At 57.6% G+C, this 57671-nt stretch carries 42 protein-coding genes, 1 tRNA gene and 2 pseudogenes (1 of these 45 cut by a window edge); 24 read left to right on the top strand and 21 right to left on the bottom strand.

Going from position 1 to position 57671, the window contains the following annotated elements; translation table 11 throughout:
• Positions 1-17: 17 nt before the first annotated feature.
• Positions 18-1145 (bottom strand): glycoside hydrolase family 88/105 protein, encoded by a 1128-nt coding sequence (locus MTX78_RS00990; protein WP_243799087.1) that lies wholly within the window; start codon positions 1143-1145, stop codon positions 18-20.
• A gap of 254 nt (positions 1146-1399) precedes the next feature.
• Positions 1400-5656 carry a hybrid sensor histidine kinase/response regulator transcription factor gene (locus tag MTX78_RS00995; RefSeq protein WP_243799089.1) on the bottom strand — a complete coding sequence of 1419 codons (4257 nt, stop codon included), beginning with the start codon at positions 5654-5656 and terminating at the stop codon, positions 1400-1402.
• A gap of 226 nt (positions 5657-5882) precedes the next feature.
• Here MTX78_RS00995 and MTX78_RS01000 point away from each other — a divergent pair, with 226 nt between their 5' ends.
• The 9 genes and pseudogenes from MTX78_RS01000 to MTX78_RS25405 all read left to right on the top strand — a co-directional run.
• Positions 5883-6056 carry a hypothetical protein gene (locus tag MTX78_RS01000; RefSeq protein WP_243799090.1) on the top strand — a complete coding sequence of 58 codons (174 nt, stop codon included), beginning with the start codon at positions 5883-5885 and terminating at the stop codon, positions 6054-6056.
• A gap of 18 nt (positions 6057-6074) precedes the next feature.
• On the top strand, positions 6075-6239 hold the full coding sequence (locus tag MTX78_RS01005; protein WP_243799092.1) for a hypothetical protein: 165 nt from the start codon (positions 6075-6077) through the stop codon (positions 6237-6239).
• 3 nt (positions 6240-6242) lie between these two features.
• Positions 6243-8126, top strand: coding sequence for a glycoside hydrolase family 35 protein (locus tag MTX78_RS01010; RefSeq protein ID WP_243799094.1), 1884 nt, complete (start codon positions 6243-6245; stop codon positions 8124-8126).
• A 318-nt stretch (positions 8127-8444) separates the two neighbouring features.
• A complete protein-coding gene (gene galB / locus MTX78_RS01015; RefSeq protein WP_243799095.1) occupies positions 8445-10934 on the top strand; it encodes a beta-galactosidase GalB in 2490 nt (829 codons plus the stop codon).
• 216 nt (positions 10935-11150) lie between these two features.
• Complete coding sequence (locus tag MTX78_RS01020; RefSeq protein WP_243799097.1) at positions 11151-14306, top strand: glycoside hydrolase family 2 TIM barrel-domain containing protein; 3156 nt, start codon at positions 11151-11153, stop codon at positions 14304-14306.
• 72 nt (positions 14307-14378) lie between these two features.
• Positions 14379-15032, top strand: coding sequence for a hypothetical protein (locus tag MTX78_RS01025; RefSeq protein WP_243799099.1), 654 nt, complete (start codon positions 14379-14381; stop codon positions 15030-15032).
• Between the two features lie 75 nt (positions 15033-15107).
• Positions 15108-16280, top strand: a complete 1173-nt coding sequence (locus tag MTX78_RS01030; protein WP_243799101.1) for an acyltransferase family protein — start codon at positions 15108-15110, stop codon at positions 16278-16280.
• A 60-nt stretch (positions 16281-16340) separates the two neighbouring features.
• Positions 16341-17237: pseudogene (locus MTX78_RS25400) on the top strand (BNR repeat-containing protein); the annotation flags it as partial.
• A 516-nt stretch (positions 17238-17753) separates the two neighbouring features.
• Positions 17754-18518: pseudogene (locus tag MTX78_RS25405) on the top strand (glycoside hydrolase family 16 protein); the annotation flags it as partial.
• Positions 18519-18573: 55 nt separating this feature from the next.
• Here the strand turns inward: MTX78_RS25405 and MTX78_RS01045 are convergent.
• Entirely contained in the window at positions 18574-19215 is a 642-nt protein-coding gene (locus MTX78_RS01045) for an RNA polymerase sigma factor (protein ID WP_243799103.1), read from the bottom strand.
• 502 nt (positions 19216-19717) lie between these two features.
• Here MTX78_RS01045 and MTX78_RS01050 point away from each other — a divergent pair.
• The 4 genes from MTX78_RS01050 to MTX78_RS01065 all read left to right on the top strand — a co-directional run bounded on the left by MTX78_RS01050 (position 19718) and on the right by MTX78_RS01065 (position 22497).
• Positions 19718-20395: a response regulator gene (locus MTX78_RS01050; RefSeq protein ID WP_243799105.1), complete on the top strand. Its 678-nt coding sequence runs from the start codon at positions 19718-19720 to the stop codon at positions 20393-20395.
• Position 20396: 1 nt separating this feature from the next.
• Positions 20397-21755: an ATP-binding protein gene (locus MTX78_RS01055; RefSeq protein WP_243799107.1), complete on the top strand. Its 1359-nt coding sequence runs from the start codon at positions 20397-20399 to the stop codon at positions 21753-21755.
• A gap of 97 nt (positions 21756-21852) precedes the next feature.
• Positions 21853-22116, top strand: coding sequence for a hypothetical protein (locus MTX78_RS01060; RefSeq protein WP_243799109.1), 264 nt, complete (start codon positions 21853-21855; stop codon positions 22114-22116).
• 48 nt (positions 22117-22164) lie between these two features.
• Positions 22165-22497 (top strand): four-helix bundle copper-binding protein, encoded by a 333-nt coding sequence (locus MTX78_RS01065; protein ID WP_243799111.1) that lies wholly within the window; start codon positions 22165-22167, stop codon positions 22495-22497.
• 15 nt (positions 22498-22512) lie between these two features.
• On the opposite strand, the gene MTX78_RS01070 is transcribed toward MTX78_RS01065, so the two are convergent.
• From MTX78_RS01070 to MTX78_RS01105, 8 genes are all read right to left on the bottom strand, one after another.
• Positions 22513-24579: a glycoside hydrolase family 65 protein gene (locus tag MTX78_RS01070; protein WP_243799112.1), complete on the bottom strand. Its 2067-nt coding sequence runs from the start codon at positions 24577-24579 to the stop codon at positions 22513-22515.
• Between the two features lie 133 nt (positions 24580-24712).
• A complete protein-coding gene (locus MTX78_RS01075) occupies positions 24713-26485 on the bottom strand; it encodes a glycoside hydrolase family 13 protein (RefSeq protein WP_243799114.1) in 1773 nt (590 codons plus the stop codon).
• Between the two features lie 103 nt (positions 26486-26588).
• Positions 26589-28154, bottom strand: a complete 1566-nt coding sequence (locus MTX78_RS01080; protein WP_243799116.1) for a RagB/SusD family nutrient uptake outer membrane protein — start codon at positions 28152-28154, stop codon at positions 26589-26591.
• A 17-nt stretch (positions 28155-28171) separates the two neighbouring features.
• The gene (locus MTX78_RS01085) at positions 28172-31237 is read right to left on the bottom strand and encodes a SusC/RagA family TonB-linked outer membrane protein (protein ID WP_243799118.1); all 3066 of its coding nucleotides are present in this window, start codon (positions 31235-31237) and stop codon (positions 28172-28174) included.
• Between the two features lie 168 nt (positions 31238-31405).
• Entirely contained in the window at positions 31406-32293 is an 888-nt protein-coding gene (locus MTX78_RS01090; protein WP_243799119.1) for a carbohydrate kinase family protein, read from the bottom strand.
• 107 nt (positions 32294-32400) lie between these two features.
• Positions 32401-33723 (bottom strand): sugar porter family MFS transporter, encoded by a 1323-nt coding sequence (locus MTX78_RS01095; RefSeq protein WP_243799121.1) that lies wholly within the window; start codon positions 33721-33723, stop codon positions 32401-32403.
• Between the two features lie 198 nt (positions 33724-33921).
• Positions 33922-36525 carry a hybrid sensor histidine kinase/response regulator transcription factor gene (locus MTX78_RS01100; RefSeq protein WP_243799122.1) on the bottom strand — a complete coding sequence of 868 codons (2604 nt, stop codon included), beginning with the start codon at positions 36523-36525 and terminating at the stop codon, positions 33922-33924.
• Positions 36526-36966: 441 nt separating this feature from the next.
• The gene (locus tag MTX78_RS01105) at positions 36967-39939 is read right to left on the bottom strand and encodes a right-handed parallel beta-helix repeat-containing protein (RefSeq protein WP_243799124.1); all 2973 of its coding nucleotides are present in this window, start codon (positions 39937-39939) and stop codon (positions 36967-36969) included.
• Positions 39940-40421: 482 nt separating this feature from the next.
• Between MTX78_RS01105 and MTX78_RS01110 the strand changes: the two genes are divergently transcribed.
• Positions 40422-40874, top strand: a complete 453-nt coding sequence (locus tag MTX78_RS01110; RefSeq protein WP_243799125.1) for a hypothetical protein — start codon at positions 40422-40424, stop codon at positions 40872-40874.
• 245 nt (positions 40875-41119) lie between these two features.
• On the opposite strand, the gene MTX78_RS01115 is transcribed toward MTX78_RS01110, so the two are convergent.
• From MTX78_RS01115 to pheS, 4 genes are all read right to left on the bottom strand, one after another.
• Positions 41120-41767: a hypothetical protein gene (locus tag MTX78_RS01115; RefSeq protein ID WP_243799127.1), complete on the bottom strand. Its 648-nt coding sequence runs from the start codon at positions 41765-41767 to the stop codon at positions 41120-41122.
• Positions 41768-42270: 503 nt separating this feature from the next.
• Positions 42271-42347: transfer RNA gene (locus tag MTX78_RS01120), tRNA-Asn, on the bottom strand.
• Between the two features lie 96 nt (positions 42348-42443).
• Positions 42444-42920 carry a Rieske (2Fe-2S) protein gene (locus tag MTX78_RS01125; protein WP_243799129.1) on the bottom strand — a complete coding sequence of 159 codons (477 nt, stop codon included), beginning with the start codon at positions 42918-42920 and terminating at the stop codon, positions 42444-42446.
• 41 nt (positions 42921-42961) lie between these two features.
• Positions 42962-43999 carry a phenylalanine--tRNA ligase subunit alpha gene (pheS, locus tag MTX78_RS01130; protein ID WP_243799131.1) on the bottom strand — a complete coding sequence of 346 codons (1038 nt, stop codon included), beginning with the start codon at positions 43997-43999 and terminating at the stop codon, positions 42962-42964.
• 250 nt (positions 44000-44249) lie between these two features.
• Between pheS and MTX78_RS01135 the strand changes: the two genes are divergently transcribed.
• From MTX78_RS01135 to MTX78_RS01145, 3 genes are all read left to right on the top strand, one after another.
• Positions 44250-44723 (top strand): hypothetical protein, encoded by a 474-nt coding sequence (locus MTX78_RS01135; protein ID WP_243799132.1) that lies wholly within the window; start codon positions 44250-44252, stop codon positions 44721-44723.
• Between the two features lie 66 nt (positions 44724-44789).
• A complete protein-coding gene (locus MTX78_RS01140) occupies positions 44790-45173 on the top strand; it encodes a hypothetical protein (protein WP_243799134.1) in 384 nt (127 codons plus the stop codon).
• Positions 45174-45457: 284 nt separating this feature from the next.
• Positions 45458-46093 carry a hypothetical protein gene (locus tag MTX78_RS01145; protein ID WP_243799136.1) on the top strand — a complete coding sequence of 212 codons (636 nt, stop codon included), beginning with the start codon at positions 45458-45460 and terminating at the stop codon, positions 46091-46093.
• A 90-nt stretch (positions 46094-46183) separates the two neighbouring features.
• On the opposite strand, the gene MTX78_RS01150 is transcribed toward MTX78_RS01145, so the two are convergent.
• Both MTX78_RS01150 and MTX78_RS01155 read right to left on the bottom strand, forming a co-directional pair.
• Complete coding sequence (locus MTX78_RS01150) at positions 46184-47470, bottom strand: M16 family metallopeptidase (RefSeq protein ID WP_243799137.1); 1287 nt, start codon at positions 47468-47470, stop codon at positions 46184-46186.
• A 125-nt stretch (positions 47471-47595) separates the two neighbouring features.
• Positions 47596-49044: a hypothetical protein gene (locus tag MTX78_RS01155; RefSeq protein WP_243799139.1), complete on the bottom strand. Its 1449-nt coding sequence runs from the start codon at positions 49042-49044 to the stop codon at positions 47596-47598.
• A gap of 443 nt (positions 49045-49487) precedes the next feature.
• Here MTX78_RS01155 and MTX78_RS01160 point away from each other — a divergent pair, with 443 nt between their 5' ends.
• The 4 genes from MTX78_RS01160 (at position 49488) to ytxJ (ending at position 52603) form a co-directional block, all read left to right on the top strand.
• Complete coding sequence (locus tag MTX78_RS01160) at positions 49488-51467, top strand: alpha-ketoacid dehydrogenase subunit alpha/beta (RefSeq protein ID WP_243799141.1); 1980 nt, start codon at positions 49488-49490, stop codon at positions 51465-51467.
• A gap of 58 nt (positions 51468-51525) precedes the next feature.
• On the top strand, positions 51526-51831 hold the full coding sequence (locus MTX78_RS01165; protein ID WP_243799143.1) for a hypothetical protein: 306 nt from the start codon (positions 51526-51528) through the stop codon (positions 51829-51831).
• A 107-nt stretch (positions 51832-51938) separates the two neighbouring features.
• Entirely contained in the window at positions 51939-52250 is a 312-nt protein-coding gene (locus MTX78_RS01170) for a DUF4932 domain-containing protein (protein WP_243799158.1), read from the top strand.
• 11 nt (positions 52251-52261) lie between these two features.
• Entirely contained in the window at positions 52262-52603 is a 342-nt protein-coding gene (gene ytxJ, locus MTX78_RS01175) for a bacillithiol system redox-active protein YtxJ (RefSeq protein WP_243799160.1), read from the top strand.
• A 115-nt stretch (positions 52604-52718) separates the two neighbouring features.
• Here the strand turns inward: ytxJ and MTX78_RS01180 are convergent, their stop codons facing one another.
• Positions 52719-53126, bottom strand: coding sequence for an OsmC family protein (locus MTX78_RS01180; RefSeq protein ID WP_243799162.1), 408 nt, complete (start codon positions 53124-53126; stop codon positions 52719-52721).
• A gap of 120 nt (positions 53127-53246) precedes the next feature.
• Between MTX78_RS01180 and MTX78_RS01185 the strand changes: the two genes are divergently transcribed.
• Positions 53247-54029: a hypothetical protein gene (locus MTX78_RS01185; protein WP_243799164.1), complete on the top strand. Its 783-nt coding sequence runs from the start codon at positions 53247-53249 to the stop codon at positions 54027-54029.
• Positions 54030-54301: 272 nt separating this feature from the next.
• Positions 54302-55159, top strand: coding sequence for a lipoyl synthase (gene lipA, locus MTX78_RS01190; RefSeq protein ID WP_243799165.1), 858 nt, complete (start codon positions 54302-54304; stop codon positions 55157-55159).
• Between the two features lie 125 nt (positions 55160-55284).
• On the opposite strand, the gene MTX78_RS01195 is transcribed toward lipA, so the two are convergent.
• Both MTX78_RS01195 and MTX78_RS01200 read right to left on the bottom strand, forming a co-directional pair.
• Positions 55285-55935 (bottom strand): hypothetical protein, encoded by a 651-nt coding sequence (locus tag MTX78_RS01195; RefSeq protein WP_243799167.1) that lies wholly within the window; start codon positions 55933-55935, stop codon positions 55285-55287.
• Between the two features lie 74 nt (positions 55936-56009).
• On the bottom strand, positions 56010-56609 hold the full coding sequence (locus tag MTX78_RS01200; RefSeq protein ID WP_243799169.1) for a DUF4136 domain-containing protein: 600 nt from the start codon (positions 56607-56609) through the stop codon (positions 56010-56012).
• Positions 56610-56824: 215 nt separating this feature from the next.
• Here MTX78_RS01200 and MTX78_RS01205 point away from each other — a divergent pair, with 215 nt between their 5' ends.
• Entirely contained in the window at positions 56825-57121 is a 297-nt protein-coding gene (locus tag MTX78_RS01205; RefSeq protein ID WP_243799170.1) for a hypothetical protein, read from the top strand.
• A 157-nt stretch (positions 57122-57278) separates the two neighbouring features.
• On the opposite strand, the gene gcvP is transcribed toward MTX78_RS01205, so the two are convergent.
• A protein-coding gene (gene gcvP / locus MTX78_RS01210; RefSeq protein WP_243799172.1) for an aminomethyl-transferring glycine dehydrogenase crosses the window boundary here: on the bottom strand, positions 57279-57671 show its final stretch. It continues 2532 nt past the right edge of the window; only the last 393 of its 2925 coding nucleotides appear in the window; the start codon falls outside the window, past its right edge — the gene reads right to left on this strand; the stop codon is at positions 57279-57281.

Below are 57671 nucleotides of genomic sequence, written 5' to 3' on the forward strand. Positions count from 1 at the left end.
AGCCAGAACGGCAGGGGCTATTTGAGCTTGAAAACCTCGGAGCCTGCTAGCAAGAACGCCCCGGTGCCGTACACTTCCCAGCTGTCGGCCGAGAAGTCGCGGCGCGGGTCGGCGCCGATGGGCTGCACCCAGCCGACGCGGCCTTCTGCCGACACCAGCCCGTTGAGCGCTACCCAGGCTTTCTGCACGGCTGGCAAGTATTGCTGCTTGTCTAGCAGGCCCTGGTTGATGCCCCAGGCCATAGCATAGCAGTCGAAGCCCGAGCCGGAAGCCTCACCGCCGGGGTAGGCCGCGGGGTCGAGGAGGCTGGAGCGCCAGAGGCCATCAGGCTGTTGGAGGCTCAGCAGGCGGGCGCTCATCTGCTGAAAGAGCGTGGTGTAGAACGGGCGGCTGGGGTGAGTTTGAGGCAGTTCGCTTAACACTTGCACCAAGCCACCCATCACCCAGCCATTGCCCCGGCTCCAAAAAACGCGCTGGCCGTTGCTTTCTTTTTTGCCCTCGCCCGCCTCGTTCCACAGATAGTTGGCGTCGCGGGCGAAGAGGTGCTCTTGCTGGTTGTAGAGGCGGCGGTAGGTCTGCTGGTAGAGCGTGTCGTTGAGGGCCAGGTACTCCGGCTTGTTTTCGATAACGCCCAGTTTGATGAGTACGGGCGGCCCCATAAACAGGGCGTCGCACCACCACCAGGCAATGCCGTTGTTGCGCACTTCCGGGCCCGGCTCGGTCCGAAACTTCTCGACTACAGCCAGCGTGGGCTCGATCATGCGGCGGTCCTTCTTGAGCTGGTAGAGGTTGAGGTAGGTCTGGCAGATGGCAATGTCGTCGGCATGGTCGTAGCGGCGGTCGGGCTGCCACTTGGTTCGTTCGCCCATGGCCATCAGGGAGTCCAGAATCAGCTTGGATTTCGTGGTTTGGTAAGCCGCAAAGACCCCCGCATAGAAGGCCCCGTTGGTCCAGTCGGTTACCTTGTGCTTGGGGTGCGCCAGCTGCCAACGGGTGGCCTTAAGCAGTTGCTGCTTGATGAACTTGGGCTTGAATACCTGTTGGTCGGCTTTGGAGAGGGCCTGCGCGTGGGCGCTGCCGGTACCGAGGATGCCAGCAAGCAGCAAGCAGGAGAAAAGACGAGGAAAGCGGGAGTTGCCAAGCATAGAAAAAGGAAGGGTGGAAAGCAGGTAGATGGAAGCACGCACACGCAGTTGCTGCGGGCGCCGAAAGTCTCGGCGCCCGCAGCAACTGCAATACTAGCGCAGTAGCATTAGAAAAGAGGAGGTTGTTTTCAAGGAATACGGGGTAGGTTTTAGTCGACTTGCTATTCGGCGAGCAACACGCCTGCTTGTGGGCTGGCCCTCGTCGGGCCGTGCAGAGGCGGCTAGTCTGGCAGGGTCGCCACGCGCCGCTTGGTTTAAAGCACTGGCGAGGCCTCGGCTTCTCGGCTGGCCCGGTGTTGCTTGGCGTATTCAGAAGGAGAGAGGGTGAAGATTTTCTGGAATGCTTTACGGAAGTATTTAGCGTCTTCGATGCCCACCTGAAACGCCACTTCCGCCACGCGCAGCCGGGTGTTGGCCAGCAGTTGGGCGGCCCGCTTCATGCGTACATCCCGGATAAACTCCACCGCCGTTTGGCCCGTGATGCCCTTGATGCGCCGGTAGAACACCGATTGGCTCATGCCCACTTCCCGTACCAGCACCAGCACGCTGAAGCTAGGGTCATCGAGGTGCTTTTCCACGGCGCTCATGGCATTTTCCAGAAACTTCTGGTCGGCATCGGCAATCACCACATCAGTGGGCTCCAGCAGAATCTGCCGCTGGTAGTACTCGCGCAACGTAGAGCGGTTGCGAAGCAGGGTGGTTACTTTGGCTTGCAAAATGGCCGGGTTGAACGGCTTACTCACGTAGTCGTCGGCACCGGTGCCCAGTCCTTCCAACTCGTGCAAGGCAGCGGTGCGGGCCGTGAGCAGCAGCACCGGAATGTGCGCCGTCTTGGGATGCTTCTTGATTTTATGGCACAGCTCCAGCCCGTCGCTACGGGGCATCATTACGTCGCTAATGATGACGTCGGGCGCCTGAAGCAGGGCCTGCTCCCAGCCATCGAGCCCATCTACGGCTAATAGCACGTCGTAGTCGGCCTCGAAGAGCTGCTGCACATACTGGCGGACTTCGTCGTTGTCTTCCACTACCAGCAGGCGCGGCAGTGTGGCGGGGGCCGGCAGCGCGTCCAGCAGCAGCTCAGGGTTTTCGGCCAGCCGGGGCAGCCCCGACGTTTCGGAAAGCGGGCTGAGCACTTCCTCCTGGATGTCGTCGGGTTGGAGGTGCGCCCGCCCGAAGGGGAGCCGCAGGCGGAAGGTGGTGCCTAGTCCTACCTCGCTTTCCACGTGCACACTGCCCCCGTGGCGCTCGGCAAACTGCTTGACCAACGACAAGCCAATTCCCGTGCCCGTCATCCGCAAGGTGTCGGTGTGCGAGGCTTGGTAGTAGGGGTCGAAGATATGGGCTAGGTCTTGGTGCTTGATGCCGGTGCCCTGGTCCCGTACGGTCACCTCCAGGTAGTTGCCGGCAAGGTGCCCGCCCTGAAACACGGCTTCACCGCCTGGGTTGCCCACCACCGTCGCCACAAAGCAAATGCCGCGCCCCTCCGGCGTGTACTTGAAGGCGTTAGCCAGCAGGTTGGTCAGCACAATTTCCAGCTTGCTCTGGTCGAAGTACAGCAGCACCGGCTCGGCGGGCAGGTCCAGCGTGTAGCTGATGCCGCGTTCCTCGGCTTTTAGCTTGAACACCTGATAGATATCCGTGAGAAACCGCACCGCGTCGGCGTGCGTGGCCCGGAGCGGTACGTTGCCCGATTCCACCTTGCGGAAGTCCAGCAGCTGGTTGACCAAGTCGAACAGCTTGCGGGTCTGCTTGTGCATAAGCTGAATCTTGTCGCGCAGGCCCGGCACTGCCCCATTGGCACTTATAATTTCCTCCATCGGCCCCAAAATCAGCGTGAGCGGGGTGCGCAGCTCATGCGAGACGTTGGTGAAGAATCCGAGTTTCAAGTCCGTAAGCTCCCGTTCCTTTTCGGCTTGGAATTGCTTAAGCAACAAGCGGTTTTCTAGCTGCTGCTGGGCCATTTCAAAGCGCCGGTACAGCGCCACGCCACCCAGCGCCACCAAGCCGTAGAGCAAGTAGGCCCACCAGGTGCGCCACCAAGGGGCCAGCACATCGAACTGCATGGTGGCGTATCGCTCGGACCACACGCCTTCCCCGTTGCTGGCTTTCACTTCCAGCGTGTACTGGCCGGCGGGCAAGTTGGCGAAGCTGGCCGTGCGCTGGCCGGGCGCCGCGTACACCCAGTCGTGGTTGTAGCCCACCAGCCGGTAGGCGTAGCGGTTTTTCTGCGGGTTGGTGTAGTTGAGCGCCACAAATTCCACCGCAAAATCATTGTCTTCATCCCGAATCGTGACCAGCTGTGGGTTAGACAAGGCTTCCTTCAGCAACACGCGCCCGTGGCGGGCGCTGCCCACTGCCATGGGCTTGTTGGTGACGCGCAGCCCCGTAATCTGAACCACCGGCGGGTAGGGGTTGGCTTGGATGGCTTGGGGCTGGAAGTAGTTGATGCCGTTGATGCCCCCGAAATACAGCGTGCCGTCCTGGGCTCGGCTGGCGGCCCCAATCTTGAAGGCGTTGCTTTGCAGGCCATCGGCCACGTTGTAGCGCAGGTAGTGGCCGGTGCGGGGGGTGAAGCGGTAGAGGCCGGTGCCGCCAATCCAGAGGTTGCCCGCATCATCGGCCAGAATGCTTTCCACGTCTATTTCCGGCAGTTGATTGTTGTAGTGCCGAATGGTTTCGCGGCCTTGCGCATCTGTGGTTAGCTGGTGCAGCCCGCCCCCAATGGTGCCAATCCAGAGCGCGCCCCGGTCATCGAGCAGCAAAGGCCAAACGTAGTTGACGCGCAAGCGGGTCGGGCCTGTATCGGTGGCCTGGTACTGCCCCAGCACCTGCAACGAGTCGGCGGTGACGCGCAGCTTAAGCAGCCCCGCATCGTGGGTGCTGGCCCAGAGCACGTCGCGCGCCCGGTCGTAGAGTAGAAAGGTGAATTGGTTGGTGGGCAGCGCGCTGTTGTCGGTGCGGAAATTTTTCAGATGCTCCCCAGTGGCGCTAAAGCGTTGTAAACCCGCCGAGAAGGTCGCCAGCCATACGGTGCCTTGCCCGTCTTGCGCCATGCGCTCGATGTTGGTTTCTCGCAGGTCGGTGCCATCGGGCAAGGTGGTGTAGGTGGTTAGCTTGGGCTGGCCGTTGGTGCGCCTGAGCGTAACCAAGCCGTGGCTGCGGGTACCAAACCAGAGCGTGCCATTGGGGGTCTGGAAAATAGACGACACGTCGATGCCCCGCGCCCCGCCCCCTTGCTGGTTTAGGTAGTTGTGGTAGGTTTTGTCGGTGAGGTTGTAGCTGGCCATGCCGTTGCGGGTGCCAAACCACAGCATGTTCTGCGCTTCCTCGTTGTAAATGGCATTCACGTAGTTGTTGGACCTTGAAAGCCGGCCCATCAGCGGCTGGCGGATACGGCCAAACGGCTTCTGGCGCAAATCCACTTTGTTGAGCCCGCCCGCCGAAGCACACAGCCAGACAATCTGATTGCGGTCCTCGAAAATCTGGTGGATGCGTTCCGAGTTGATGCTGTACGGCTCGCCATCCTGGGGCAGAAACAGCGTGGGCGCGGTGTCTTGGAGCGGGGGGCGCTGATGGGTAACGGCGCCCGCCTCCCACACATGCAGCCCATACGTAGTGCCTACCCACAGCCGCCCAAACGAGTCGAGGAGGAGGGCCTGGGGCATAGAGAACTGCTGCGGCAACGGGTGGCTAGCTGCTGCCCGCCGGGTCCGGCGGATGGCCGCACTCACCCAAAACACCTGCTGGTCGCTGCCAATCCACAGGTCGCCGCGGTGGTCGAGGTGCAGGGCCCGGATGGCGGTTTCGAGGCCGGTGGGCTGCACCTGCAGGGTAGGTTCGGTGGTTCGGATCAGGCGCAGGCCCGCCCCGAGGGTGCCCACCCACAAGTTGCCTTCGGGGTCAAGCGCCAGCGCAGTTATCCAGCGCAGCGGGGGCTGGTTGTTTGCGAGGGCCGGAAGTTGTTGTAGCTGTTGCAGTTGACCTTGGCTGTTGAATGTCAGCACAAAAAGGCCGTCGCGGTAAGTGCCTACCCACAGCCGCCCTTGCGCATCCGATACAATGGCCGAAACATCAGCCTGCGACAACTGCCGCCCCAGGCTGCGATAGGCTGCGGGCATGTGCTGCTCATCGAGGCGGAAAAACGAATCGAGGTGAGGATTATAGAGGCTGATGCCAGAGCGTTCGGCGCCTACCCAGAGTTGGCCATCGGCAGTGGTGTGCATCACCTTGATGCGGTTGCCGGGAACGCCGCTGCGCGGGTTGATGGGCAGCGCGTACGGCTTCAGGCCATACCCGTCGTAGCGGTCGAGGCCCCGGTTGGTGCCGACCCAGATAAAGCCGGCCCGGTCCTGCGCCACGGCCATCCCATCGCTGTGCGAGAGGCCCTGATCTACGGTGAGGTGCTCGAATCGAAACTCGCTGGCTGTATGCTGCGCCACGCTGGTGGTAGCTCCCGCGAGCAGAATCCAGCAGGAAACGAGGAGCCGCTTGATAGGTAGAGGTACTGGCACAAAAAAGAACTACGGGTGGGAGGGAGAGCAAAGGAGCGCGCAGCCAAGGAGCACGAAGAAGGAAGGCAGCCACAGAATTCCTCGCTTGGCAGTGGCTACCAAATTAACAATCTATTAATTATTTGCACTGCAACGGGTTGTAGCGGAAGAGACGTGCGCCTGCCTCGCCTGTTGGTCGACAATGACCTGACGCCCACCCAAGATTCGTTGCTGCTTGCCAAGCACCGTGAAGCCTCCGCAGGATTCAGGCAAGCAGGCAAGTGTTCTTATTAGGAATGGCGACACGAACTGGGCCGCCACTGAAGCTGCGCTGCACGTAGCCGGCAAGTTGTTCGGCTGCTGGCAGTTACTCAACGGCCCAATGACCGGCTTCAACGCCAAGCTCCTCTATGACAGATAATCTACTTGAGTAGAGCCAGTGCCAGATAAGAAAGATGCGTATATCTTCATGGCAGATCAGTGGAATCCGAAAGACCTGAAAGACAGTCGTTACCTGTGGTTGCCGGTGCCGTTCAAGGCTGGCCAGCCCACTATCGACTGGATGGAGCAATGGGACCCGGGGCATTTCAGCAAACAATTGTAGAGGATGATCAACAAGTACATAGTAGGGGGGGCAGTGCTGCTGAGTTGTATGGGTTTGAGCCCGGCCGCGCAGGCCCAAACCAAAGCGAAGCCGGTCAAGCACACCTTCGCCCTGGGCAACGAGAACTTCCTGCTCGATGGCAAGCCGTTCCAGATGATATCGGGCGAGCTGCACTACCCGCGCATTCCGCGCGAGGCCTGGCGCCACCGCCTGCGCATGGCCAAGGCCATGGGCCTGAACACGATTGGCACCTACGTGTTCTGGAACGTGCACGAACCCGAGCCGGGCCACTACGACTTCAGTGGCAACCACGACATTGCCGCCTTCGTGAAGATGGCTCAGGAAGAAGGGCTGTGGGTGGTGCTGCGGCCCAGCCCCTACGTGTGCGCCGAGTGGGAATTTGGCGGCTACCCCTACTGGCTGCAAAACGAAAAAGGTTTGGTGGTGCGCAGCCAGGACCCCAAGTACCTGGCCGCCTACGGCCGCTACCTCAAGCAAGTAGCCCAGCAGCTGGCCCCGCTGCAAGTCAACCACGGGGGGCCGGTGCTGCTGGTGCAGGTGGAAAACGAGTACGGCTTCTACGCCAGCGACAAAGACTACCTGGCGCTGAACCGGAAGATGTTTCAGCAAGCCGGCTTCGACGGGCTGCTCTACACCTGCGACCCAGGCGAGAAGGTGCTGGAAGGCCACCTGCCCGGCCTGCTGCCGGCCGTCAACGGCTGGGACGACCCCGGCAAGGTCAAGCAGCTGGTGCGCACCTACCACGGCGGACGGGGACCGTACTACATTGCCGAATGGTATCCGGCCTGGTTTGACTGGTGGGGCACGGCGCACCACACCGTGCCGGCGGCCAAGTACACGCCTCGGCTGGACTCGGTGCTGGCGGCGGGTATCTCCATCAACATGTACATGTTCCACGGCGGCACCACGCGCGGATTCATGAACGGGGCCAACTACAAAGGCGAGGGTACGCGCTACGAGCCCCAAACCAGCAGCTACGATTATGACGCCCCGCTTGATGAGGCTGGCAACGCCACGCCTAAGTTCTTGGCTTTCCGAGGGGTTATCGAGAAGCACCTGCCAAAAGGCACCAAGCTGCCGCCCGTGCCAGCGGCCAAGCCCACCCTGCGCACGCCCGTTATTAGTTTAACCAACGCCACCAACCTGCTGAGCGTGCTGCCCAAGCCAGTGGCCAGCCTACGAACCCAGACCTTTGAGGACCTAAACCAGGACTACGGCTACGTACTTTACCGCACGGAAGTACCGGGAGGGCGCAAGGGCATCCTCAGCATCAAGGACCTGCGTGACTACGGCATTGTGCTGGTGAACGGCCAGCGCGTGGCCACCCTCGACCGGCGCCTCAACCAAGACCGGGTGGAGCTGACCTTGCCCGCCGGCACCGTCGCCCTCGATATTCTGGTTGAGAATATGGGGCGCGTGAACTTCGGCCCCTTCTTGAATCAGAACCGCAAGGGCATCACCGAGCAGGTTAGCTTTGCGGGCACCCCGCTCAGCAACTGGCAGCACTTCCGCCTGCCGTTTGCTAGCATGGTCACCATTCCCAAAGGCACCGGCAGCATTGCGCCCAATGACAACGCCCCGGTTATCCGGCGCGGCAGCTTCACCCTGAGCAAGCCCGCCGATACCTACCTCGACATGCGGCAGTGGGGCAAAGGCTGTGTGTGGCTCAACGGCCATAATCTGGGCCGCTACTGGGAAATCGGGCCCCAGCAAACCCTGTACGTGCCGGCGGAGTGGCTGAAAAAAGGCGCCAACGAGGTGGTGGTCTTGGAACTGCTCAGGCCCCAGCAAGACAAGCTGGAAGGCGTGGAAAAGCCCATTCTGGACAAGGTGAAAGCCGATGTTCAGGCCTATAAAACGAAGTAGCCCGCCTGCCTTACTCCTGCTGGAAGTGCACTCGCTCTAGCGCCAGTTGCTTGCATTTCGGGAGTCTGGTTTAGCACGGCGGGTGCTGCCCGCAACCGCAGCTGGCGGGGCGTGGCAGTACGGTTCCAGTGGTGGGCGCGGAAGGACTGAGCGGAGTGCCGGACCAAAAGTTCACCGCGAAACACCACTGCCGCCGAGCAGGTAGGTGCGTGATGCCAATGCCGCCGCGCTACACCACCTTCCGGCCTGCATAAGGTCACCTGCCACCAACCAAGAAGAGTAGCGGCTAGCACCGCCTGCTTGTTCTGTATCTGACCTATGAAATACACGTTTCCGCGTCGCGCCCTGCACATCGCGCCTTTTCTCTTCCTTGGGCTTCTGGGCGCCATGCCGGCCGCGGCGCAGGTCCGGCAGGAATACTTGCTGGATACCAACTGGAAGTTCAAAAAAGGCGACACGCCGGAAGCAGCCACTCCCGGCTTCAAAGATGCTAGCTGGCAAACCGTACGTGTGCCCCACGACTGGGCTATTTACGGTCCTTTTGATGGCCGCAACGACTTGCAGGAAGTGAAAATCGAGCAGAACAACGAGAAGGCCGCCACCCTGAAGGCCGGCCGGACTGGCGGTCTGCCTTTCATCGGGACGGGCTGGTACCGGCGGAAGCTGGCGGTGCCGGGGTTTGGAGCGGGTAAGCGCGCCGTGCTGCTGTTTGACGGGGCCATGAGCAATGCCCGCGTGTTCGTGAATGGCAAGGAAGTCGGCAACTGGCCCTACGGCTACAATTCGTTTTCCTTCGATATCACCTCCTTCCTTCAGCCCGGCGACAACAACACGCTAGCCGTCCGGCTGCAAAACCAGGCCGAAGCCTCGCGCTGGTACCCTGGGGCCGGCCTCTACCGCAACGTGCACCTGATTGTAACCGACGACGTGCACATTCCGGTGTGGGGTAGCTACCTGACCACGCCCGAAATCAACGCCGAGTTCGGCAAAGTCAACCTGCGCACCAAGGTGCAAACGCCGGCCGGTGCCACGCAGCCCCTGCGGCTGCAAACCGAAATCCGGGACGCCGCCGGGCAAGTGCTAGCTACCACCAGCACCCCGCTGGCCGCCACCGATAACCGGGAGTTTCAGCAGGAGCTGATCGTGAAAACGCCCCGGCTGTGGTCGCCGGAAACGCCGGTGCTCTATACGGCGCACTCCAAACTGTACGCCGGTGAGCAGCTGAAAGACGAGTACAGCACCCGGTTCGGGTTTCGCTCGTTCAAGTTCGAGGCCGGCAAGGGCTTCTCCCTGAACGGGCAAGCGCGCAAGTTCAAGGGCGTCTGCAACCACCACGACCTGGGGCCCTTGGGCACGGCCATCAACACGGCGGCGCTACGGCGGCAGCTGGTGTTGCTGAAGGATATGGGCTGCGACGCCATCCGGACTTCGCACAACATGCCGGCCCCGGAGCTGGTGGACTTGTGCGACGAAATGGGCTTTATGCTGATGGTGGAATCGTTTGATGAGTGGAAGACGCCCAAGGTAAAGAACGGCTACAGCCAATACTTCGACCAATGGGCCGAGAAAGACCTCGTGAACATGGTGCACCGCGACCGGAACCACCCGTCGGTCATTATGTGGAGCATCGGCAACGAGGTGCCCGACCAGAGCGCCCCCGGCGGCAACAAGATTGCCAAGCGCCTACAAGACATTGTGCACCGCGAAGACCCCACCCGCCCCGTTACGGTGGGCATGGACCGCATCGATGCGGCCATCAACAACAACTTCGCCTCGGTGCTCGACATAGCTGGGTTCAACTACAAGCCGGCCCGCTACGAACAAGCCAACGACAAGCTACCGCAGGGCTTCATCCTGGGGACCGAAACGGCTTCCACGGTTAGCTCCCGGGGGATATATGAGTTTCCGGTGGTCGGGGCCAAGCAGAAAAAGTACCCCAACCAACAGTCTTCGTCCTACGACCTGGAGGTGTGCAACTGGTCGCAGACGCCCGACGAGGAGTTTGTGAAGCAGGATGATTTGCCTTTCGTCATCGGGGAGTTTGTGTGGACCGGCTTCGACTACCTCGGCGAGCCCACGCCCTACGACGAGAACTGGCCTTCGCATAGCTCGTACTTCGGGATTTTGGATTTGGCAGGCTTGCCCAAAGACCGGTTCTACCTCTACCGCTCCCGCTGGAACACCGCCGCGCCCACCCTGCACCTGCTGCCGCACTGGACCTGGCCCGGCCGCGAGGGCCAAACTACGCCCGTGTTCTGCTACACCAATTACCCATCGGCCGAGCTGTTCGTGAACGGCAAGAGCATGGGCCGCCAAACCAAAAGCCCCTCGGCCAGCCCCCAAACCCGCTACCGCCTGATGTGGAACGACGTGAAGTACGAGCCCGGCACCATCAAAGTAGTGGCCTACGATGCCCAAGGCAAGGAAGCCGCCACCGAAGAAGTGCGCACCGCCGGCAAGCCCGACCACATCACGCTAACCGCCGACCGCACCACTCTCACCGCCAACGGCCAAGACTTAGCCTTCGTGACGGCGCGAGTGGAAGATGCTCAAGGCAACCTGTGCCCTACGGCCGCCAACAAGCTGCAGTTCGCCGTCAGCGGGGCGGGTCGTTTCCGGGCCGTGGCCAACGGCGACGCTACTAGTCTGGAGCTGTTTCACGAACCCAAGATGAAAGCCTTCCAGGGAATGCTGGTGGCAGTGGTCGAGACGACCGACAAAGCCGGCGACGTACAGCTGAAGGTGTCGAGCAAAGGCCTTAAGAGCGGGGTGCTGCGCCTGAAGTCGCAGGGGGTAGCGTCGAGGTAGGAGGGAGGAAGGCGCTGTGAACTTGTGGTTTACCCGTTGAGGTACAGTTGTGCTGTCCGACACCGAGACGAATTCATACCCCGTATTCTACCAAAATACACCCCCTCGCACTGCGCGCGGGTGGGTAGTATTGCAATGTTGCTCGTGCGCTGTTGCGGCAGGCAATGCTTTAGCTTTTCCGATTTGTTGCGCTGTCTCCTTCCTTTCCCACCCACCATGGCTGATTCCCGTTTTTTCACGGCTGCATTCCTTTTTGTTAGCGGGTTGGCCGCGGCCCAATCCACGCCCAATGAGTGGGAAAATCCGCGGGTGTTCGAGCAGAACAAGGAAAAGGCGCACGCCAGCTTCATGGTGTATGCCACTGCCGCCGACGCTGCCGCCAACACCTACAGCCGCTCGCCCTACTACCAGTCGCTCAACGGCCCCTGGAAGTTCAACTACGTACCCCGCCCCGCCGACCGGCCCCAAGATTTTCAGTTGCCCACCTTCAACGATGCCAGCTGGAAAACCATAGCCGTGCCTTCGAGCTGGGAAGTACAGGGGTTCGGCACGCCCATCTACACCAACATCGTTTACCCGTTCCCGAAAAACCAACCGTTTATTGACGGGCGCGACAACCCGGTGGGCAGCTACCGGCGCACATTTACGGTGCCGGCCACTTGGGCCGGGCGGGAGATAATGCTCAACTTCGGCTCGATTTCCGGTTACGCAGTGGTGTTCGTGAACGGGCAGCGCGTGGGCATGAGCAAAGTAGCCAAGTCGCCGGCCGAGTTCGACATCACACAGTACCTGAAGCCCGGCGACAACACGCTGGCCGTGCAGGTAACCCGCTGGCACGATGGCAGCTACCTCGAAGACCAGGACTTCTGGCGCCTCTCCGGCCTCGACCGGGACGTGTACCTCTACAGCTTGCCCAAGGAAACCATCTGGGACTTTTTCGCCCACGCCGACCTCGACCCTACGTATAAAAACGGCCAGTTCTCGGCCGATGTAACACTGCGCAACTTTGCCAGCACCGCCGGTGCTCCCGCCCGCCTCACCGTGGAAGTGCTGGACGCTGCCGGCAAAACCGTGCTGCGCCAGCAGCAGGCCGTGGCCACCGTGCCCGCCACCGGCCTGCAAACCGTGCAGGTGAGCGGTACCGTCAAGAATGTGCGCAAGTGGTCGGCTGAAACGCCCAACCTCTATCAGTGCCGCCTCACCCTGGCCGATGCGCAAGGCAAGGAACTGGCCGTAACCGGCTGCCGGATCGGCTTCCGCAAAGTGGAAATCAAGAACGCGCAGCTGCTGGTGAACGGCGTGCCGGTGGAAGTGCACGGCGTCAACCGCCACGAGCTGGAGCCCACCACGGGCCGCGTCGTAACCGAAGCCGGCATGCGCCGCGACTTGGAGCTGATGAAGCAGTTCAACGTGAATGCCGTGCGCACCAGCCACTACCCCAACGACGAACGGTGGTATCAGCTCTGCGACGAGTTGGGCTTCTACCTGGTGGATGAGGCCAACATCGAAACCCACGGGTACGGGGCCGAGCTGCAGGGCCGCTTCGACAAAACCGTACACCCGGCTTACCTGCCCGAGTGGGCGCCAGCCCACATGGACCGCATCGAGCGAGCCGTAGAGCGCGACAAAAACCACCCGTCGGTTATCATTTGGAGTATGGGCAACGAGTGCGGCAACGGCCCCGTGTTTCATGACGCTTACAAGTGGATCAAGCAGCGCGACCCCAGCCGCCCCGTGCAGTTCGAGCAAGCCGGCGAAGACTGGGATACCGACATTGTGTGCCCCATGTACCCCGGCATGAACTCGATGCGGGAGTACGCCAACGCCACCGATAAGAAGCGCCCCTACATCATGTGCGAGTATTCGCACGCCATGGGCAACAGCAACGGTAACTTCCAGGAGTACTGGGACTTGATTCGGAGCAAGCCGCACATGCAGGGCGGCTTCATCTGGGACTGGGTGGACCAGGGCCTGCAAACTAAAACCACCGACGGCCGGCCGTTCTTTGCCTACGGCGGCGACCTGGGCGGCTACTACCTGCAAAACGACGAGAACTTCTGCGCCAACGGCCTGATTGCCGCCGACCGCACCCCACACCCGGGCTTGTTTGAGGTGAAAAAGGTGTATCAGGATATCCGCTTTACAGCCGCCCAGCCGGCTACGGGCCGCGTAACGGTGATAAACGGGTTTTCCTTCAACGACTTGGACGGCTATGCCTTCCGGTGGGAGCTGCTGCGCAACGGCACCGTGGCGAAGTCGGGCACGATGACGGTGGGCAAACTGGCCGCTCAGCAGCAGAAGGAAGTGAAGCTGCCGCTGCCTGCCATGCCCAGCGGTGCCGAGTACGTGCTCAATGTGTTTGCCGTCACGAAAGCCGCCGCGCCGCTGGTGCCGGCCGGCCACGAGGTAGCCCGTGAGCAGTTCGTTCTCACGCCGGTCGCCACCTATTTTGCCACCAAAACCAATGCACCCGGCAAACTGGACGTGAAGCAGGAAGGCAACAAGCTGACCTTCAGCGCCGGCGACGTGCGCGGCGAGTTCGACACCAAGCAAGGACGCCTAACCACTTACCGCCTCCGCGACCAGCAAGTGGTAGATGGCTTCCCGGAGCCGTACTTCTGGCGCGCCCCCACCGACAACGACTTCGGCAGCGGCATGCCCCAGAGCCTGGGTGCTTGGCGCACGGCCCACGCCGCCCGCCGCGTGCAAAAAGTAACGGTTGGGGAGCAGTCGGCGGCCGGCCTGCCCATCAAGGTGGAATACCTGCTCACCGACATCAACTCGCCGTATACCGTTGATTACCTGATAGCCAACGACGGCGCGGTGCAGATAACGGCCGCCCTCGACGTGTCCGGCCAGAGCTTGCCCGAGCTGCCCCGTTTCGGGATGCGCCTGGAGCTGCCGCGCCGCTTCAACCGCATGCAGTACTACGGCCGCGGCCCTTTCGAGAACTACTCCGACCGCAGCACGGCCGCTTTGCTGGGCACCTACCAGGATTCGGTGAACGGGCAGTTCACGCGCAACTACATCCGGCCCCAGGAAAACGGCTACCGCACCGATGTGCGTTGGCTGACGCTCACCAATGCCCAGGGGCTGGGGCTGCGGGTGGAAGGCCAGCAGCAACCTATCTGCTTTAGCGCCTTGCCTTTCCGCAGCGAAGACCTCGACCCCGGCCTCAGCAAAAAGCAGCAACACCCCACCGACGTGAAAATGCGCGGCGCCATCACGCTGCACGTGGACCTGAAGCAGCGCGGCGTTGGGGGCGACAACAGCTGGGGCGCCCTGCCCCACGAGCAGTACCGCCTCCTCGACAAGAAGTACAGCTACAGCTACACCCTGCGGCTAATAGACGAGAAAGCACCTCAGCCCTAAGGGAGTAAGTCGGGTAATCAGGAATAAAAGCATTTCTTTGAGGACGTACTCTGCCATGTTACAGAAAGCTTTATGGTAACCAAGTTCCTGATGTACAAGGCGCTGCTGAGCGCAGTGTTGTGTTTAGGCGTCAGTCGGCTAAGCGTGGCCCAACGACCTGCGCCGGAGTTGCCGCTGACGCCGGTGCAGCCGCGGGTGCAACTTCCTGCGACAGTTGCCGAGATTCTTGCCAAGCGTAAGGATGTGGCAGGGGCTTCAACACCTCCGGCCACGGTTACGCGAGTTGCTATGCCTCAGGCCCAACCGCTTTACCTCCTGAACTCTGAAATAATAATTGCTCCGGATTTATCTGGCCTTCAACCTTCGGGAATCAAGGCAATAACCTTGTACAAAGGCCAGGATGCTCCCACCGCACAGTGGCTTGGCCTGGTGACGCATGGCATCGTCGACGTGGAGCCCAAGCAGAAGTTCAAGATCAAGAGCCGTTCCTTATCAGATGTCGGCAAAACCTTGGACGTGCAGGGGCCGGTGCGCTACACCATAAACGCCATGCCGGTAGCCGATGCCAACCTTCTCATTGCGCTGGATGCCATTGGCGAAATCAAGATAACGCGTGCCACACCCGAAACACCCACTACCACCGTCGCCATCAGCATAAGACCGCCGAAACCCAGCCCACCGCCCCCGCCCGGCACCATTTATATCCGCGGGTTGGCGGCGCACTAGAGGGTGCTGCTATTCTACTATATGCTGCTTGCACCGCAGGCTACTATCCTCTTCATTTCTTTGTCTGCTTAGCAAATGAACACCCAACTGGTTGCCGAGGCGCAAGCTCCTTCCCTGAGTACCAAGCCGCACTATGCCATTCTGGATGGCCTTCGGGGCGTGGCCGCGCTGCTGGTGGTGGTTTTCCACCTGTGCGAGGCGCACGCAACCAGCCACCTCGACCAGATTATCAACCACGGCTATCTGGCCGTCGATTTCTTCTTCATGCTGTCCGGCTACGTCATTGGGTACGCCTACGACGACCGGTGGAACCAGATGACGCTCAAGGAATTCTTCAAGATTCGGTTGGTGCGGCTACAGCCCTTGGTGGTGTTGGGCATGGTGATTGGGGCCTTGTGCTTCTACTTCCAAGATTCTGTGCTGTGGCCTCATATCAGCGAGGTGCCTATCTGGAAAACCTTGCTGGTCATGGGTATAGGGGCTACGCTGCTACCGCTGCCGTTGTCGATGGACCTCCGCGGCTGGCACGAAATGCACCCGCTCAACGGGCCGGGCTGGTCGTTGTTCTTTGAGTACATAGCCAACCTGCTGTACGCGGTGTGGGTGCGCAAATTCTCCAACGCCGCTCTTGCCGTGCTGGTAGCGCTGGCTGGCGCGGTCTTGCTGCACTACACCGTTACCAGCCCCAACGGAGACATAATCGGGGGCTGGTCGTTGGATGCGGAGCAGCTTCGGGTGGGATTTACGCGGATGATGTACCCGTTTTTTGCTGGCTTGCTGCTTGCCCGCATGAGTGCCCCAGGCCGCATCAAGCACGCTTTCTGGTGGTGCAGCCTGCTGCTGACCCTGGTGTTGGCGTTTCCACGGGTAGGGGGCGCCGAGCACTTGTGGCTGAACGGCCTCTATGATGCGCTAAGCATTCTGCTGGTGTTTCCGCTGGTGGTATGGCTCGGAGCTAGTGGGCAAGCTACCGGCCCCGGCGTTGCTCGGCTCTGCCAGTTTTTCGGTAGCATTTCCTACCCCATCTACATCACGCATTATCCCCTCATTTACACCTACACGGCGTGGGTAAGCAACGGGCGCCGGCCGCTAGCGCAGGTGTGGCCTGTGGCGCTGCTCACGTTTGGGGCCGCCGTGCTGTTGGCCTACGCCTGCCTGAAGCTTTACGACGAGCCCGTGCGGCGGTGGCTGAAAACCAAGGTGCTAGCGCGGCAGAAGCCAGCAGGCACTCGCAGCACGGCGCCCTAACTTTTAGTTTTTGCGTCGGCAGTATTTCTGGTTGCCTTGGTTTTGGTCTACATCCCTCCTATGAAGTATTTCTCCTGGTTGTTGGCGTTGCTGCTAAGCACTGCGGCCCTGTATAACGAACCGGCCAGCGCCCAAACACCCGTGGGGTTAGGCTGGGCCCGCAACAACGTGAACGGAGTGGTGTTTCGGAAAAACTCGGTGGTGACGCACCAACGCGAGCAGTACACCGCCTACTACGATTCGTTGGGCTACGTGGTGCTGGCCAAGCGTAAGCTGCCGGCCGGCGCTTGGCAGGTGCGCCAAACCAGCTACAAAGGCAAAGTATCCGACGCCCACAATACCATCAGCATCATGGTGGACGGCGCGGGTTACCTGCATCTGTCCTTCGACCACCACGGCAACCCCCTGCGCTACTGCCGCAGCACCACGCCTGGGTCGTTGGAAACAACGGAGCTGCTGCCCATGACCGGCCGAAACGAAAACAACGTTACCTACCCCGAGTTTCACCGCTTCCCGAACGGCGACGTGCTGTTCCTCTACCGCGACGGTAGCTCCGGCAACGGCAACCTGGTGCTCAACCGCTACAGCATCAAGAGCCGCCAATGGACGCGGCTGCACGACGTGCTCATCAACGGCGAAGGCCAGCGCAACGCCTACTGGCAGGCCACCCTCGATGCCCGCGGCACCATTCACGTGTCGTGGGTGTGGCGCGAGTCGCCGGACGTGGCCTCCAACCACGACATGGCGTATGCCCGCTCCCTAGACGGCGGCAAAACCTGGCAGAAAAGCACCGGCGAAGTCTACCAGCTGCCCATCACCGAGCAAACCGCCGAATATGCCTGCCGCATTCCGCAGCGCAGTGAGCTAATCAACCAAACGGGCATGACCACCGATGCGCAAGGCAACCCCTACATCGTCACGTATTGGCGGCCGGCCGGCACTACGGTGCCGCAGTACCAGCTAATCTACCTCACCAAAAAGGGCGCCGGCCAGGAATGGCACGTCGCGCAGGTAGGGAAGCGGACTACGCCGTTTAGCTTGAGCGGCGCGGGCACCAAAAAGATTCCGATATCCCGGCCGCAGGTGGTAGTGGGGGAGAAGCAAGGGCGCAAAACGGTGTACATCCTGTACCGCGACGTCGAGCGCCAAGACCGGGTATCAATAGCGCAGTGCGCTGACATGACGGCCAACAACTGGACGGTTACCGACTTGACTACCACTTCCGTAGGAAATTGGGAGCCGAGCTATGACACCGAGCGGTGGAAAAACGCGGGCGTGCTCGACCTGTTTGTGCAGCGCACCGGGCAAGGCGACGGCGAAACCCTGGAAAAGCTACCGGCCCAGCCGGTGTACATTCTGGAGTGGAAGCCAGCGGCAAAAGCGCCACCCACCACGGGCTCGGTAGCGCCGGCCACACCCACACCCGACGCCGCTCGCCCACCTAGTACCGCGGTAGCGTCAGCGGGTGCCGCTCCAACTGCCGCGTGGAAGCTGGTATGGGCCGATGAGTTCAACACCCCCGGCCCACCCAACCCCAAAAATTGGAAGTTCGAGAACGGCTTCGTACGCAACCACGAGTTGCAATGGTATCAGCCCGACAACGCCCGCTGCGAAAAGGGCCTGCTGGTTATCGAGGCGCGCCAGGAACAGCGCCCCAACCCCAACTACCAGCCCGGCAGCACCAACTGGAAAACCAACCAGCCTACTATCGCCTACACCTCTTCCAGCCTGAACACGAGTGGCTTGCACAGCTGGCAGTACGGCCGTTTCGAGATGCGCGGGCGCATTAACACCAGCCCTGGGCTGTGGCCCGCATTCTGGACGCTGGGCGTGGCTGGGGAGTGGCCCTCCAACGGCGAAATCGACATCATGGAGTTCTACAAAGGTAAGGTGCTGGCCAACGTAGCCTCCGGCACCGCCAAGCCATACACCCCCAACTGGCACAGCGAAACCAAGGCCCTAACCGCCTTCGCCGACCCGGAGTGGAGCCGCAAGTTCCATGTATGGCGCATGGAGTGGGACTCGGAAGCTATTCAGCTCTACCTCGATGATGAGCTGCTAAACGAAACCCGCCTCAGTGCCACCGTCAACCAGGACGGAACCGGCATCAACCCGATGCAGCAGCCACATTACATCCTGCTCAACTTGGCCCTAGGCGGCGACAACAGCGGCGAGCTAGGAACCACCAGCTTCCCCAACCGCTTCGAGGTCGACTATGTGCGGGTGTATCAGCGCTAAGGCGCCGGCCGATGTTGCTTGTATGTGGCTGGTGAGTAGGGAAAACGCGAGCCGCTTAAATCAAGGCTCTGCTGTTCTTGAAAACCGCCCGCAGCATTTGCCGGCCCCGAAACAGTTGGGCTTTCACCGTACCAATCGGCAGTTTTAGTTCCGTTGCCATTTCCTCGTAGGTGAGTTCCTGAAAGTAGCGCAACGACAACGGCTTGGCGTACTTGGGGGGCAACGACTGCACGCCCTGCTTGATTATCTGCATGCGCTGCTGCTGAATGTACACTTCCTGCGGGTTGAGGTTGGGGTCGCGCACGTCCAGCGAGAACCGCTTGCTGCTCTCGTCGGTGAGGGCCGTGTGCAAGGATTGGGTTTGCAGCTTTCCGCGCCGGATAAAGTCGATGGTGTGGTTGGTGGCAATGCGGAACAGCCACGTGCTGAAAGCGAAATCGGGCCGGTAGTGCGCCAGCTTGCGAAACGCTTTCGTGAAGATTTCCTGAGTCAGGTCCTCGGCATCATCGGAGTTGCCCACCATCTTAAGCACCAGATACGTCACCGACTTACGGTAGCTGCCCAACAGTTCTTCGTAGCCCCTAGAATTGCCGGCCAGCGCAGCTTCTATCAGCGCTATATCGCGCAACGCTCTCTGGGACAGTTCTTTATCAACGAGGGCTTGTTCAACCGGGTAACTAGCAGTAAGGGGGGCCATAAAGGATGGGAAATGAGAGCAGGACAACAGAGAGAGGCAGGTGTAGGGCGCTAATCCGAGCACGTACCAGGAGCATGCGGCTGGTATAGTTCACAGCATAAAAGGCAACATCACCTACCCTTTCCGCCTACACTTCACCCTCCCCAGCTACTGCCCGACCAGCGTACAGCACAAAACTGTACTTTCGGTATTAGAACCGTATGAGGAAGAGATTAGAAAACATTAGAAAATCACCTTTTCAGTTAAGTTGCGGGAAGTTGGCTGGCTGGGAGGTGGAGCCCAGGAATGGAATATTTCGTAGCCGTTAAAGCGCACATTGTCTTGCAGTTGCGGGCGTAGCTAAACAGTGAGGCCGCGGCGTATCCTGCCTTACGCTTAGTTGGGAGCTACCTTCGCTGTTGGTAGTAGCGGGGAAATAGGATGACGTTGGGCGGGCCAACAACCGGTTGCTCCGTATGACTGTATGCGTGGCGGGGCTGCCCCTGCTGGAAAATCTGTTGCCATGAAATTACTGTTAGTGGAAGACGAGCCGAAGCTGGCTTCCTTCGTCAAGAAAGGCTTTGAAAACGAGGGCTACGAGTTGGAAGTGGCCTATGATGGCCGCACTGGCCTCTCGCTGGCCCAGAAACAGCCCTACGACCTAGTGATTCTGGACGTGAATCTGCCCCATATCAATGGCTTCGAACTGTGCCGTATGCTCAAGCGGCAGGCCCCCCAGCAGCCCGTGCTTCTGCTCACCGCCCTCGACAGCCTCGACGACAAGGTGACGGGCTTCGAGGCCGGCACTGATGATTACCTGGTGAAGCCGTTCGAGTTTCGGGAGTTGCTGCTGCGGGCCCGGGTGCTGATGCGCCGCCACACCGAAGCCACTGCCACCCGGCAGGTACTACGCCTCGCCGACCTAGAGCTGAACCTGGAAACCAAAGTGGTGACGCGCGCGGGCCAGCGCATCGACCTCACCACCAAAGAGTACTCGCTGCTGGAATACCTGCTGCTGAACCGCGGCAAGGTCATTTCGCGCGTGGATATTGCCGAGCGGGTGTGGGAGCTTAATTTCGACACCAACACCAACGTCATTGATGTGTACGTGAGCTACTTGCGCAAAAAGCTCGACAAAGGCTACACCACCAAGCTGATTCATACGGTGGTGGGCATGGGCTACGTGCTCCGCGAAGGCTAAAATGCTGATACGCAACAAGCTGATTCTGCGCTTCACCTTGCTGGTGCTGGCTATCCAGCTCGGCTTTTCGGCGTTTATTTACTACTTCCACGAGGCCACGCGCGAGCAGCGCTTCAGCCAACGCCTCGCCGGCAAGGGCACCATGACGGCCCGCTTGCTGCTGCGGCAGCAACCCGACGATGTGGTGATGCGCTCAATCCATCGCCGCGACCTGTTTACTATCCTCGACGAGCAAATTAGCATCTACGACCCCGATGACCACCTGATTTATACCAGCGACGACAGCCTGAGCCAGCGTCTGAACTCGTTTTATTTGGCGCAGGTGGAGCCGGGCAAGCTGGTGCAATTCACCGACGGCGAGCTGGAGGTGGTGGGCGTTACGCACGAATATAAGGGGCGCTACTACCGCATATTTGCCGCCGGCCGCGACCAGTTTGGCTTGCTGCAGCTCGACAAGCTGCGCCTGATTCTGCTGGTGGGCAATGTGGGGGCGTTGGTGCTGATCATCCTAGCCGGCTGGTACTTCGCCGACGAGTCGTTGAAGCCGATGGCGCGGGTGGTGGGGCAGGTGGAGCGCATCACGGCGGGTCGCCTGAGCTTGCGCGTAGATGAAGGCAATGGCACCGACGAAATAGCGCAACTAGCCGTGACCTTCAACCAGATGCTGGCCCGGGTGGAGCAGGCGTTCGAGATGCAGAAAAACTTCTTGAGCCATGCTTCCCACGAGTTGCGCACGCCGCTGGCCACGGCGCTCGGCACGCTGGAAACCTCGTATGCCTACGACACTGACCTAACCGAAGCCAAGCAAAGCACCGCCTCCGCGGTGGAAGAACTCAAGCATTTAGTGGGCCTTACCAACGCCTTGCTCGCCTTGGCCAAAGCCGAAGACGCCTCGTTCCGCCGCGACACCGTGCGGCTGGACGAGTGCCTTACCCAAGCCCTGACGTACTGCCAAAGCAAGTACCCTAGCCGCCAGGTGCAGCTGGAATTCGGCGAGCTGCCCACCACCGACGACGACCCCTTTCTGGTGCTCGGCAACGAGCAGCTGCTTACCACGGCCCTACTCAACCTGCTCGACAATGCCTGCAAGTACAGCACCGGCACCGTGCAAGTATGCTTGGGCTACCACGCTGCTCACTTAGAAGTTAAGGTGCAAGACGCCGGGATTGGCATTGCCGCCACCGAGCTTTCGCGGGTGACCAGCGCCCTCTACCGAGCCGAAAATGCCCGCTATGCTCCCGGCTACGGCTTGGGCCTTACCGTCACGCAGAAGATAGCCGAGCGCCACGGCGGCACCCTCACGCTGGTTTCCGTACCCGACCTTGGCACCACGGCTACCCTCTCGTTGCCAGCGCTATAGGGTGGGCGAGGCGTTTTTAATGTTTTCTAATGTGCTCCTCATCTGGTTCTAATGCCAGGTCAACTCTTTTGTTGCTATTCATCAGCGAAGGGTTGCTATGAGAGAATTTAGAAGTCGGTTGTTGTTGGGTTTGTTGTTAGGCGCGCTGCTGTTGTCGGCGGGCCTGAATGTGTATTGTCTGCGTCAGCTGGAGGCCCGGCCATTGAACTACGAATTAGAGGCGGGTATGCCCGTTTCGGTGACGGAGCTGGAGCTAGCCCAGGCCCGAGCCGCCCTTGCCGCCTGCCAGCAAGCCACCCACCCCACCGCTTACGACTCGCTGCCGGATAGTCTGCTGCCACGGCCCCTGACGGCGTTCTAAAGAACCCCGTCTTGCCTTCACTGCTCATTGTCAAGTCTTTGTATCGTCATGCTTCCGCGCCAACAGTACATTCTTAACACGCTTCAAACCTGTATCAGCACCTGTGCCGAAACCAGCAGTTTGGTTTTGCAGCAATCCAACGCCACCCTCTTGGTGCGCGTCAGCAAGCTCAGCCGCGACTGCGCCGACTTGTGCCAGCTCACCGCCGCTTTTATAGCCCGGGAGTCCGAGCACTTGGTGTACGTGCTACGGGAGTGTGCCGAGCTGTGCCGCACCTGCGCCGACGAGCAAGCCCGCCACGCCGCCACCATAGCTGCCTGTAAGCGCGCCGAAGATGCCTGCCGTCGGGCCGAAGACGCATGCCGCACCGCGTATCATTAAGAGGGCCAGAGTGGCTTAGCGAGTCACGGAGTACGTTTTACGCTGGGGTCCGATGCCCGTAATCTTCACCGATTTCCAGCCCGTGGGCAAGGTGCTTTTCAGTTGCTTGATGCCCGTAGGCGTGATATCGAGGCCCCCGAAACCCATTAGTACGGCTTGCAGCACGCCGCCAGCGCCAGTGGCAAAGTAAGGATTGGTGCCGCCTTTGGTTTCGGCAATCACCCGAAAGGGCGGCAGCAGGTTGGGCAGGTAGGCATCCTGAAAAAAATGCTGCGCCTTGTCGCCGTTGCCGAGGCGGCTGTACAGCAGTGCGAAGATGGCCTGCGTCATGGCAGGCGTGCCTTCCGTGGGCACCCGGGTTTCGTAGTACGCCAAGTCCTTCCTGATCTGGGCCGGAGCCGTAACCACATTCAATGGATACGCCAGCAGGTTTACGTCGCCCTGCTTGATGCCTTCGCCTTTGTAGGTCGCATGCTCTTGCGTCACGCCGTCGGGGAAGTGCAGCAGCGGAATGTTCTGGGCCACGTGCAGCCAGTCGGGGTTGGCAGGCAAATTGAGCAGCTTGGCCGCTGCCGCCGCGTGTTGCAGATTCACTTGGGCGGCAGCGTTGGTGAAGGCATTATTGTCCACATTTTCCGCCCACTCATCAGCCGCTACCACGTTCTTGATGTCGTAGTGGCCGGGGCCGTTGCGCTCCACCCGGCTGGCCCAGAAGTCGGCGGTGGCGGAGAGGATGGGCCAACCTTTCTCCCGCAGCCAGGCTTTGTCTTGCGTCACGCAGTAGTACTGCCACGCCGCCAAGGCCACGTCGGCCGTAATGTGGTGCTCAAACGGCCCGCTCAGTGCCCACACCGGCGTTTCCTCTACGCCTGAGTCGGCACTTTCCCACGGGAACATGGCACCCTGGTAGCCGTGCGCAAAGGCATTGTTGCGGGCCGGCTCCAAGCGGCAAAATCGATATTCCACCATGGATTTGGCTATTTCCGGGTGCATCACGAGCAGCGCCGGGAACATCCACAGGTCGGAGTCCCAGAATACGTGCCCGTTGTAGCCCAGCCCCGACAAGCCCATGGGCGAAGGCGAGTAGTCGGTGCCGGCGCGCGAGAAGCTGTAGAGGTGGTAGAGCATACTGTGCACATCCTGCTGGGCCTGCGCGTCACCCTCAATTTGAATGTCGCTCTTCCAAAGGTCGTCCCAGGCTTTGGCGTGGAAGGCTAACAGGCGCTCCTTGCCTTCGAGCCGGGCAAAAATGGTGAGGCGCTCGGCTTCGTTGAGCGGGTCGGCGTGGTGGGCTGAGGTGATAGACGAACCCGCCACGGCGTAGGTATAGGTTTGTCCCGCCTTCAAGGGTTTGCTGAACTTCATGAGGTGCATGTTGCTGTCCCACATTTCGTGGATGACGCGCGGCTCCTGCCCGTGCGGCTCGTTGAACAGAAAGCTAGTGGAAGCGCACAGTTTCAGCTTGCCCGTGGCGCTCTGCCCCGACGACGTAAGCAAGCTAAGCGTGGCGTGCGGCCGGTCGATTTCGTTGTAGTAGTTCTGCACGTCGCGCAGGGCATCGGGGGCGTCCATGACGCTGGCGGCCGTCACGGCCACGTCCTTCTTAGCTGTCACCGACACATCCATCAGCCCCGTGAAAGGCAACTGGCGCAGGGCATAGTGCGTGTAGCTGATGGTGGCTTTGTCGGCGTAGTCGAAGGTGGTGGTAAGGGAGGCGTGGCGCATGTCCAGCGCCTGCCGGAAGTTGGTGACGTCCTTGCCCGAAAGCCGCTTGCCGTCCACTTCCAGGTACATGTTCAGCAGGTTGAAGCTGTTGAGGAAGTTGCTCACCCGGCCCCGCCCGTATTGGTCGTAGGCACCGGCCAGCACCACCGCTTTCACCTGAAACGGCTCCGGCGACGACACAATGCCTAGCATGCCGTTGGCAACCGTCACGCCATAGTACGCCGCGGGGTCCACTTTGTCGGCTGTAATGCGCCAGGGGTCGGGTTGCTGAGCAGCCACTGGTTTGGGGCTAGCAGCGAGGAGTAGCGTCAGGGCAAGCAGCAAGTGCGCTGGGTTGGGGAAGTGCAGAGTGGGCATGCGGGAAGTTCTGAGGTATTCTGATATAAAAGCCTGTCGGATGAGTGGCAGGCGCTGGTGCCGCCTGCCACGGCATAGCCGGGGTTGCGTGCCCGACAGCCTGGCAGCCGGCAAACGCTACAGCACAACAGTCTTATTGCAAGGGCACTACCACCGCCTGCCACGGCTGTAGCGCCAGGGTGTTGCCCGCGCCTGCCGTGAAAGTAGGGTAGTTGTTGAGCCAGGGTTGGCCGCTGGTCTGCATGCCTGTGGGCATCGGCCAGTTCCGCGGCTCCGACGAGAAGTTGAGTGCCACCAATACTTTTTCAGTGCCCTGCGTGCGGGTGTAGGCATAGATATGCGGGTTGGCTTCGTCCACTAGTTGGTACTGGCCATACACCAGCACCTTGTGCTGTCGACGGGTGGCTGTGGCTTTGCGGAAGTAGTTGAGCACTGAATTAGGGTCTTTGTCTTCCGCGGCCTCATTCACTTGCTGGTAGTTGGGGTTGACTTGCAGCCAGGGCGTGCCCGTTGTGAAGCCGGCGTTGGCAGCGGCATTCCACTGGAACGGGGTGCGCCCATTGTCGCGGGCGGTGCGCTGGGCTAAGGTCAGGAAAGCGCGCAGGTCGCCGCCCTGGTTTTTCAGGCGCTGGTATTCATTGCGGGTCGCTACGTCGCGGTAGTCGTTGATGTCGGTGAATCGGATGTTGGTCATGCCCAGTTCGTCGCCGTTGTAATAGTAGGGCGTGCCGCGCATGGTCATGATAAAGGTGGTCAGCAGCTTAGAAGACGCAGCTCGAAAAGCGGGCCTATCATCCCCAAACTTGCTGGTCATGCGGGGCTGGTCGTGGTTGCCAAGAAAAATGGAAAGCCAGCCCTTTTCAGCAAAAGCACTGTCCCAGCGGGTGTAGATGCGTTTGAACTCAGCCAGCTGATAGAGTTTCGGCCCGTTGCCCAGGTCCACGCCCTCGAAGTGGTAGGCCATGTTCAGCTCTTTCCGGGCCGGATCCACGAAGAGCATGGCATCTGTAGGGCCACTGCCAGCCCCCTCGGCCACCGTCATGACGTTGTATTTGCTAAGTACCTCTCGGTTCATCTCCTGCAAGTAGTCGTGCAGGTGCGGACCGTGGCCGTAGTATTTAATGATATTCTTCTCGTACCCAGCCGGTAGCGGCGGAAACGTGGTGTCTTTCGAGGCAAACTGAAACGCATCCAGCCGAAACCCATCAATGCCCTTGTCCAGCCAGAAGCGCATCATGCTGTACACTTCTTGGCGCAGCTTGGGGTTTTCCCAGTTCAGGTCGGGTTGCTTGCGCGAGAAGTAGTGCAAGTAGTAAGAGTTGGTCAGGGAGTCGTACTTCCAGGCGTCACTGTTTACGTCGAAGAAACTCCAGCGGGGTGTCGGCTTGCCCTTCTCGGCGGGCCACCAGTGGTAGTAGTTGCGGTAGGGGTTGGTGCGGGAGCTGCGGGCCTGCTTGAACCATTCGTGCTCGTCGCTGCTATGGTTCACCACCAAGTCCATGACCAGCTTCAAGCCGCGTTGGTGCATGCCTTTGAGCAGCGCATCAAAATCCTCCATCGTCCCAAATTCCGGCATAATCTGGCGGTAGTCGGAGATGTCGTAGCCGTTGTCGTCGTTGGGAGAGGCGTAGATAGGGTTCAGCCAGATAGTGCCCACACCCAAGCTTTTCAGGTAGTCGAGCCGGGAGGTGATACCCCGTAGGTCGCCCACTCCGTCGCCGTTGCTGTCCTGAAAGCTGCGCGGATACAGCTGGTACACAACCGTTTCCTTCCACCAAGTTTCCTTCTGACTAGCGGAGGTTGGCGCAGCTGCCTGCTCGGTAGTGGCAGCCTGTTGCCGCGGCTCGCCGCAGCCCGAAAAAGCTAATAGCAACGCGGCGCAGGCAATTGTTTCAAGGTGTTTCATAGGGCAGTAAGGTGCCGGGTCGTACGCAAACAAGCCGCTGATTGAGTGCTAAAGAGCAGCCAACCAACGGCTTGCTTACGTGCCTGCCGAATGCGTTTCGGGGTTAGTACCCCGGGTTCTGGGTGATGTTGCTGTTAATATCCACCTGGTTTTGTGGCACGGGATAAACTAGGTACTTCGGGTCGCTCTGGGGCTTGTCTTTCCGGGCCCGCAAGAAGGTACCGAACCGAATCATATCCTGCCGCCGCCACGACTCACTGTACAACTCCCGGCCCCGCTCGTCGAGCAATACGTTGAGGCTAAGTGAGGTAAGGGCGCTAGCTCCGCGCGAAGGATGCGTACGAAGGGAGTTTACGATGGCAAGCGGTGTAGCGCCGTACGTGCCAGCGCTGGTAGCTGTGCCGCCCCGTAGGATGGCTTCTGCTTTCATCAGCAGTACGTCGGCTAGCCGGAAGGTCACATGGTCGTTGTTGGCTCCGTTGCCGCCTTGGCTCTCACTTGGGTAGTCGACAGGATACTTGATAGGCCGAATGCCTTTGGCCTCGAGGTCGGCGCCAGTTTCAAACAAGTTGATTTCCTTGGTGAAAGCCAACGGGGCCCCACCTCGTGTAGTAAGTGGGGCATCAGTAGCCAAATTGTACTGCTGCCCGATAAGATAACCCACATTGATGCGCCGGCCAGGGTTGGCGGGGCCGCCGGCTACGTCATAGGCCATGCCTCGGCGCTTGTCACCAGCTTCAAATAAGTCGTACGCCTCGGCTGTGGCGGCTGGACCGTTGTAGCCATCAACGGGCCGCATGTTGTAGTGCGACACGAACTTCCACAAGTCGCGTACCGGGCCGCTGTTGCCGTACGTGTTTTCCTGGGTGTAGATGTTCTCCCGGCCAATTGCCGTGTTGTCGGGCGCGAAATTGTCGAAGTAATTGGGCGTAAACGAGTACTTGTTGCTGTTGATTATCTCGTCGGCCAGCCGGATTACCTGATTCATATCGGCGGCGGCGAAGGTTGGCGACTGCCGGTTGGCGTACACACCCTTGTTCAGGTAGCACTTCATTAGCAGTACGCGGGCGGCGTCCTTGGTACCGCGGCTGACTGGCGCGTCGGGCAAGTCTTTCTGAATCTCGTTCAACTCACTTACTACGAAATCGAGCGCCTCTGTACCCTTGCGTACTCTGGCCAAATTATTCAACGGCTCGCCTGGCTCCCGGTATAACACTTGGTCGTAGAGGTCGAGTAGCAGATACGTGGCCCAGGCTCGTACGAACCGGGATTCGGCTTGCTGTTGCGTTGTAGGGCCAAAGCGCAACAGGTCGGTGGAGGCAAAAATGATACCTTCCAACTGGTTGAAGGTGTCACGCACCCGCTCGTTGTTGCCGTCCCAGGTGTGGTTGTAAAGGGCCCGCCACTTGCCGTTGTCGTCCCAGTCAGGCCCGCGGGTAGGCATAATACGGGCATCAGTGGACACTTCCTGGAGCGCAAACACGCTCACATGGCCTTGAATAGGGTCGCGCTGGGCAGTATAGACGCCCTGAAGCAGAGCCGCTGGGTCGCCACTCGGAATCTGGTCCTGGGTTAGCTCACTTTGCAATTTTTCGTCCAGTTCGCAACTAGCGGCCCCCTGAAGTAGTGCTAGCACAGCGGCCGCACGTGCAATATTAGAGAGGTTCATATGGCAGCAATTAAGTGTTACAGATTGAAGTTGACTCCGAGCGTGAAGGTGCGGGCGCTGGGGTAAGGCAAATAGTCGATGCCGACGGAAGGCACTCTGTTGGACCCTGTTTTCACGGTGTTGACTTCTGGGTCAAATCCGTCGTAGTTGGTGATAACAAACAGGTTCTGGCCCGTTACGTACACGCGGGCCCCCTTCATGAAGCCGGCTACGTCACCCAAGGCATAAGCAAGTGTCAGGTTGGACATCTTTAGGAAGTCGCCCTTTTCCAAGTAACGCGTAGAAGCCGACCCTGCATTACCAAGCGCTTCTTTAACTGAGCTCCTGAACGTAGAGAGAGCAATGTTTTTGCTAGCCCCAATCTGGCCTATGTTGCCTACGGCGTTGAGCGTGTTGTTATAGATGTATTGACCAAACACGCCCGTCATGTTTGCAATCAAAGAAAGCTTGCTGTAGCGGGCGTTGAGGCCAAAGCCTAGCAGCGTGCGGGGGTTTGGGCTGCCCGCATAAGTCGCTAAATCTCCGTTGGGATAAATTGATGCACCACTGTCATCCAAGCCTGCAAACTCCCGCAAAAAGAAGGAGTTGATGGGATAGCCGTTGGTGATGAGCTGCGACGTAGCTCCCGATAGTCCCTGCCCGTTGATAGCGCCCGTGATAATGGCAGGCCCTACCAAATCTTTCACTTCATTGCGAATGAATGTAGCATTGGCGTTAAAGCTTACTTCTGCTTTCTCACTGCTCACCAAGGTGGTATTCAGGGCCATTTCCACCCCCTTGTTCACAATTTTGCCATCAAGATTTTTCCAGAAAAGGGCTTGAATCTGCGGTGCAGGCTGGCCAGGGACAGTGGGGAACAAGATGTCGGAGGTGGTTTTGTTGAAGTAGTCGGCCGAGAAGGTGAGGCGGTTGTTGAACGCTCCGATGTCAATGCCAACGTTGAACTGGCGGTCCGCCTGCCATTTCAGATCGGGGTTGCGGCTGGTGGAGGGCCGTTGTAGGCCGTTATCGAGTATTTCATAGCGGTCCTGAGCCGATCCGGCCGGAAACTCCTGGTTGCCGGTCAAGCCGTAGCCGGCCCGCAACTTAAGTTGTGTGAGCTGTTCGGCCGGGAAGAAGCCTTCCTTGCTCAAGTCCCACGCTGCAGCAAACGAGGGGAAGTAACCCACTCGGTTGTTGGAGCCGAACTTGCTGCTCTCGTCGCGGCGTATCGTACCAGTCAGTACGTAGCGCTCCTTGAAGTTGAAAATAGCCCGTCCGAAAAACGATTGTAGCTCATACGTGGGGTCGTTGAACGACCGGATGCTGCGGTTGCCGGTAGAGGTCGTCTGAAGGTAATCGGTGTAGTCGAGACCGAGGCTGCCAAAGCCGCCTGTATTCGCATTGCCAAACCCACTCAAGCTAGAGCCCTTATTGATGAAGTTCGTGTACTCGTAACCGAGTACCGCATTCAGGTTTAGGTCCGTGACAATGGCCTTATTGAAGTTAAGCGTGTGCGCAATTTGCTGAGTGGACAGCTCGGTGTTGCTGATGCCGGCAAAGCCCTGGTTGAGAATGCCCGGATAGTTAATCAGCCGCTGGTCGATTGACACGCGCCGCTCACCACTATTATAGTTCACGCTCAACAGCAGGCGATAATTAAGCCAATCAGTAAACTTATACGAAGGCGCGATGCTGGCCAGTATGGTGTTGACCCGCGAGTTGTCGTCGTAAAGCTCCTGGGCAGCGAGCGGGTTAATCACGTCGCCGGGCTGAATGAAGAGCGTGCCATCGGGGTTGCGTAAGGACTGAGTTGGGTTCCACTGCAAGGCCTGCCCAATGAGGCTGCCCCGGTAGCCGGCATCGGTAGTGATGTTGGCCAGAGCTTCGCGAAATTGACTGGTAGAAATGTTCACGTCCAGGCCCAACTTCTTACTTTCCAAAAATTGGAGGTTAGTCGAGAGGTTGGCGCTGTATTTTTTGAAGCCGGTTTTGCGCACGATGCCATCCTGGTCGAGGTAGCCTAGCGAGAGGCGGTAGCGACCAGTTTCGCTGCCGCCGCTCATGGACACGTTGTAGTTCTGGAAGTAGCCGGTGCGCAAAATCTCATCCAGGGCGTCTACGCTACTGCCTTTGTCGGCGCTAGTAGGTCCGCTGGTAGGCAGTCCGTAGTAGGCCAGCGCCTCACGATACTGGCCGGCATCAAGGTATTCAGGCCTGCGCAGCAGATTCGAGAAACCAGTGGAGGCCCCCACGCTAAGCGTTGGGGCACCCGTGTTGCCTTTCTTGGTGGTGATCAGCACTACCCCATATGCCGCCCGCGAGCCGTAGATGGCCGTAGCCGAAGCATCTTTGAGCACGGTGAAGGTCTCAATGTCATCGGGATTGAGGAAGTTAAGCGGGTTGCTGTCAGCCCCGGATCCGGCGTCGATTGAGGACGCCAGTCCCGCCCCCGGCCGGGCCGTCCGCCCGTCGAGTGGTACCCCGTCTACCACGTATAGGGGCTGACCCGTGCCCGTCACGGCCGAGTTACCCCGGATGCGGATGCTGGACGGGCCACCGGGTTGGCCGCTGTTGTTGCTTACTTGTACGCCCGATACGCGGCCTTGCAGCAGTTGGTCGGGGGAGGTGAAGGTGCCCCGGTTGAAGTCTTTCTCGCCAATTACTGCCACGGCGCCGGTCACGTCCTGTTTGCGAGCAGTGCCGTAGCCGACTACCACTACGTCGCCGAGGGCTTGGGCATTTTCCTTCAGCGTTACCTGCACCGAAGTTTTATCGGTGATGCTTACCTGCTGCGACGTGAAGCCCACGTACGAAATGGTGAGCGTGGTGGCCGTGGCAGGGGCCTGCAACTCGAACCCGCCATCGGCGCCGGTGCTGGCGCCCACGGTGGTGCCCGTGACAACTACCGTTACGCCTGGCAGGCCGTTGGCTTGCGCATCAAGTACTTTGCCGGTAATGGTCCGGGTGTTTTGTGCCTGACTCAGCAGTGGCAAGACAAGCATCAGCATGCTGAACGTCAGTAGCTTCATCAGGGCTAGCGGCAGGGTGCCTGCCCGCGCTGTGCCCGGCTGATCATACGATTTGTACCAGTTGTTGGTCATGAGTGAAAAATGAAAGTGTGGAAATTTTTAAAAGCATTTCACTTGGTGGCAACTCAGCGTAAACCTTTGAGAAGGGGCCGGCGGTAGAGGGTGCTCAGGCAAGTGCAAAAAGAGGGAGTAAGCGTTCCGGGCCGCAGGAAATTCGCCCGAAGAGAAAAGCAAGAACTGCTACTCGGAAGCAGCCGAGGTAGCCATGGCCTGTACTTGGGCTTCAGAAATCACCGGGGTAGCTCCTCGGCAAGTGGCTACCAACGACCCCGCGGCGCAGGCGAAGGCCAGGTAGTCAGTTGGATCCTGGTCGGACAGCCAGCCCCGCAGAAGAGCCGCCAGAAAGGCATCGCCGCTGCCAATGGTGTCTTGCACCTGCACCGGAATACCCGGGCTGTAATAGTGCTGCTGTCCCACCCAAAGGGCCGCACCATCGGCTCCTTTCGTAACGCACACTGCTTGCAGTTGAAAGCGTTCGGCCAGCCAGCGCAATGCCGTTTTTTCGTTGCTGCTGACCCCAAACCATCCCATGATTTCGGCCAGCTCGTGGTGGTTCATTTTCACTAAGTCGCTGTGCTGCAACAGGTATGTTACCACTTCACGGGTGTAGTGCGGGGGGCGCATGTTCACATCAAACACCTTGAAGCGGGCGTGTTCCAGCAGCCGATACAGCGTCTCGCGCGAGTGTGACTGGCGGCCAGCCAGGCTGCCAAACACGAAAGCATCTGCTGTTTCAACCAACTCACTCAGTGCCGCATCGTAGCGGATATAGTCCCAGGCCACGGGTTGCACAATTTGGTAGGTTACCTCTTTGCTGTCGCTTACGTTGGCTTTCACTACCCCTGTCAGGTGCGTTTCACCCCGCTGCACGTAGTGGGTGCTAAGGCCCGTAGACTCCACAAAGCTTACCAGTTCCGCCCCCATATCATCGTGCCCTACTCGGCTGATAAGCTCCGCTTGCAAGCCGAAATTGTGCAGGTGCACCGCCACATTGAGGGGCGCTCCGCCAGGCTGCTTGCCAGTTGGTAGCACATCCCACAGCATTTCTCCAAAGCAAGCAATGGCCATAACGTGAGGTGATGAAGGGTGGGAGGGGGAGGGAGGTTGGGCTTTTGTAAGGGCAGCCAGGAAGCAGAAGGATGAAGCGTGCCGTGCGCCGCTTTACCAGTTCGCGGCTAGTGCATAATCAAGCTTTGTTCTACCTGCTCGAGGCTGGTGCCTTTGGTTTCGGGCATAAAGCGCCACACAAAGACCAGTTGCAGCACCATCATGGCGCAGAAAAACGCGAAGGTGTGCCCGCCGCCAAGCTGCTCAGCGAAATAGGGAAAGGTGAAAGCAATAACCGTGGCCATCACCCAGTGCGTCGACGACCCTAAGGCCTGGCCCTGAGCCCGCACCGCATTCGGGAAAATCTCGGAGATGAACACCCAGATAACAGCCCCCTGCGAGAAAGCAAAAAAGGCAATGTAAACGAACAGCAAAACCGGTACGGTGTACCCCGTAAACTGCTGTGTGTAAAAGGCCCGCGCCACCAAGCCCAGCGTCAGGATAAGCCCCAGCGACCCTACAGCCATGAGGGTGCGCCGTCCAAACCGGTCGATAACGTTGACGCCCAGCAAGGTAAAGGCGAAGTTGACTAGCCCGATGCCCGCCGAAGAAAGCAAGGCGGCTCCTTGCCCCAGTCCCGTCATTTCGAAGATGCGCGGGGCATAGTAGATAATGGCGTTGATGCCCGATACCTGGTTGAAAAAAGCAAAGGCAACCGCCAGTAGTACGGGTGTGCGGTACTGTGGAGCCCACAACGATTCATTTTGCTGCCCTGCCAACGATTGCGAAGTTAGGATAGCCGCTACGTCGGTTTCCACCGTCTCCGGATTGATGATGCGCAGCACGTCGCGGCCTTCCTGTAACTGGCCGTGCAGCAACAGCCACCGGGGGCTTTCGGGTACGCGCATCAGAAACAGCAAGAAGGCTATGGAAGGCACTGCCTGCACCCCCAGCATCAGGCGCCAGGAGCTGTCCCCAGCATTAGCTAGCAGGTAGTTGGAGAGGTAGGCGACCAGAATACCGAAAACGATGTTGAACTGAAACAGCCCCACCAACTTGCCCCGGGAATTGGCTGGTGAAATTTCTGATATGTAGAGCGGCGCCGTTACCGACGAAGCTCCTACCCCCAACCCACCCAGAAAACGGAAGAGCATAAAAGGCACCCAGGCCGGTGCCAGCGCGGCCCCTACCGCCGATACCAGGTACAGTACTGCAATCCAGCGCAGCGTCTGCCGCCGCCCTATCCGGTCGGATGGAATGCCACCGAACATGGCCCCGAACACGGTGCCTATTAGGGCAATAGAAATAGTGAAACCATGCTCGAAGGCACTGAGCTTCCAGAGTTGCTGGATAGCCTTTTCAGCTCCCGAAATTACGGCCGTGTCGAACCCAAAAAGGAAGCCTCCCAGAGCCGTGACGATAGACCAAAAAAGCACTTTGCGCTGAAGCATAGAAAGCGTTGCCGAAACGTTTGCTCAAACCTCAGCTTATTCTCAGGTAGGGGCTTGCTGCTTTCTTTCAAATGCTTAAAGGAATCTTACAATTGTTTTAAAATTTATAAACATTTGCTAGTCAATTGATTGAGCAACAACAAACGTTTGGGGGTGACGCTGCGTTATCAGTAATCTTGCAAGACTTGCAGAATTCTGTCAGTGTTGGGTCGGAGTATGCAAGGCTTTATACTCGGAGGGAGACACTTGGTACTTGCTCTTGAAGAGGGTCGCGAAATAGGAAGGAGAAGAGAAGCCTGTTTGGTAGGCAACCTGCGCAATAGCACTGCCTTCTTGCAGCAGCAAAAGCCGAGCTTTGGTTAGCCGCAGGCTCTGGATGTAGTCGGTAACGCCGGTGCCGAGCAGGGCCTTTACTTTCCGGTACAGCTGCATCTGCGACACCCCCAAGCTGCGGGCAATATCATCGACGCTCAGGGAAGGCCGGTCGAGGTTGGCCTCGATGATGGCGGTGAGGTCGGCCAGGAATTTTTGATCTACGCGCTGCGGTGCGACGGTGGCAGTATCCACGCTCAGCTCCCGGCGGAAGTGCTCGCGCTGCTGGTCGCGGTTGCGCAAGAGGGTCCGTAAGCTCTCTAATAGAAAGGCAGGGTTGAACGGCTTAGTGAGGTAGAGGTCGGCGCCAGCCTGAACGCCTTCAAGTTGCTGCTCAGGCGTGTCGCGGGCCGAGAGCAGCACCAGCGGAACGTGGCTGGTACGCCAGTCGCCTTTCAGGGCTGCCGCTACCTCTAGGCCGGTAAGCTCGGGGAGGTTTACGTCGCAGACAATTACATCAGGAATGGTTTCGCTGGCTAGGCGCAAACCGGTAGCTCCGTCCGTAGCGGTACTTACCTGAAAGTGCGGTTGTAGTTTCTGTATCAGGAAGTTGCGAACTTCCTCGTGGTCTTCAATCACCAGCACCGTAATGTCGGTGCGGGCCGGTGCAACTTCTTCGGCTAGCTCCGCAGGCTCATCGTCGGCTAGGCTGGCGGCCGAAATAGTGTAGGAGTGGTGTGGAACGGCGTCGAGGAAAGTGGCCGGTTTGGTTAGAGGTAAGGTCACGTCGAAGGTGCTGCCATGGCCAGGCTGGCTTCGGAACGACAGGGTTCCCTCGTGCAGCCGGGTCAGGCCGTCGGCCAGTGCCAGGCCCAGGCCCGAGCCATCAGGCGACGGTTGGCTGCCCTGATAGAACCAACCTAAAATGAGTGGTTGGTCGGCTTCGGCAATGCCGCGGCCGTTGTCTTCTACACTCACCCGAACGGTGTTGGCAGCCACAACGCGCTGAATGCTTACTGTTATCCGTCCGCCATCGGGCGTGTATTTAAAGGCGTTGGATAGCAGGTTCGAAAAGACCTTGTCTAGAATGTCGCCGTCAAACCACAGGTTTATAACAGGTTCGGCTGGCAAAAACCGGAAGGTGATGTTGCGCCGATGCGCATTTTTCTCGAACACATCCATGATTTCGCGCACGAAGGCCACGAGGTTGCCCTGGGTGGCCCGCACCGCCATCTTGCCCACGTCTATTTTGCGAAAGTCTAAAAGCTGATTGACCAGCTGCAATAAGCGCTGGGTGTTGCGGCGCACCAGCTTCAAGTCGTGGCGCTGGGCCACAGTCAGTTCCGACGGGCTAGTGAGCAAGTCCTCCACCGGGCCCAAGATCAGGGTTAGTGGGGTGCGTAGCTCGTGCGAGAAGTTGGTGAAGAAGCGCAGTTTGGCTTCGGCCGAACGCCGAACGTCTTCGGCCAGCTGTTCGATTTGGTTGCGCTGCGCTAGTATCTCGGCATTCTGTCCTTCCAACGTGCGTTGGGTGCGCCAGTTGAGGCGCAAAGAACGCCATGCCAATGCCCCCAGCAATATGGCGCCCAATAAGCTGGCTATCAGCAGATACACAGTGGTTTCCTGGGTGGCGTACCGTCGTAGTTGTGCTTTCAGTCGCAATTGCTGCAACTGAATATCTTGCCGTTGGCTGGCCAACTGTTCGGTTTGGGTGCGCATGGTCGCCACGTTTGTGGAATCGATTACCATGGTACCTAAAACGTTTTCCTTCAAGTACGGCTCGTGCCGCAGAATCCGCATAGCCGTCCGAATAGCTTCTTCGCCTCCGGTAGGATACAGCAGCGTTGCATCCAGCGCACCATTCTCAACCAACTGCAACCCGTTGCCCGGCCCCGATAACCCGTCCACCCCAACAATGCGAATCCGTTGGGTCAAACCCATCTGCCGCGCTACCTGGTAGGCGGCCTGCGCCATAGGGTCGTTGTGAGCGAATATCAGGTTGACTTCAGGATGGGCCCGCAGCACGGCTGGCAGTTGCTTGAGCACGGAGGTCGGCTGCCAGTTGCCTTGCACCTGTGCTACCAGCTTGATGTCGGGGTAGTTGCTTAGCGCTTGCCGGAAACCCAAGTCACGGTCTGTGGCCGGCGACGAGCCAGGTCTGCCCGTAATTTCCAGCACCAGCCCCCGCTGGCGCAGCAACTGCGCGGCATGATGCCCAGCCGTCCGACCAACTTCCTGATTGTTGCCCCCCACGTAGGCTGTGTACAGCTTGGATGTGGTGCGCCGATCCAGGATAACCACCGGAATGCCTTGGTTGTAAGCTGCTTCTGCCAACGCAGTCAGAGGCCCCGACTGATTAGGTGAGATAATCAACAGGTCTACCCGCTGCCGGATAAGCTCCTTCACCTGCTGCTGTTGTAACTCGCTGTTGTTTTGCGCATCCAGTATTTGAAGCTGGACATTTGGATAGAAACTCAGTTCCTTCTCCATGCCGGCTTGCATAGCCCGGCGCCAGGCATCATTGCTAGTGCATTGCGAGAACCCTATCCGGTATATACGCTCGCGCGGTATGGGCGCGCAACTGGTTGTTCCTAGCAGCAGGAAGCAAGCAAGCAACCGGTACCACGAAACATTCAAAAGAGGAGTGCTCAATGGGTGGGAATTTTGGTAGAAGAGCAAGGGCACGTACCGCAACAGTGGTAAGGTAAGTATATTCCTTATGCCGCAGGATACACAAGGCAGAGGGAACGTGCGGTAGGAGGGACCTAACGGTTGATGATAGTAGTTTCTGCTACCTTGCTAGTTGGGTGTACCTAGGGTGGAGTTCAAAGGGCTTTTTAGTTTCTACCACCAAGCAAACGGCCCCCATCCAGCAACCTGTTGCTAGATGGGGGCCTGCATTTATCTGCCGACAAGCGGCAAGCGGCGCGGCTATTGAATCACCAATCGTTGTGGTTTACCGGAAAATCCAGCACTCTGCACGTGTAGCAAGTAAACGCCTCCCGACAGCGAAGCGGGCAGTTCAAGCTTCCGCTCAGTTCCACCAAGCAGGCCGGTACGGAACACCGAGCGGCCGCTAAGGTCGGTAAGGAGCACATCAACTGAGTTGCTGGCCGAAGCGGGCAGGCGTAGCACTACCTGGTGGCTGGCAGGGTTAGGAAACACAGAGAACTGCTCTGCCGCCTCAGTGAGGGTAGCCAACGGACCGCCGGTCAGTAGTACAGACGCTACCGCAGAGTAGCGAGCCACCCCAGCCGCGTTGGTTTGACGCAACCGATAGAATGCTTGGGTCAGGCCTTGTACGCTCAGGTCCTGGAATGTGTAGATGCGAGATTGGGACGTGAGGCCCTGGCTGGCAACAAAGCCCACCTGCTGCCAAGCGGTACCTACGCTTGAACGCTCGACGGCATATCCGTAGGTGTTGGTTTCACCCGCCAAGGTCCATTCTAGGTCCACAGCTCCGGGGCGGGGCTGCTCGGCGGTGAATTCCACCAGCTCCGTCGAAAGCGGATTGACAGCCGCCGAGAGGGAGCCTATCGTAAAAATTGTACGGCCACTAACCGTCTGTCCCGATACCACGGAGCCCACATTTAGGCTGCCGCCCAAGCCTCCGTTGCCCGTTGTTTCCCACTCCGTACCGGTGAAGGTGGCTACCTGCAAATCCGAGGAAAAGTCATCGATACCGCTGCGGAGTGCGTTTTCCCAGTGCAAACGTACGCTCACAGCGTCGGTAGTGCCAGCGCCGTCGAGGGTCCAGTGCTCTACTTGGCTTACTTCACTTAGCGGCGCCGCGGCCGTACGGGTGGAGTAAGCGGCAGGCGCGTATTCGGCCGTGAAAGCCGCAGTTGCACTAGCAGGGGCCGATATGCCGAGGCGAGCCCACTCTCCGTTCTTGCCCAGCGGGAACACAAACGGCTGCTGCCCCACTTTGCGCAGCGGCCCGTCTACGTAAGAACGGCTGCTGCCAGCCGAGGCAGTAGCTTGGTCAGTGAGGGTAAGCATGTTGGCTGCCGTCGTGCGGAGGAGGCCATCCGTAAGGGTAAGGCTACCAGACAAGGTAAGAGACGAACCTAATGCCAGCACTTTGCTAGCGCCATTCAGGGTAAGGTCGCGGAGAGTAGTAGGGCCATCAGTGCTGAGCGTCAGGTTTTTGGTTACACTCATGCTCTCGTCGTACACCGCCGCGGCTAGGTTCAAGGTGCCATTTTCTGCTACCAGCGCCAAGCCCTCGGCCAGCGAGGTTTCAGCAGCTGATTGCGGACTATAGAGGTCTACGCTCAAGTAGTTGAGGCTAGGCTGGAAGCCAGCCGCTGGGGCCGCATCGGTTCTGGTGCCAAGAAAAGGCGAATAGTCGATGAGGCCCGTAGAAGCAAAAGCAGAGCGCTCGGCGAAGCTTGTGGCAGGCCCACCTAGCGTCAAAACAAAGCCGCCCGTACCTGTTGTGCCACGCACTGCCGTTGCCGCGCTAGCCCCGAGCCAGTTCAGCGAGGCATTCACAGGGTTGGCTAGGTTCACGGTCCGAAGAGCCGTGGCGCAGCTGTCGAGGCGGTTGCCGCAGATACTGTCGCCGGAAGACACAACGAAGCCGTTGCGGCTGATGTCGAAGAAAGGGGTATAGCCGGTGCTAGCGGCTGGGCGGTCCTGCACTTGCACGGCCAGTTGGCACTGCGCCACCACGTTGCCGAAGACCTTGTTCTGGGCCCCCTCCAACACCAAGCCAAAGCCGTTGATGTTGAAAGATGAACTGGTAGCATCCGCTAGATAGCCTCTTATGGTATTGCCCGCTACGTAGGCACCACCAGTGGTCAAGTCGCCATTGATACCTCCACCAACTGCAATAACATCCCGGTCCCGGTCAATAAAAGCGAGGCCAGCATTGTCTTCACTCAGGGTGGTTGGGGCCCCAATAGTGCGGGTAATAAAATTGTTGCGTACCACAAAGCTACCCGCGCCACCACGCTGCCCCGTACCCGTGCACGATTTCAGCTCCATGCCATTGGATGCGTTGTTCCGAATGGCGTTGCCTTCAATCAAAGCAGCAATACCCGTGAAGCTGCCATTGCTGTTGCGCGCGCCAGCAGCACCCAGCACAACCAATGCTCCCCCGCCGTTTTGCGTGAACTGGTTGTTGCGCACAATCAAGCCACTCACGCTGCCATCGTTGATATCTATGCCGCCGCGGCGGTTCATCTCAAATACGCCGTCTTCTATCAGGATATCTGCCTTATGCCCATTCACCATAAACAGGCCCCGCCCTGCGCCATTGGTCGTGGAGTTGATGCCTTCAGCCGTGTAGGCAGCTCGTACCCGGCGAAGGGTCAGGTGCTGGACACCCCCCAGGCTGCGCCAGAGGATACCCTGCCGCCGGTTGTGCATGGCTTCTACGTCCTCTAGTAGTAGGTTGGCCTGGTTGCTGCTGCCTTCGGCTTGAATGCCAAAGTCGTACTTCTGGACGGTTAGGTCGGCTATGGTGAGGGGTGCGTTGCTAGTACCGCCGCTCACGGTTATCAGTAGGCCCGCCTCGCTGGTTTGGGTAGGAGCTGGCAGCAGGCCGCCATCAAAGATGGTGGCACTGGCAGGCTGCGCTGTAGCTGTTCCGGCCCCTTGCAGGCTCACGGGCTTGTTGAGTACAACCCGCTCAGAGTACGTACCAGCGTCAATGAAAATGGTTTGAGTGGCGAGGTCGGCAGCTGCCAACGCCCGAGCCACAGTCGAGAAAGGAGCTGCTGCAGTGCCGTTGCCCGTCACGTCGTCGCCCACTGCAGTCGTAAACACGTCGCCAGTGGTGGCGTTGTCGTTCACGTACAGCGCGGTTGCTGTAGGAGACTGAGCCGCAGCCGTAGCGGCTAGGCCACTCACTATCGGGAAAACAAGCAAGCCGAAAGAAGGTAAAATGTGCTTCATAAAGTAAAAGTCGGTTTTTGTATTTATTTAATAAATAATTATATACTTCAATAATAATTAAGAATAGATATTTGCAATTATTTACCTAATTATTAAGCGTTTGTGATATTATTTTGTAAGAACATGCTGGAGTAAGAACACTAAGCTTTTAATACAAATCTAAGGTAAGCAGTAAAAATTTATCGCGTTAAAGATTTCTTTTCGCATCATCCTCAGGAGGGTAAGACAGAATTACCATGGTTCGTTCTAGAGCAAGCGTTGCCTCTTGGAGCCGCTTAGAGGCGCAGAAGGTGCTCACCTAGGTTAGCCACTCTTGCTTGATCAAGCGGTATAAACTGTAGTAGGCGGAACGAGTAGCCTATTGAAGGGGCAGCACAGACTACCATTCTCTGCAGACAGCTTGGCCATGGCTCAGGTACTTGCTGTTAGGGAATATTGGTGCTTTCCTAGTACCTTGGATAATACACTTCAACCTGCAGAGCATGCATCCTGGTTACAACGAGCCAGTTACTCACAACGACGACAGCGGAATAACTCCGGTTGCCGCCAATACTCTGCCACCTGCTGGAGCAGCCACCCAAAGCAAGCGGGATAGAATGAGCTGCGCAGCTGTTTCGGCAGCTACCAAGCTGTTGCCACTGGTGCAGCTGCTAGATACCATTCAGCCGCACCTTACCAGCGAGTCAGTTTTTCACACGCGGCGCCTGAAAATCAACGCTCAATTCGCAGTGGCATGTGAGCAGCTGAAAATGGAGCGTCCAAAGCGAAAAGTCTTAACTCATGCTTTCCAAATCATGGGCGAGCTAGTACTCGAAGAAACCCGTGATATCAGCAAAGACGAAGTGAAGCAAGCGGCCAAAGAGTTTGTGCTAGCCACCATCAAAAATGCCCCCGCCATTCTAAGCGCGGCCCATCAAGCTCGGTTGCTCTCGTAAATAGTCTAGCAGGCTCGACTATGCATTAAGTGTATTCACCCAAGCGTTCCGAGATGTTGCACGACGAAGCAATAGACAGCGTGTTCTGCTTGCCTCTGCTATCAGGTGCTTCCTAGATACCGCACCTTAAAGCTTAATAGTCTTCTAGCAGGCTGCTACTCTCGACGCGTCCGACGCAAAGTTTTCAGCAATACGCAATCAGTCCTCTAGATCCGTGCTCAGCACTTATAATCAGGAAAGCCCGTTTACAGATAGGCTTGCATCTCTCCAAGATTATACCTGATCCGGTCATCCTTCTGAATCAGATTTTGAAACATACTCACTTGAGTAAGTGCATACGCGTTATCGTACTTAGCTAAAACGGGCAGCAATTGACTGGCCTGATAATATCGCTGGTTCCCTAAAGCCAGTTGCATAGCTCGCTTAATGTCGGGTAGGAGGGAGTCCTCATCCAAACGAATGAGGACTCCCTTCAGTTTGCTTTCGAAATAGCATTCGCCATACAGCTGCAAAGTATCCCTTAGTATGTCAACTATTTCACTTCTGTCATAGTCGGATAAAATAGCTACTCCAAGAGCTTCTGAGATTACGTCGTACAAGTTGTCTTCGCCCCATAAACGATGCGGCTCGAATTCTGCGATTTTGTCTATTCGGCTATCAATTAGGCTCCTAAGGTAATTCACACCTTCCTCGACGCCCCAGGCAGCTAAAACCAACCCACATTGATACGCCAAGTAAAGGTCATCGCTGAATAGCTGTGCCATCAACTCAGGAACGCGGTTGACTGGAACAGGTTCTAATAGCTGAACTTCGTCAAGGCCGACTACCTTACCTGTCTCGTCTGTATAAAGGGCGTTATAAATATCTGGGGGATATTGAGCCGGGCTGGTCATAGGTCACTTCTTTTTGGTCACTTTCACGTATTTCGCCGGTACCTTGCCTTTAACCAAAACCTCCTGGTCCCTGTCAGAGTGGGTGGAAATATCTTCTATTTCTTTTGCTGTCAGCCTCCGCCTCTCCAGCACCTGCTGGGCATTAGCGCCCTACAGTGCCTAGATACCCTGCCTGTTCGGATTGGGCCGCTCCGGCAGCACAATACTTCGGTATCCAACTATAATTCCTGCCTGTGCCAGCGTAGAATCATGCGCACCGAGTAGTATCCACGTTTGTTGCGGACCGTCAGTCTCAGATAAAACTGCACGGCTAATGCTGCGCTCAAAGGCAGGAAGCAGCATCGGTTTGGTCTTTATTCCAGACTTTATCCCGAAACGTATCCCAGTTTGTGTTTCACTTTAACATAAGGTTAACCGCTTTGCCCGAAGTGCCAAAACCAAAATGTGTCCATATAGCCTGAAAACAAAGAATGCCCGCCGGTTAGGGCGGGCATTCTTTGTTTTGGCGCTCCCTCCTGGGCTCGAACCAGGGACCCTCTGATTAACAGTCAGATGCTCTAACCGGCTGAGCTAAGGAAGCGGTTATGGCGACGTTTACTTGTCGTTGCGGGTGCAATATTAGGGCAAAGCAAAAGGTTGTGCAAGCTTTACCCTTGAAAATATTTATAAAAATTGCCTAGTTGGTGATAGTCAGTAAGTTTCCGGATAAGGAAGTGCCGTACTGCCGGAGTGAGCGGCTGGCTGGCCCGCTTTGCGGACGGCCCTGCAAATCAAATTGCGAACCGCAGCAAGCATCTTTTAGGAACAGCCGCGAGGCATCAATACTAACCCGGGCGCACGTATCATTGACCCGGTACGGGCAGTTGCGCTCGAAAGCCACGTAGCTGCTGGCGCTCTGCCGCACCACAATTACGCCTCGAACTCCACCGGCAACATACACCGCGCCTCTATCGGAGCGCAAAGGAGTGTACTGCTGATTTAAGACATTAATGCTTTCGCTGAAGCTCACAAAAGGTATCTGTGGCTCCACATTGTTGGTGTCGGAGCCGCAGGCACCTAGTGTTAGGGCCGCAAGCATTGCAAGGGTTACTGTAGTGCGTCTTGCTCCTCGCTGGTTGTCGAGCCGGGAGAGTTGCTTCGTTACGTCAGCCAAACAAGCCATTGGTAGGGGGCTACTAGTAAATGTGGTACAACCTACTGTACCGATTCGAACTGCCGTAAAAACCGCAGGTCATTCTCTGTGAACAGGCGCAAATCTTTGATTTGGTATTTCAGCATGGTGATGCGCTCAATGCCCATGCCCCAAGCGTAGCCAGAGTAACGCTCTGGGTCGATGCCAGATTGTTCTAGTACGGCCGGATCGACCATGCCGCAGCCCCCAATTTCCACCCATCCCGTCTGCTTGCAGATATTGCACCCCTTGCCTTTGCAGATAAGGCAGGTGATATCAATTTCGGCGCTGGGCTCAGTGAAAGGGAAGAAGGAGGGTCGGAACCGTACTTGCACGTCGGAGCCGAATAGCTCCTGCACGAAGTAGTAAACCGTCTGCTTCAGATCAGCAAAGCTCACGTTCTCATCAACGAACAAGGCTTCAACTTGGTGGAACATCATGTGCGCCCGTGCTGAAATAGCTTCATTGCGATACACGCGGCCAGGCATGATGCTGCGGATAGGAGGCTTTTGGGTTTGCATGACGCGTACCTGCACAGGGCTAGTATGGGTGCGCAGCAACCACTCTTGCTCGCCAGGAGTGCGGTGCACGAAAAACGTGTCCTGCATGTCGCGGGCCGGATGGTTCTCGGGGAAATTAAGAGCCGTGAAGTTGTGCCAGTCGTCCTCGATTTCGGGGCCTTCTGCCACGTTGAAGCCGATGCGTGATAAAACGCGCACGATTTCCTCGCGCACCAAATTCAATGGGTGGCGAGTGCCGAGCTGGTTGGGTACCGCAGGCAGCGTGTAATCGAATGTAGGGTCGGCAGGGGCATTGCTGGCTGCGGCCTCTATCTGCTGCTGGCGCTCCTCGAAACGAGCCAGGGCCAACTGCTTTAGTTGGTTCAACTCCTGCCCAACGGCCCGACGCTGCTCTTGAGGCACTGTTTTGAGCTGATCAAAAAGATCCGCTAGCTGGCCTTTGCGGCCAGTGTAGGCAATGCGGAACTGGTCGAGCAATTCTGGGGTGCTCAAGTCGTAGGCTTCGATTTCGGCGCGTAGCCGCGTGATATTCTCCTGCATAGTAACGCAAAGATAAGTTTACGGCAATTGGTTTTTCGTTTCTGCTTGCAGGCTTTCCAAGTGAAAGTTGCCAGGAAATCAACCAAAAACATAAGTTCATCTCTGAATAATAAAAGTTGGTACGGTTGCTGCAAAAGGCAGTAATACCAGCGGCTAGCAGCCGGGACGCGGGGCGCCACCCGTTCAGCTGCGCCGGAGTGGTTGGGCTCTGTGCCAGTCTTCCTGTTTTATTTTTCTTCTTCCCTTCGTTATGAAAACGCTTCTTTTTGCTGCTTTCCTTGTGGCTGCCTCGGTTGGTACTTCTTTCGCCCAAACTCAAGCCCCCGCCGCTTCCGATGGCTGGGATACGCCGTCTACTGCTCCCGCAGTGGAAGAGCAAGCTCCTCAATACAGCATGGGCTGGAATACGGCTCCCGGTCAAAGCTTGAGTTTACACGGTCGTCCGACCACCGATTACTGGGGCCGGCCACTCAAGAAAAAATCAAAGAACTTGACCACAGCGCCCGCCAAAGAAGTGGCGTACGCCGAAGAAAGCGCCGACCCTATGATGCAGTCGTCGGGCGTGATGGTGGCACCTGGTATGAGTTCTTCTCCGTACCGCGGCGTGAGCACTGATTATTGGGGCCGCCCGATCAAGAAAAAAGCAATTAAAAACTCGTCGGTGGTAGCGCAAACCGCTGAAAAGACTACTCCTGTAACTACGCACACCACTACGGGTTGGTAAGTACAGCCGAGATAGGTAGATTTCTCGTAGATGAGAAATATCCAGTAGTCACTTCATCTGCCTATCATGCGCCTGACCTTACTCTCTCTCGTGTTGCTGGCTTTCGCTAGCCTATTGTTGAACCCTACGGCACAGGCGCAGCAGACCACTCGGTCGTCGGCTAAGGCAAAAGCAGCCAACGGCTATCACCGCACCAGCAATGTGAAAGCGAGGCCACGCGCCGGTGCTTACGCCCGCTACGACCGTTCGGGTCGGCGCAACGAGGATGATTTGAAACTGGCACCGGGCTTGCGCTTGAATATGCCTAGCCCACCTACTACCGACTATATGGGGCGCCCACTGAAGAAGAAAGCACCTAAAGTGGCTGCAACGAGTGCTACTTCTATGTCGTCGGAAGCAATAGCCCCTACAAAGTCAGCTCCCGCTGCTAAAAAAGCGCGCAAAAAATAAAACTTTCTCGGCCGCTTCGGCCACTCAGATAAGTATAGTACAAGCACCAATTCAAGTCGAGAACAGGCTTGAATTGGTGCTTGTATTGTTTTTAAGGTAGGCTACCCTAGCATTTATACTAAAAAAGGCTTGATCCACGTTCCAAAGCTGTGACTTTTGCAGCGGATACTCTTTCAATCAGGAACTTCTGTTTGATCTGTGCGTTTGGAGGAAAGTGCGGAAGTGCTTTCTAAGCTGTATGAAGGTCTGTACCTTGCACGATAATATCCTAAAAGTCTTTTCTGATGAATCGTCTTGTCTTCCCATTCCTGTTGGCTGGTGCTGTCCTTATAGCTGCTCCTACACAAGCCCAAACCAAAACAAGCAAACCTTCGTCGGATGGCTGGGGCTCGTCCGATGGATGGGGCGCCCCAGCGCCTGCCGCTAAGAAGGCAGCTCCCGCCAAGAAAGGTGCGGCTCCTGCCGCCGCCACTGCTCCTGCCCCAGAGCCTGCTCCTCAGGAAACGGCAGCTCCTGCCAGCGAAATGAGTTCAGGTAGAGGCGGGTTTGGTGGTGCTTCTGCCGCACCTGCACCCGAAATGCAGCCCGGTGGTTCGGTGGTGGCCCCTGGTTTTACGGCTGCTCCTTCGCACCGCGTAACTACAGACTACCGCGGCCGGCCTATTGCTCCTTACGTACGTCGGAGCGTGCGCCGTCCTGATCCGGTGGTAGCCCCTGCTCCAGCACCCGAGCCAGAGCCAGCTCCACTAGTGGAAGCGCCAGCTCCAGCACCGGCTCCTACGGCCGCAGCAGCTACGGCTACTAAAGCGTCGGGTGGTGCAACGGCTGCCCCGAAGAAGGCTGCTGCTCCAGCGGCTAAAAAAGCAGCTCCTGCTAAAAAGAAAGACGATGGCTGGGGTTCCGGCGGTAGCGGCTGGTAATCTGAATAGCCCGTATTAGACATAAAAAAGGCCTGGTCAATGGATATTGACCGGGCCTTTTTATGAGCAGTTATTACAAGTTTTGCCGCTTTACTCCGCTGCTGTTGTGGTGGTTTCTGCAAGTTCTGGTAGCAAGGCGTCTGCTTGGGCACGGTAGTAAAGTGTGCTACAGTTGTCGGGACGCAGTACCTCTTTGGCGGCCATTTGGATTTCAGCGGGCGTCACGGCTTGCAGGCGGGCGCCTTCTTCATTCACCAGGTTCGTGTTACCCATCAGCTTGCTGTACGCCAAGTTCATGGCGCGATGGAGCAAATCTATTTCACCAAACACTAGGCTAGCTTCAGCTTGGTTTTTCACCTTCTCCAGTTCCTCGGTTGGTACCAGCTGGTCGCGCAACTCAGTGAGGAGGGCTTCCACCGCTGCGTCGGCTGCTTCTAATGATACGCCGGTGTTCAGCTTGCCGCTTATCACCAGCAAGCCTGGCTCCATGGAGCCGGTAGCAGTGGCTGAAATAGAGTTGAAAAGCGGCTGCTCTTTTACCAACTGCTGGTACAACCGGCTTGACTTGCCACGGCCTAGTAAGTCGCCTAGCAAATCGATACTGTAGTATTCGGGGGCGGTGCGGGCTGGCATGTGGTACACCTTGTACAGGGCGCTCAGCGGGACATCAGCCGTAACTTCCAGAAAGCGGGGCTCGGTTTGGCGCGGCTCCACTGGCAATTGCCGCTCGTAGCGTGGGCCGCCCGGAATTGGACCAAACCACTTCTCTGCCAGTTGTTGCGCTTCTGCCACCGTTACGGCGCCTGCCACCACCAGAATGGCGTTTTGGGGCGCATAGTGTTTCTTGAAGAAAGAGCGAACATCATCCATCACCGCGTTTTCGATGTGGCTGATTTCCTTACCAATAGTGGCCCATTGGTATGGGTGGTGCTGATAGGCCAAGGGCCGCAGCTTTAGCCAAACATCCCCGTATGGCTGGTTGAGGTAGTTCTGCTTGAACTCTTCCACTACCACTTTGCGCTGCACTTCCAGTCCGTTTTCCGAGAAAGCCAAGTTCAGCATACGGTCCGATTCCAGCCAGAACCCAGTCTCGAGGTTGGCCGCTGACACCGTGAGGTAATAGTTGGTGACGTCGGGGGATGTGAAAGCATTGTTTTCGCCGCCTACGCGCTGCAACGGTTCGTCGTAGCTGGGAATGTTGACGGAGCCTGAAAACATAAGGTGTTCGAACAAGTGCGCAAAGCCGGTATGCGAAGCGTCCTCGTCGCGCGAGCCTACATTGTAAAGCACATCAAGCACGGCCATGGGGGTGGTGTGGTCTTCGTGCACGATGCAGCGTAAGCCATTGGCCAGAGTGAATTCTTCGAAATGGATCATGAAAGCGAAGTTGTAAACAAGTAGTCAGCTAACTCTGACCAGGGCAATAGGGTTCTGAATGGCATTCTTTACTTGAACCCGGCCGCCAGAAAGCGCCGATAAATCATCCGAAATACCCACACAATCTACCAGCCTTCGTGGTAGTAGAGCTTTTTGTCTTTGGTAATGCCCCAGTATTGTAGTAGCTGTGCGTTGGTTTCCGAGTATTCGGGGCGGTTGATCTTCCACCACGACATGATGGTGCATTCCGCACTTACGCGCACGATAGGCTCGGTGGCCTGCGCAAGCCGTTCCAATCCTCGCCGCTCACACAGGTTGTTTTCCTTGATAACAAAACTATCGGCGTTGATATAGATAGTGGAAACCAGCACCACTCCGGTGATATACCAGCGCCGTGCCTGCGCGGGCAAATGCTGCAACAGGTAATAAGCCGACAAGCCGTAGAAGAACATCAAACCCATAATCAGCGGCATCACCGAGTCGCGGCGCACAATCAGGGCTCTGTATTCTCGGAAGCCGCCTAGTGGGAGCAGAAGCAGATAAATCAATGAAAACCAGCCAAGCCATTTCAAAATCTGAAGAATCTGGCGGCTGTCGGCAGTGGAGGGAACAAGCCGGCGGATAAGCTGCGCATTGATCAGGGCAACGGCTAATAACACTGGCAAGCCGAGCTTGCGGAGCTGCCAGAAGATACCCGCTGGAATGCGAGTGTACCGGTCCCAGAGCGGCAGCGTGGCGTCCGTGCCTTCCTTTTCATTGAGGCCAATATAGAGCGAGTACAGACACAGTAACGTGAACAACCCTAGTAAAGCCACGGGCAAGGTGGGTATCTGCCGCACCCGCTCCAACCACTGGCCTACCTGTTCCCGAGCCCCCGACTGCCACTGCCGTACAACCCAATGCAAGCAGATGCCGAAAAATAGAACGGCTACTGCGCCCGTGATAATGGCTCCGTTGAACGCCAACACCACCATCAGACCAACCAAAGCAACGCGGCCCGGCCAACTGACACGGAATTTCTGGTTGTGGTAAGCTGCCTGATAAAAAGGCAACAACAACAGCAGCAGCAGCGTCATTGGAAACGCGTAAAAGAACGTGTACGTGATGGAGTGGTCGATAATGCCCATTTGGTCGTTGTAGCCAGCCATCTGAAACAGCGGGACCAACAAGGCCATAACGACCCATATGTTGCGGTTGCTAAGCCGATAGCTACCCGTGATGTATACGCCCAACACGTATAGTAGCAGCGCCTGTACACCAACTGCGAACAGCGCACAAGCCGCATACACACTGCTAATCGGATCGACGATGCGTTGTAGCGCAAACGGCATCGACTTGAAATAGCTTACCATGGCCGCGTGCGCAAAGAAGCGGTTGGGAGCCACGTACACTTCGTCGCGCGTTAGCACAGACCAGCCAAAAGGATCAGTAAGCACCTTCTGACATTCTTGATCTGGCAAAACAATGGAAGTCATGTCGCCTTCCAGAGGAAATTGGTAGGCCTGTGCGAACGTGTAAACCAAGTCTCCTAGCACAAACAAGACAAGGGCAATAAACAGAAAGTGGCGCTTCATTTAAGAGGTGGCAACAGGCCTAAAACAGCGGAAGCACCCACGGGGGGTGCTTCCGTGAAGCAAGGTAGAAAGAAGCGTGCCACGTTTGCAACCACAACTGTTGCTACATGTAATTCCGTTGTCGTCAGCTAGAAAACAAGGCCTTGCAATAGCTGATGCTCATCTGTTAACTGCGCCCCGGTCACGTGGTGCAGGCTAGCCTCCCAGCGTGCTTTATGGTTGAGGTAACGTACTGCTGTTCTTCAGAAGGAGTTGGTGTTTTCAGGGTGCCTATCACGCTGTGGTAACGGAAGATCTGGCCAGATGATGTAACTAGGTGTATCGTTTTGGAAACAAGTAGCCGGTTATCATTGTGGCTTGGCGGAACGAAGCACATGATTTATCCTCCCTACAACCCAATCCGTTACTTTTGGCCCCACCATATAGCCTACCCGCTCCGCCCTATGCATTTCGACCGTAAGGATTATTCCAACGATACGCTGCTGTACCTCTATCAGCACCTACTTAAGCCACGCCTGATCGAAGAGAAAATGTTGATTTTGCTCCGGCAGGGCAAGGTGAGCAAGTGGTTTTCGGGTATCGGCCAAGAAGCCATTTCGGTGGGCAGCACCCTGGCCCTTCAGCCCGACGAATATATTCTGCCGTTGCATCGGAACTTAGGCGTATTTACGGGCCGCAACGTGCCCTTGGACCGACTGTTTGCGCAGTGGCAGGGCAAAACTACAGGTTTCACAAAGGGCCGCGACCGAAGCTTCCACTTCGGCACCAACGAGCACCACATCGTTGGTATGATTTCGCACTTAGGCCCGCAGTTGGCCGTGGCCGACGGCATTGCTTTGGCCGACTTGCTGGACCGCCGCCAGAAAATAACGGTGACGTACAGCGGCGACGGGGGTGCCAGTGAAGGCGACTTCCACGAGGCCCTGAACGTGGCAGCGGTGTGGCAACTACCCGTTATTTTCATCATCGAAAACAACGGCTACGGCCTGAGTACGCCTAGCCGCGAACAGTTTCGCTTCAACTACTTCATCGACAAAGGCCCGGCCTATGGCATGGAGGCGCTGCAAATCGACGGCAATAATGTGTTGGAAGTGTACGACACCGTGAACCGGCTGGCCGAAGACATGCGCCGTAACCCCCGGCCCGTGCTGCTAGAAGCGCTTACGTTTCGGATGCGTGGCCACGAGGAAGCCAGCGGTACCAAGTACGTGCCGCAAGAGTTATTCGAGGAGTGGGGCCAGAAAGACCCGGTTGAGAACTACGAGAAGTGGCTGCTGGCAGAAGGTGTCCTGGACGAAGAAGCTCGGATGCGCTACCGCCAAACCATCAAGCGCGAAATAGAAGAGGGGCTGCGTCTTGCCGATGCTGAGCCTATGCCTACCGCCAATGTGCAGGAAGAGGTAGGGGATATGTACCGGACCTTCCAGGCACCCGACCAACGCCCCGCCCCCGACGCCCCCGCCACCGACAAGCGCTACGTGGATGCCATTTCCGACGGCCTGCGCCAAAGCATGGAAAAGTACCCCGAATTGGTGCTCATGGGCCAAGACATTGCCGATTACGGCGGCGTGTTTAAAATCACCGAAGGCTTTGTAGCACAATTCGGCAAGGCACGGGTGCGCAACACGCCCCTATGCGAATCAGCTATTGTGGGCGCTGGCTTGGGCTTGAGCGTGAAAGGCAAGAAGGCCATGGTGGAAATGCAGTTTGCCGACTTTGTAACCTGTGGCTTCAATCAGATTGTAAACAACCTGGCCAAAAGCCACTACCGTTGGGGGCAGAATGCCGATGTTGTGGTGCGTATGCCTACCGGCGCGGGCACTGCCGCCGGTCCGTTTCATTCGCAAAGCAACGAAGCCTGGTTTACGCACACACCCGGCCTGAAAGTGGTGTACCCCAGCAACCCCCACGATGCGAAGGGCCTGCTGTGCGCGGCTATCGAAGACCCGAACCCGGTTATCTATTTCGAGCACAAACTGCTGTACCGCAGCGTTTCGGCCCCCGTGCCGGATGCCTACTATACCACGCCCATCGGCAAAGCGGCCTTGGTGCGCGAAGGCGAAACGCTTAGCATCATCACATATGGCGCCGGGGTGCACTGGGCACTGGCACTGGCCAACGAACTGAATCTGGATGCCGATATTCTGGACTTGCGCACGTTGTTGCCTTGGGATGAAGATGCTGTACGCCGAACCGTCAGCAAAAATGGCCGGGTGTTGCTCTTGCACGAAGACACGCTAACTGGCGGCATCGGAGGGGAGCTGGGTGCCTGGATTGCTGAACATTGCTTTCAGCACCTTGATGCGCCCATTCAACGGGTAGCTTCCCTGGATACGGCCGTTCCTTTCTCTCCTACTTTGGAAAAGCAGTTCCTGCCACAGCAGCGCTTGCGCGAGGCAATAGAGAAGTTATTGAATTATTAGATAATTTCGGGGAATCAGGACGTTGCCAGTATTAGCGTCCGTGTTAGATGCTACAGTAATGAAGCTAAAGAATCTATTTGTGTGGATGATGAGCGGGCTATTGCTTTTGGCGGCTTGCCAGAGCCACCGCTATGCCTTGCCTAGCCCCAAAGGCCCACCGCAGCCTAAGGTGAAGAAAACTGCCAAAAGCTCGGCCGATCAAAACGCTGACGGCACCGACGTGAGTGCCGAGCCAGTGGAGGTGAAGCCGCAGAAAAACAGTTACGACAAAAATGGCCTACTCAAAAAGCCTAAGTACGAGCGGCGCCGCCTGACCCACAAAGTAGGACAACGTAAGTTTCTGGGGTTTGTGCTGCCATTCTGAGGCAGGGCACGTTAGCGCTTGGTGATGCACTACTAGCTGCAATTGCCGCCTCTCATTTGCCGAACAGTCCGCTGGTTTCCGCTTTTCTCACTTCTTTCTCCCACCGCATGCGAGTCTTTGCCTTATCCGTGGTTTTGCTGTTAGCTGGGGGCAGTGCCTCGGCCCAAACCCACGAGCCCAACCATCGGGCCGCCAACCGCCGTTCCTTGCGCGACGCCCGCCAGTACCCGGCCCCGTATAAAGACTCGCACCTAGCCGTAAACAAAGCTGCGCTGAAGCGTGGCGACGGAGGGCGCCAGGTCCAACCCAACGATGGTCGTCAGAAATATAAGTTCGACAATACGGGGGCCGCACGCGTAAGTGAACCTAGCACCGTCAGTCTACGTCTTCGTAAAAAGAAGAAAGCCGACAACAACTAATCCACCCCCCAATGATACCTTGGCAACCCCTTACCCAAGCCGACCAGCTACAAGACATTGTGCGTGAGTCGCATGAGCATCCCGTGCTTATTTTCAAGCACAGCACCAGCTGCTCTATCAGCGCTGCTGCCAAAGGCAAGTTGGAGCGTCAGTGGGCCGAGTCCGGCCTTGATGCCACCAAGTTCTATTACCTCGACTTGCTTCGCTTTCGCCCTATCTCCGCCGAAATAGCGCAGCAGTTTGGCGTGCAGCACGAGTCACCGCAACTGCTACTCATCCAGGACGGTGAGTGCCGCTATAATGCCTCGCACATGGGTATTCGGCTGAGCGAAGTAAAAAGTGTAGTGGGCTAAGCAATAGCCTCGATTTCCTTTCGTTTTGTGGCACACATAGCCAACCTTAAACCAACTATTCTGTGCGTACAGAGCGTTTGGTTCGAGGTTGGCTAGTGCCTTTAAACTCATTTACTTATCCTGCGTATTCGAACTGAACCTCTTGCCGGATTTCCGGGTTGAGGCTGAGGGCCACCGGGCAAGTCCGGGCAGCATTTTCCAGTATGGTTCGCTCTTTGGCACTGAGCGTAGCAGGCAGGCGAAACTGCACGTCAATCTGCCGGATGCGGCGCGGCTCAGCAGCCATATGCTTGGTAACGTCGTAGGTGACGCCGGTCAGGTCGAGGCTAAGACGTTCGGCTACGATGCCCATAATGGTCATCATGCAGCTTCCTAGGGCAGCGCTCACTAGGTCGGTGGGCGAAAACGCCTCGCCCCGGCCATGATTATCGACGGGTGCGTCGGTAAGAATGGTGTTGCCGGAGGCCGAATGAGTGGCTTCGGTGCGCAGGTGGCCGGCGTAACGAGCAGTGGCAGTGTTCATATTCAAGGAAGTAAGGTAGTAAACAAGATGATGCCCGTAAATTTACGTACTTTCGATAGGGTGGCCACCGCGTCGTCCCACTGTTCTGTTCACCTGCTCACCCTATCCCCTGCGCTTCCCTTGAGACATCTACTTTCTCTGACCGGATTGCTGGTCTGCTTGGCGGGTTCTGCTACCCAGGCACAAAGTCTGCCGGCTTCACCTAACGATGATCCTTCGTACCGAAAGGAGTTCGTGTATGGAGTCAACTTCAACACCCGGGGCGGGCTGATTGGTGGTGCGTCGGTGCGCTCTACGCGCGTACTCAACGAGTCTTGGTCTCGGTTCTGGAGCGTAGAAATGGTGGAAGTGAAGCACCGCAAAGAACGCCGCCTGACCAGCTACAATGGCAGTTCGTTTGTGCCGGACAAGTCCAACTACTTCTTTGTGCTCCGTCCTTCAATAGGGGCTCAACGTGTGATTTTCCGCAAAGCAGCCGAGTCTGGGGTGCAGGTGAATGCGCTGGCGTCGGCAGGTCCGTCCATCGGGCTCCTCATGCCGTATTACATCTACTACGACTATGCGCCCCGCTCACCCGGCCAGCCGCCCGGTAGCGAAGATATCCGCACCGAACAGTATGACCCCGCCATCCATACGCGCGAAGAAAACGTGCGCGACCGGGCGCCGCTTTTCACTGGCGCTGGCGAAGTCAAGCCGCAGATTGGGGCACATATGCGGGCTGCGCTCAGCTTCGAGTACGGCCGCTACCGTGACGCAGTAGCAGGCATTGAAACGGGCGTTTTGCTGGAAGTATATGGCAAGGCCCCTGTGATTCTACGCTCGCTGAACGTTCCTGATAGCCAAATTAACAACCGCTTTTACCCGTCAGTGTACCTCACTATTTATTTGGGGTCGAGAAGCTGATACAGTAGCACAAGAACGCGGACAGAACTTAGCGAGACTTTGTTTGGAGAGTTGGCATTGCCAGCACCGAACAAAGTCTCTTTCATTTGTTGTTGTCTAGCTGTAGCCGCAAGCCTAATGGCTTGATCTGTCGTTGCGCAAGTGTTTCGATGCCCCAGTGCTTCGGTGTATATACTTGCTGTCGGCTACTTCATACTAACTGTCCTACCAGTTACCTTTGCCTCATGGATGATTTGTTGTTGACCTTGCCTATAGTGCAACCCCAGGTGCCTATGCCTGCCAAGCCACGCAAGCCAGATTGGCTCCGCGTGAAGCTGCCAGTGGGTCCTGAATACGCTGCGGTTCGTCGTTTGGTGGACGAGCACAAGCTCCACACGATTTGCGAGAGCGGCAACTGCCCGAATATGGGCGAGTGCTGGGGCGCCGGAACGGCTACCTTCATGATCCTAGGCAACGTGTGTACCCGCTCTTGCTCGTTTTGCGCGGTGGCTACCGGCCGCCCCACGGAGTACGACACCGACGAGCCTCGCCGAGTAGCCGAAGCCATTCAGCTGATGGGCGTTAAGCACGCGGTAATTACCAGCGTCAACCGCGACGAACTGAAGGATCGTGGAGCCAGCATCTGGAACGAAACCGTGGTGCGCATCAAGCAACTTTCCCCCGAAACCACCATCGAAACCTTAATTCCGGATGTGAAAGCCAACTGGGAAGCCTTGGATTTGATGATTGCTGGAGGCCAGGAAGTGGTATCGCACAACGTAGAGACGGTTGGTAGCCTGTACCGCCTCGTGCGTCCGCAAGCCAAGTACGACCGGAGCCTCGAGCAAATCCGCCGTACCAAGAACGCCGGCAAGCGCACGAAGTCAGGCATCATGCTGGGCCTAGGCGAAACCAAAGAAGAGATGTACCGTGCTATGGACGACCTGGTCGCGCATGGCCTTGATATCCTGACGCTTGGTCAGTACTTACAGCCTACCAAGCGCCACTTGGAAGTAGCCGAGTTTATTCACCCCGACCTCTTCGCCCATTATCGGGAGGAAGGCCTTGCCCGTGGCCTCAAATACGTAGAGTCGGGGCCGCTGGTGCGCAGCAGCTACCACGCCGAGCGGCACGTAAATGTGCCGATCTAACGGAACAGGTGCATTGCATGTGAGCTAAAAAATCAAAAGGGCCAGCTAGTAACAGCTGGCCCTTTTGTATGGAAAACAGGCCAGCCACACGCACGGATGAATGTGACCTAGCAAAAGACATACGCTCACAAACCTAAGCGTCTTAGATACGCGTCGTTGTTGACGTAAAGAATATATGCCTTCTGGCTGGCTGGGGCTAATTGTAAGTTCTGCTGAGCGGCGGCTAGCAGGCGGCGACTCTGCCGGCCCATACGGTGGCTCCAGAAGACCACTACTGTGTAATCAGCAAACGACTGCATGCCTTGCACTTGCTGACCATCTACGGTGCGTAAAAACGGCGCTAGCTGGGCAAAAGAAAGCAGGTTGTCGGTTGGCGTTTGCGAAACGGGCGGAAAGACTTCCAGTTGCCGGTCGCGGTTCCAGTCCAGATTAGGGAAGCCGTCTGCATACCGATTCACGTAGTAGGATATCAGTTGGCCGTTGCGGTTATAGTACAGCAACTGCAATGGCTGCGCGTGGTTCTTGGCTTCTTCTTGCTTTGCCAGGGGCTGGCGCTTCAAAAACTCGAAGTAGCTGGTGTCCAACACAAAGCTTTTGCCAGGAGCCACACCTACGCCATACGCTACGGCAAACTCACTGACCTGCGAGAAGCCCACTGCCTCTGGGCGACGCATGCCGTAAATACCTTCACTCACGGCTCCACACCCTACCAAGCTCTGGCTGCCAAGCAAAAGTAGCGCAAGACCAAACCAGCAGGAGTAGGAAGATGTAGCCATACAATAAGATACAAAAAAAGCCTCTTACACAAGAGGCTTTTTGTTGGCTAACGGTTGCTAGGGAATACTGCTGCCTAACGGCGGGCGTTGGCGTCGGTAGGAGGGTAGTTGCCCAAGATGCCGTTCACAATGCGGTGCACTTCTTCTTCGGAAATGCTTTGGTTGTCAACCTGCGCTTGGCCAGTGCCGCGCCAGGTTAGTTCTTTGCGCTTAGCGTCAACCAAGTCGATGATAACAGTACCCGCTTTATACTGGGTAACAGGCGAGTAAAGCCCGCGGTTGTAGAGGCCATAGCCGTAATAAGGATAGCCGAGGCCATTGTAGTAAGGAGAAACCTGCTGTTTGTCTTCCACTTTGGCGCTGTACGCTACAAACAAGTCGGCATCTTTCTCAACACGGGTCAAGCCTTTGGCAGCAAGCTCGCGCTCAACGGCCTTTTGCAGACGCTGATCAAGAAATGACTCGTAGCCCTTGGCCGGACCGCCTTCAGCGTCTACGGGCTGCTGCGGAAACCAAGACCAGGTCTTGTACGTGCGGAAGTTAACAGAATGGTCGAAGTCGGAAGTGACTCCAACACGAGAAGAAGTGGCGCAACTGGTAACACCCAGTAGCAGCGAAAAACCAACAGCTACAAAAGCAGCTGACCGGGCGAATAAGCGAGTGATAGAGCGCATGTGTGAAGTATAGTAAGAGGAGGAAACAACTACTGCTTGAAAACGGCTCGTAAAGGCTTCGTTTGGGCTTTTCGTTGCTTGTTACTTCAACGTTTTCCGGTGGGCCAATGTTCCCCGACAACCTATATAACACCATGAACTCATTCAAATTATTCCCAGGAAATTATCTTCTTATTTAAGAAACTAAGTACCTTCCCCGACCATAAATCTCAACAATGAATCGAACCCTACTCCTATTCTTCAGTTTACTAGGTTTGGCCGCCTGCACGGCCGCCAAAGAAAACACGAGCAGCACCAACACGAGCAAGACTCCGGTAGCCCATAATACCATCGTCGACTGTGTGCTCTACGATGGCATGACCAAGGAATCAACACAGCTGACCAGCGTTGGCTCTGGTGTTGAAGTACAGGTAACCGACACGGTAGACGTTTATTTCGTGAAGGCCCGTGTAACCAAAGACGGCAAGACCATGAACGGGTACATGTACCGCACCTGCTTCCCCCAACGCTAACACCCTACGCCTTTAGTTTGCGGATGTTAGGCAAAGGCGATACCCGCTGCCTACTCCTTCAACTGCCACACCATTTTCAGATATACAGAAAAGGCCCGCACGATACCGTGCGGGCCTTTTTGTGTTGCAAGTAATTACAACCGGTAGCTAAGGCCTTCTAGTATGAAGGGCCTTTGTCGGTTTCAACCAGCTTCTCTTCGGCGTCAGCATACTCTTCCACCGAAGTGCACGAGCAGATCAGGTTCCGGTCGCCGTACGCTGAGTCGATGCGGGAAACGCTAGGCCAGAACTTGGCGGCACGCACGTAGTCAGTAGGGTACACAGCCTGCTCCCGCGTGTAGGGACGGTGCCACTCCTGCGCCAACACGACGGCCGCCGTGTGCGGCGCGTGCTTGAGCAGATTGTCCTTGGCATCAGCGCGGCCCGCTTCTACGTCGGCAATTTCGTGGCGGATAGAAATCATGGCTTCAATGAAACGGTCCAGTTCTTCCTTGCTTTCCGACTCGGTGGGCTCAACCATCAGCGTGCCCGCCACTGGGAAGGAAACCGT

The organism is Hymenobacter tibetensis (assembly GCF_022827545.1).
In the GTDB taxonomy this organism is placed as follows: domain Bacteria; phylum Bacteroidota; class Bacteroidia; order Cytophagales; family Hymenobacteraceae; genus Hymenobacter; species Hymenobacter tibetensis.

Coding starts and splice junctions, on each gene's coding strand:
- MTX78_RS01060 (WP_243799109.1), top strand. CDS start 21,853: ATGAGAGAATTTAGAAGTCGGTTGTTGTTGGGTTTGTTGTTAGGCGCG.
- MTX78_RS01085 (WP_243799118.1), bottom strand. CDS start 31,237: ATGACCAACAACTGGTACAAATCGTATGATCAGCCGGGCACAGCGCGG.
- ytxJ (WP_243799160.1), top strand. CDS start 52,262: ATGATACCTTGGCAACCCCTTACCCAAGCCGACCAGCTACAAGACATT.
- MTX78_RS01180 (WP_243799162.1), bottom strand. CDS start 53,126: ATGAACACTGCCACTGCTCGTTACGCCGGCCACCTGCGCACCGAAGCC.
- MTX78_RS01160 (WP_243799141.1), top strand. CDS start 49,488: ATGCATTTCGACCGTAAGGATTATTCCAACGATACGCTGCTGTACCTC.
- MTX78_RS01135 (WP_243799132.1), top strand. CDS start 44,250: ATGAAAACGCTTCTTTTTGCTGCTTTCCTTGTGGCTGCCTCGGTTGGT.
- MTX78_RS01170 (WP_243799158.1), top strand. CDS start 51,939: ATGCGAGTCTTTGCCTTATCCGTGGTTTTGCTGTTAGCTGGGGGCAGT.
- MTX78_RS01090 (WP_243799119.1), bottom strand. CDS start 32,293: ATGGCCATTGCTTGCTTTGGAGAAATGCTGTGGGATGTGCTACCAACT.
- MTX78_RS01095 (WP_243799121.1), bottom strand. CDS start 33,723: ATGCTTCAGCGCAAAGTGCTTTTTTGGTCTATCGTCACGGCTCTGGGA.
- lipA (WP_243799165.1), top strand. CDS start 54,302: ATGCCTGCCAAGCCACGCAAGCCAGATTGGCTCCGCGTGAAGCTGCCA.
- MTX78_RS01200 (WP_243799169.1), bottom strand. CDS start 56,609: ATGCGCTCTATCACTCGCTTATTCGCCCGGTCAGCTGCTTTTGTAGCT.
- MTX78_RS01045 (WP_243799103.1), bottom strand. CDS start 19,215: ATGGCCCCCCTTACTGCTAGTTACCCGGTTGAACAAGCCCTCGTTGAT.
- MTX78_RS01115 (WP_243799127.1), bottom strand. CDS start 41,767: ATGACCAGCCCGGCTCAATATCCCCCAGATATTTATAACGCCCTTTAT.
- MTX78_RS01025 (WP_243799099.1), top strand. CDS start 14,379: ATGGTAACCAAGTTCCTGATGTACAAGGCGCTGCTGAGCGCAGTGTTG.
- galB (WP_243799095.1), top strand. CDS start 8,445: ATGAAATACACGTTTCCGCGTCGCGCCCTGCACATCGCGCCTTTTCTC.
- MTX78_RS01145 (WP_243799136.1), top strand. CDS start 45,458: ATGAATCGTCTTGTCTTCCCATTCCTGTTGGCTGGTGCTGTCCTTATA.
- MTX78_RS01105 (WP_243799124.1), bottom strand. CDS start 39,939: ATGAAGCACATTTTACCTTCTTTCGGCTTGCTTGTTTTCCCGATAGTG.
- MTX78_RS00990 (WP_243799087.1), bottom strand. CDS start 1,145: ATGCTTGGCAACTCCCGCTTTCCTCGTCTTTTCTCCTGCTTGCTGCTT.
- MTX78_RS01165 (WP_243799143.1), top strand. CDS start 51,526: ATGAAGCTAAAGAATCTATTTGTGTGGATGATGAGCGGGCTATTGCTT.
- MTX78_RS01100 (WP_243799122.1), bottom strand. CDS start 36,525: ATGGAGAAGGAACTGAGTTTCTATCCAAATGTCCAGCTTCAAATACTG.
- MTX78_RS01070 (WP_243799112.1), bottom strand. CDS start 24,579: ATGCCCACTCTGCACTTCCCCAACCCAGCGCACTTGCTGCTTGCCCTG.
- MTX78_RS01010 (WP_243799094.1), top strand. CDS start 6,243: ATGATCAACAAGTACATAGTAGGGGGGGCAGTGCTGCTGAGTTGTATG.
- MTX78_RS01020 (WP_243799097.1), top strand. CDS start 11,151: ATGGCTGATTCCCGTTTTTTCACGGCTGCATTCCTTTTTGTTAGCGGG.
- MTX78_RS01155 (WP_243799139.1), bottom strand. CDS start 49,044: ATGAAGCGCCACTTTCTGTTTATTGCCCTTGTCTTGTTTGTGCTAGGA.
- MTX78_RS01030 (WP_243799101.1), top strand. CDS start 15,108: ATGAACACCCAACTGGTTGCCGAGGCGCAAGCTCCTTCCCTGAGTACC.
- MTX78_RS01150 (WP_243799137.1), bottom strand. CDS start 47,470: ATGATCCATTTCGAAGAATTCACTCTGGCCAATGGCTTACGCTGCATC.
- MTX78_RS01050 (WP_243799105.1), top strand. CDS start 19,718: ATGAAATTACTGTTAGTGGAAGACGAGCCGAAGCTGGCTTCCTTCGTC.
- MTX78_RS01205 (WP_243799170.1), top strand. CDS start 56,825: ATGAATCGAACCCTACTCCTATTCTTCAGTTTACTAGGTTTGGCCGCC.
- MTX78_RS01195 (WP_243799167.1), bottom strand. CDS start 55,935: ATGGCTACATCTTCCTACTCCTGCTGGTTTGGTCTTGCGCTACTTTTG.
- MTX78_RS01075 (WP_243799114.1), bottom strand. CDS start 26,485: ATGAAACACCTTGAAACAATTGCCTGCGCCGCGTTGCTATTAGCTTTT.
- MTX78_RS01110 (WP_243799125.1), top strand. CDS start 40,422: ATGCATCCTGGTTACAACGAGCCAGTTACTCACAACGACGACAGCGGA.
- MTX78_RS01080 (WP_243799116.1), bottom strand. CDS start 28,154: ATGAACCTCTCTAATATTGCACGTGCGGCCGCTGTGCTAGCACTACTT.
- MTX78_RS01065 (WP_243799111.1), top strand. CDS start 22,165: ATGCTTCCGCGCCAACAGTACATTCTTAACACGCTTCAAACCTGTATC.
- pheS (WP_243799131.1), bottom strand. CDS start 43,999: ATGCAGGAGAATATCACGCGGCTACGCGCCGAAATCGAAGCCTACGAC.
- MTX78_RS01140 (WP_243799134.1), top strand. CDS start 44,790: ATGCGCCTGACCTTACTCTCTCTCGTGTTGCTGGCTTTCGCTAGCCTA.
- MTX78_RS01055 (WP_243799107.1), top strand. CDS start 20,397: ATGCTGATACGCAACAAGCTGATTCTGCGCTTCACCTTGCTGGTGCTG.